Here is a 50,260-nt window from a genome sequence, read left to right on the forward strand (position 1 = left end):
AGTGTGGTCAAAAAGAGCATTCTCAGTGTCTATGCTGATGATAGTAAAGTCGATAACGAACTAGTAGATCGTTATTACGATTTATCCCTGCGAGAGGGTAATCGCAGCGCGCTATCGGACCGCTTGCGTGAGTTTGATAACTTTGAAGATCAAGCTCAAATCAAATCATTAATACAGCCTACGCTGTTACTATGGGGCGCACAAGACTATCTCATTCCCGTCGAAAATGCTTATCTCTTTCATCAAGATATTGCTAATAGTCAGCTCAAGGTATTTGAGGATTTAGGACATGTACCGCATGAAGAAGATCCACAAGCGACAGTCGCTGTGGTTAAAGATTTTTTAGCGCAGACTGATTAGCGCATCAGCCTATTAGCAATTAATAATTTAATAAGGTTTACTATTAATGATAGCTCTAAATTGACACATACTGATAATAATGAAGAGGGTGTGGTAATCTAGTGTCAGTATAAGTGTTGCAACCAAAGCAAGGGGCTGGTATGGCTTTAAATATGTACTACAAGAACGGCTTGTTTCGAAAAACACGCTGCCAAATCTCTGATAAGCTCGTACCTACGCTGTATCAGGTTCATAACAATGCCGACTTTCCGCAATTAACTTGGCTGATCGATACGCTCTATGACAACCCACAGATCGAGCCTAATATCGCCAAGGCTTTAGCTGAAGAGATGGTAGCGTTTGAGCGAGTGATACTCTCTTTGCAACTGCCTTTTCCTAGAGTCCCATTACAAAAGCTGCAAGACTTCTTTGCAAAGGCAGCTAGAGATCAGCGGACGATTTATAGCAGTAGCGATTGATTATTTCAACAGCTCCTATATCTTTATAGTGTTTTTAAAACAGCTTTTTAAAAGGTTAAAAGCTAATTTAAGCTACCAAGCAAACACCTTAACCACCTTGAATCCCGCCGAAAATACCCCCATACTCTTAGCACTTATAAACAATAAATAGCCTAAGCAAATATGTCTAATACTTTAAAAGATGCGCCAAACTTAGCAGAGAATAACTCAGCAAAAGATCTAAATGATACGATTCGTAATCTAGCTCAGATAGCAGATAAAGATAGCCTTACAGAACTACCTGTGTTGGCGAAAGACAGCCACTACTTAAGCCGGTTAGAGCGTGAGCTGGCACGCGCGGCGGTATCAAAAAACAAAAATTCAAATACTGATGATAAGCAAGACAAAGCGCAAAAAGAGCTGGCTAAAAAGCGCGCGCAGTACGATAAAATCAAAACGCGCTCACAGCAGGTTGTGCAGTCGCGTATCGATAGTATTCCTGATGATTTGCCAGCCACCTTAAACCTAGATTTGCCTGTCAGTCAGCGCGCTGATGACATCGTGCAAGCCATCATTGACAACCAAGTCATCATCGTCGCAGGGGAGACAGGGTCTGGTAAAACCACACAATTACCAAAGCTTGCGATGCTAGCGGGCCGCGGTATAACAGGGCAGATTGGGCATACGCAGCCGCGTCGTCTTGCTGCACGTAGCGTCTCTAACCGTATTGCCGAAGAGCTTGGCGAGAAGTTGGGTAATACCGTTAGCTTTAAGATTCGCTTTAACGAACAGGGGTCAGCGCAGTCGGTTGTCAAATTGATGACCGATGGTATCTTGCTCGCTGAGCTTGGTCATGACAGGTTTTTGAGTAAGTACGATACGATTATTATCGATGAGGCGCATGAGCGTAGTCTTAATATTGACTTTATTATGGGTTATCTCAAAAAGCTGCTGCCTAAGCGCCCTGATCTCAAAGTTATTATTACCTCAGCGACACTCGATACCCAGCGTTTTAGCGAGTACTTTAGTTATTATGATAACAAGCTCAAACGAAAAATCCCTGCGCCGATTTTTAACGTCGAGGGTCGCAGCTTCCCCGTTGAAGTGCGTTATCGTCCGCTAACTGATGAGCCAGTAACCAGCTCAGATGACGACAGCTATGATGACTTCGAAGAGAATCTACCGCGAGCAGTCGTTGCCGCAGTGGATGAGTGCTTCACCGATGCACAAAGCAAAGGCCATGCCGATCAAGCAGATATCTTAATCTTTGCCGCAACCGAAGCTGAGATTCGAGAACTGCAAGATGTACTGGTTCGTCATGGACCTAAGCATACCGAAGTGCTACCGCTGTTTGCACGTCAAACTTATGAAGAGCAGCAGCGCATCTTTCAGCCCTCTGGCCGCGGACGCCGTATCGTCATCGCCACTAACGTTGCCGAGACCGCTCTAACGGTACCCGGTATTCGCTACGTGATTGACTTGGGCTTTGCGCGCATATCACGCTACTCTTATCGCTCGCGCGTACAGCGTTTGCCGATTGAAGCGATCTCACAAGCGGCTGCCAATCAGCGTAAAGGTCGCTGTGGTCGTGTCGCACCGGGCGTTTGTATTCGTCTGTATTCTGAGGAGGACTTTAGCGGTCGCCCTGAGTTTACCGAGCCTGAGATACTGCGAACCAATCTTGCATCCGTTATATTGCAGATGGCAAACCTGCGTTTAGGTAGCGTCCAGAATTTTGAATTTATCGAGCCGCCCGATAGCCGTTTGGTGACTGATGGTCATAAATTGCTTGACGAGCTTGGCGCAATTACCGCCAAAAATGACAAAGCTAACCTACCCAAACGCAAACAAACTTTGGATCATCTGCGTCTGACTCGTATCGGGCAAAAGATGGCGCGTATGCCTATCGATCCAAGGCTGGCACGTATGCTGGTTGCCGGTAGCGACTACGATTGTATTCGCGAGATGCTGATTATCGTTGCGGCTCTAGCAGTGCAAGATCCACGCGAGCGTCCTGCGAATAAACGCCAACAGGCCGATCAAAAGCACGCTGAATTTCGTCAAGATGACTCGGACTTTTTGTTTTACTTGAGTCTTTGGAAGGCGCTATTTGAGGCTGACGAGCACGGTAACAAACTCTCTGGCAATCAGCGTAAAAACTTCACCAAAAAGAACTATCTTAGCTTCCCGCGCGTGCGTGAGTGGAATCAAACCCATCGCCAATTGGTGCAAATGGTCACTGATTTAAATCTAACCGATGTAAAAGAAGTAAAGGGTAATAGTAAAACTAAGCAAAAAAACGCTAAAAACAATAATGATGCTAAAACTACAAGTAAAAAAATAAGCAATCCAAAAAAGCTAAGCGGCGATCCCACGCTGGTTGAAGATGAAGACATCAAAGCGGTTAAGTACGCCAATCTACATCGGGCGCTACTGACAGGCCTGCTCTCGACCATCGCGCACAAAACAGAAAGCCGTGGCGAGTATCTAGCCGCGCGTCAACAAAAAGCCAAAATATTTCCCGCTAGTACTGTATTTAAACAAGTACCGCCTTGGGTGATGGCTTTTGAGGTCGTCGAGACCTCGCAGGTGTTTATGCGTACCGTTGCCAAGATAGAACCTGAATGGATTATCGCTGAAGCGGGTAATTTGCTCAAATATCATTACTTCGAGCCGCATTGGTCAAAGAAGACCGGACGCGTCAAAGCCTACGCACAGATCAGTCTGTTTGGCCTGATTATCATCTCTAAGCAGCTGACTAACTATGAGCAAGTCAACCTCTCTGAGTCGCGCGAGATCTTTATCCGTGACGGCTTAGTAACGGGTAATTTGGGTCGGCAAGCGCCGTTTTTGCAGCATAACATGGATAAAATTGCTCATGTTGAACGCATTGAGGACAAATTGCGGCGCCGCGATTTACTCGTTGATGAAGAGGCGCTGTATCAGTTTTATGATAAAAAAGTTCCTGAGAACGTCGCTAGCCGCAAAGCCTTTGAAGATTGGCGCGCGGAGATGGAAAAAAGCGATCCTAAGTATCTATTCTTTACCGATGACGATGTGCTTAACAGTCAAGCACCGACTACCGGCGACTTTCCTGAGATTTGGCAGTTAGGCGATTTGCGCTTGCCACTGCGTTACGTGTTTGATCCTGCCAGCGACGATGATGGGGTGACCATTCGGGTGCCACTTGCTGCACTACCGCAGCTTGATGCTATCGAGCTGTTATGGGGCGTACCGGGTTGGCGCTATGAGCTAGTACTGCAACTGCTCAAATCCTTGCCAAAAGACATTCGCCGTCAAATCGTACCGATTCCAGATACCGCGGATAGTTTGTTTGATGAGCTCGAGCCTGAGGGCGAGCAAGGTCTGCTTAAGCAGCTTTGCCATGCGCTGAATCGCCGCGGTATTACCTCGGTGACGCCTGACAAATTTGATCCCTCATCTATCGATCGTTACTTGCAGCCGCAGATATCAGTCGTCGATGACAAAAACCGTATTATCGAAAAGGGGCGTGATCTGCAAACGTTGCAAATCCGTCATGCCAGTGAGACCAGTCAAGCGGTGACCGAACAGCAAGGCGCGCATACGAGTTTCCCTGAGCACTTTACCTTTAGCAAAAACCGCCATAGCGCAGGCGTGGTGATGAAGCAGTTCTCTGCTTTGGTCGCCGACGAAGCAGGTACCGCGGTATCGATTCATCAATATACTGATGTCAATGCCGCCTTGGAGGCGCATCGCACGGGAGTATTAACCTTAATCAAAGCTAAGCTTGGCGCAAAGAAAAAACAGCTGACTAGCCAAATCGATAAGATATTCAAAATGGCTTTTGCACCTTTAGGTGATATGGAAAAGCTGAAGACTATCGTTATCGATGCCGCGCTCGATGCCACTTTAGAGGAGCACTATGTCTTATTCGATCATAGCTCTGACTTACCTGAGAGCGCTGATAGTATCGCGGTTGACTTGAGTGAGGAGCTGCCTTTTACCAGCGAGGAGTACCAACAGACTGAAAAAGTTGTAGTCAGTAACTTCCTACTGACAGGACAAAGCGTCATCAAAATCTTAAAAGAAGTCTATACGCGCTGGCAGCGTATTCGTCAGAGCCTATTGATGCTCGATCAAGAAGTGTTTGGCGAGTCCATCGATGATATCGAGGATCAGCTATCGGACTTGTACTTAGCGGATTTTGTTTATCGTATGGACTACAGTCATTGGCAGCAGTATCCGCGTTATCTAGAAGCACTAGAGGTGCGAATTGAGCGGCTTGAGCATAACCTTGAGTCGGATCTCGAAGGCGTTTATGCGCTCGATGTGCATATGGAGCGACTGGCTAATCGTGCGAGCGACGCTGCTATCAGTAAGTACCGCTGGATGGTGGAAGAATACCGTATTCAGCTCTTCGCCCAACCGATGAAAACGCGTATGGCGGTCTCACCAAAGCGTCTTAAAAAGGTTTGGGATGAGACGCGTTAAAAAATTACATGCTAATTTTAGCGTCGCAAGTAAAAATTCCTTAAAGGGAATTTTTTGGACGCGTTAAAAAATTGCATGTCGCCAGAAAATCATAGATTTTCTCTTGCGCTAGGATAAAGGTCCCCCAAACCTTTATTATTTCCTAGTTCATAGCGTCGCAAGGAAGCTTTTGTTTAAGCGAGATTTAAATAGATTTTTTTGGACACGTAAAAAAATTGTACTGCTCACTCCAAAACTTGACATGTTGCTCTGATTAAAGTTCTTACTTATAAGTTTGCTAAACAAGGATAATAATATGTGGGATGAACGCTACAGCGAACCGGGCTTTGTTTATGGCACTGAGCCTAACGATTTTTTAAAGGAAGAATACAAGCGGATACCTGCAGGCGGGCGTGTCTTATGCCTAGCAGAAGGCGAGGGCAGGAACGCTGTTTTCTTAGCCGAGCAAGGTTATGAAGTGACCGCTATGGACTTATCTGAAGTTGGGTTACACAAAGCGCAGCAATTAGCCACTGATAAAGGCGTTACTATCCGCACTCAAGTCGCTGATCTGGCTGATTATGAGTTTGGAGTCAATAGTTGGGATGCTATCATCTCCATTTGGGCGCACGTTCCTGAAGCGGTCCGTCAGCGAGTTCATGCGCAGATAGCCACATCTTTAAAGCCGAACGGAGTATATTTACTCGAAGCTTATACTTATGAGCAAACCAAGCTGGATGCGGTTGGTGGACCGCCTGCTGACCAACCAGATCGTTTTGGCTCATTAGTAGCTCTACGAGCAGAGCTTGCGGAGTTAGACGAAATAACAGGAGTAGAAAAGCAGCGCATGATATTAGAAGGGACACGTCATCAGGGGCTAAGCGCGGTAGTGCAGTTTATCGGTAGAAAAAAACAGTCTTAAGGGATGTCATAGTCAACTGATTATTTAGCAAATATTTCTGCCAAAAAAAGGTGATAGATTTAGTATCTATCACCTTGTTTATTTTTGAACAGAGTCTTTGCGATTACATCGTGCAGTTTACGCTGTATTCTTTACCATTAGCGAGCTTCGCGCTGATGACACCGTAGTCTGCTTTTGTCTGCCACTGTAGGTTCATCTTAGGATTGTCATTATTAACATAGCGCGTGCCAGAACCAGATACCGCTTGCGTCATGATAACTTTTTGATTGCTAATACCGAATTTTGGCATAGTAATGTTTAAGTTAGCAGCGCTACCATCTGCAGCATAGGCAGCGGTAACTTTGCCATTGCCTTCACACGTATAAGAATTGACGACTTGGTTTGTAGCACCTGTCTGATCGCTTCCCACGAATGGATTGTTGGCACAAGCAGCTAGAGCTAAAACCGCTGGCGTTAATACTAATAATTTTTTCATAATTGTCCTCAAGAAATTTAAGAATGAAGTGTTTAAATGCCAACGAGTATCCTACACTTTAATAAAACTATTCTCGTTATCATTTGATACCTGTCTCGTAACCATCGTATTTCAAAGTGTATAAGTTTAAATGTTAAACGAGCCAGGCTTGGATAATTAGGCTCCGATTATGACTCTACAATGACAGCAGAGTCGTTATAGTTATTAGGCTTTTTATTCAGCACGAATACTAATACTGCTCCTAGAATAACGATACTTGCGATAATAAAGCGTAAGCTCAGAGTTTCTGACAAAAACAAAACACCTGCTAGTGCTGCAATTATCGGTACACAAAGCTGCACCACTGCCGCTTGAGTGTTTTTTAAAAAGGGCATAGCCACATACCACATACAGTAGCCGAGGCCAGAAGTAATCGCGCCTGATATTACTGCTAGCACCACGCCTTGCATACTTATCCCAGCCCAATGGCTGATAGCGACTATCAACAAAAAAGGGATAGCGACTAGGCTTCTGATAAAATTAAACCCCGTAGCTCGTAGCGGCGAGAGACAAGCTTTGCCGCGTATACTATAGATGCCCCAAGCTATACCGCTAAGTGCCATAGTCAGAGCGCCTGTAAAAGAAGGTATGGCTGCTGAAGGGAGCATCAAATAGACAAAGCCAATCAGCGCGCAAGCTAGCGCGAGCCACTGCAGTACAGTTAATTGCTCCTTTTGGTAAATACCCCAACCTATCATCGTCAGTTGCACAGCAGCAAATAATATGAGCGCCCCAGTTCCGGTATCTAGATCCACATAAGCAAGCGAAAAACAAAGCGCGTAGACCACTAAACTGATACTACTAAGCCAGCTGCCTTTATCTGCTAAAATAGCAGCAACAGCAGCGTTATTATTGTCAGTGTTAAAGTCGCTGTTAAAAGAAGTCGCGGTTTGTGTCTGATGTTTTAGACGATGAGTATGAAAGATTATGATAATACCTAAACAAATAGCGCCGCTCAGTAGTCGTAAAATCGTAAAGTTCCAAGGATCGATAGCATCTTCCATCAATGCCATTCGGCATAGTAGAGAATTGGTAGCGAAAGCTACAAGGGCAATAATAGTATAGAAAGTAGCTGTCAAGAGAACCCTTTAGAATTAGAGTATTAGGGCGTGTTGAACATTCAACCATGGCACTGCCTATTTGTGAATGTTCAACACGCCCTATAAATAATGGCATTGATTAATGCTTTTTGGTGTCGCCTACGATTTTATCCATGAATGCAAACAATAAACCTGAGAGTACAAAAGCCATGTGAATAATCACTTTCCACATGAGCTTATCAGCATCGAGATCACTCATCTTGCTAGATATATCCATAAATGACTTGAGAAGATCAATGGCTGAGATAGCAACTATCGCGCCTATTACTTTTAGCTTTAGGCCTGAAAAGTCCACTTTTCCCATCCAGCTTGGACGATCGTCGCTTGTGCCCGTATCGATTTTGGAGACAAAAATCTCATAGCCGCTAAAGATAATAATGAGCAATAAACTAGCTACCAAAGAAATATCAACTAGTACCAAGATATCTACAATAACATCAGATACTGGGGCGTCTACTACATAAGTCATCATTCCTACTAGCTTTTGTACGAACTTAATAAATAGCAAAAAGATACCTATTACTAAGCCTAAATAAAACGGTGTCAATATCCAACGACTATTGAAGATGGTCTTTTCTAAATAAAATTCAATTTTTTTTATCATTGAGGCCTCTTTAGTGTTAAGTCAAGCGATCTTATACCAGTCAATTTTACGGGTCATTACCATCACGCAGGCAAGTAGTATAAAGCAGAAGACCGCACCTAACAGTAAATTTAGATCTTCAGTGGTGAGAATGCCATAAAAGGCGGCGTAGAGACCGGCTAAGATAGCGGTAAAGATAACCGCTCGCCTGACGCCGCCGAGCACATAATAAGTGTACCAACCGATCAGCCCAACGCAGCTACTACCTGCAATAGCATAAGCTTGCCAAAAAGCGATTTGCTCAGCTAATGGTAATAACAAAACGTAAAAGGTCAATAGCGCGCAGCCTACTAACAAATACTGAATCGGATGGATGCGACTCGATTTAATCACTTCAAATAAAAAGAAAGTGCCAAATGAGATCAAAATTAATAGTAGAGCGTATTTCATGGTACGTTCTGCTTGCAAATAGACATCGTTAGGTTCTGCGAAACTGACCCCAAAGCTATTAAGACGCACGCTATTTAGGTTGCCGTGATTGGTGCTACCTATGCTACCGGCAGCTTCTTGTACGACGACTGCTGCCGCCTCATAATCAGCATGATTGCCATTGTTTAAGCGCGCTCTGCTATCAACGGTGCAGCTATTGTTTGCCGTGCTCAAGCACTGCGATAAATATTGATTATTAGCCACAGTCAGGTACTGGTTTTGCCAGTTAGCAGTAAATCCCTCAGCACTAAAGTCTTTAGTATTCGGCAAAGCTTTACCTATAAAGTTTGGTGCATGCCAGTTGCTTTGCATACTCAGCTCAAAGTTTGAGCCGGTAGGGACTGTGTTTAGGTTACTAATACCGGCAAGCGGTAAATCAATAGTAATATCAACAAGGAACCATTTATGGATTGGGCGAGTATTTTTATTTATGATACCACGTGGGCATTTGTCCTAGAGATATTGGTACGTGTGACTGTGATGTTTGTACTGATTATTATGTTCTTGCGCTTTACGGGTAAGCGCGGCGTCCGTCAGTTATCTATATTTGAGCTGACTATCATTTTGTCATTAGGCTCTATCGCTGGCGACCCGATGTTTACTGAGGATTTACCGATCATCCAAGCGGTGCTGATTATGAGTACCGTCATCTTGCTGTATCGCTTGTGTACGTGGGCGATGATGAAGTTTCAGCCGTTTGAAAATTTGCTAGAAGGAAGATCGCTGTATATCGTAGAAGATGGGATGCTGGTGCTCGACAAAATCAAAAAAGGCAAGATGTCGCACGATGAGTTTTTTGCTGAGATGCGTCAGCAGGGCGTGGAGCATCTAGGGCAAGTGCGTACCGGCCTGCTAGAAACCGATGGCAATTTTAGCGTCTTATTATACCCACCTGAGCAAACAGGCTACGGTATGCCGCTTTTTCCTAAGCAGTATCAGCCAGTGGAGCAGGTAGAGTCAGGCGTGCATTATGCTTGCATGTACTGCGGTTATATCGAGCATATCACAACCCCTAATCAAATATGCTCGCGCTGTCAGAATAACTGCAAAAACTGGGCAAAAGCGCTCAATAGCCAGATTGTCAGATAAGCCATACCAGTCATTGTTTTTATTAAAATAGCCTAAGCAAAATTTTACACACAATAAAAATTGTTTAACCACTCTGCTACCTGTATAACACGAGTCTGTCTACCACCACCAATACGTCTAAATGACTTGTGATGAATACTAAGCTGATCTGCAAAGTAGCGGCTAATCTCATCACGCTCATGCGGCGCATCACGCAAATCATCGGCGACCCACGGCGTATCGACCTCAGTCAGTAGTATCAGGTCATAATGATGCGCCAGTGCCGCCTGAGTCAGGGCAAGAGGACAGTCACCATAGTACCAGTTTGAATAAACCATTATCTCAAAGAGACTAGTATCACAAAATAAATAGCCTTTGTTGGTATGGTTGGTATGCACGGTTTGCGCGACTTGCTGAGCGAGTTTATTTTCAAGCTCGATTTGACCTTGGGCTATAGGAAGTAAGTCCTGCCAAGTGCAAGTGGCCTGCTGTTGGTTCCATTTGTCTTGCAAGTAGTCACGCATATATTCAGGCACCCACGCACTAGTCCCTTGACGACTGAAATGCTCAGCCAAATCCTGACACAAGGTTGTCTTACCGGTACTCTCTGCACCTAAGATAGCAACAGTAAAGACTGAATCAGGCGTATGCTGTCTTAACTGTGGATTGACTGCGATAGCGTTGTTGCCATTCATAATAAGCCCAAATTGCAATGAGTGTGAAAATCACGTATTGAAACGCGGTAAAAGTAAAGCCTTTATAAAAGTATAGCGGTACGGAGATGGCATCGGCGACGATCCACAATAGCCAGTGCTCAATTTTGCGTCGTGCCATCAGCCACATTGCCATCAAAAACAGCGCTGTGGTGAGCATATCGGTATAATCTACCCAAGTGAATAGATGAAGGCCTAATACGACGCCATCGAAGCTGAAGTTATTATTAATAACAGGCCGAAAATAATACACTAGCGCCACAAAGGCGATAGTTGCTACTGCTAAAAGCGCTAATATCGGCAGATCCTGTTTATTAATACGCTCAACTTGTACCTCAGATTGTATCTCGGAGCCAGACTGAATGTTTTTTTTGGCACGGTTCTGAAGTTGTGCTTTATTTTTTGTCCAGTTAAACCAGCCATACAAGCTCATGACAGTATAATAGGCATTGATAAACATATCGCCAAACAACTGCCACTGCCATAGCAAATAAACAAAGATCGCCGTACTGATCAGACCGATAGGGAAGACTAAGACATTGAGTCGACTCGCCAGCAGCACACTTGCAACCCCGCAGCTGACGGCGATGAGCTCTAGACTGATAAATAAGGTGGAGTAGTCCGCATATTGACCAAAAAGCCAATTAAAAAGTTCTACCATCAGGGTTTCCAGTAGTATAGTCGAGTTGAGTCAGTATCAAGGGGGAGGTTCAGTTGCTCTATTATAGCTCAGCTGAAGACAAGAGTCGGGCAAAACCTAAGGTTACATCGCAGTTAATAGTTATTTGTAACAAACTATTAGCAAAATTATAATATTCAGGCATAATAACAATAACCGTTTTAGTTTACAGTTATTCACTGAAATAAGAGTTATGCAACAGCCACTTCTTATTTTACCCATTTTACGCTTATCAAAGACACCTAGTAGTAGACAAGGAAGCTTATCATGACGACTTGTATCACCGGCACTGGCCTGTATATCCCTCCCTATAGCATTAGTAATGAAGAGCTAGTTGAGTCCTTTAACCAGTATGTAGAGAACTACAACGAGCAACATGCTGACGAGATTGCTAATGACACTATCACGGCCCTTGAGCCTTCATCGGCTGCATTCATCGAAAAAGTCTCAGGCATCAAATCCCGTTATGTGATGGAAAAAGATGGCATCCTTAACCCTGAGATCATGGCGCCCGTTATCCCTTATCGTAAGCTTGGCGAAGAGCTATCGGTTATGGCAGAGATGGGCGTGGCGGCATTGAATGATGCCCTAGCGGACGCTGGACTTGAGGCGAATGATCTAGACGGTATTATTCTAGCCTGTTCGAACTTTCAGCGCACTTATCCTGCCGTCGCCATCGAGATTCAAAACGCTATCGGCATGGTAGGCGGTTTCGCTTATGACATGAACGTCGCTTGTAGCGCTGCTACTTTTGGTCTGTCACAAGCGCACGGCTCAATTATCTCAGGACTGGCTAAGCGCGTCGCCGTCGTCAACGTCGAGATTACCTCAGCGCATCTGAACTGGCGTAACCGTGACAGCCACTTTATCTTTGGTGATGTGGCAACCGCTAGTATTGTTGAGGAGTTAGACACCCCTAAAGGCTATGAGATTCTAAATTCTAAGCTATTTACCCAGTTCTCAACCAACATCAAAAACGAATACGGCTTTATGGATCGCTCCGAGTACTTGGCGGCTGAGACTGAGATGTATCCAGATCTTAAAGCACCGGTTACAGATAAGCTGTTTTTGCAAAACGGTCGTAAAGTCTTCCGTGAAGTTTGTCCGAAAGTGTCGGAGATTATCACCGAACATCTAACAGAAAACGAGCTATCAGCGGATGATGTGAAGATGATGTGGCTCCACCAAGCCAATGCCAATATGCTTGATTTAATCTTGCGTACTGTCGTTGGGCGTGATGCGGACAAAGCCATCGTGCCAAGTGTTATCGATGAATTTGCTAATACCAGCTCAGCAAGCCCGATGATTGTTTTCCACCGCTATAAAGATCAGCTACAATCGGGCGATTTGGGCGTCATCTGCTCGTTTGGCGCTGGTTACTCAATCGGTTCGGTACTGGTGCGTAAAGTGTAAAACGTAATTAAGCTTAGTAAGCCTACTCAGTTTAGTACTTATATTCTTAAAAATAGCTAAGAGCACTCTTAGCTATTTTTTTTGGTTTTAGCTTTAAACAAGAAGATTACTGAGTGTTTTTAATATAAGGGTAAAAATTTGCTATAATTGCTCTCTTATTTTACTTAGCTAATAAAAAGATCTTTTATGAAAGAATCCTTACGCCTGCGTTTAGACCAAATGGTAGACCGTTATGAAGAGGTCACCGCTTTATTATCTGACCCTGATGTCATCAGCGATAATAATAAATTCCGTGAGCTGTCGGTTGAGCATAGCGACTTGATGGAAATTACGACTTTGTGGCTCAATTATGGCCGTGCTGAAACGGATCAAGCTGATGCGCAAATGATGCTTGAGGATGCATCAGACCCTGAAATGAAAGAGATGATGCAAGATGAGATTGATAGTGCTCGCGCCGCCATCGCCAAGATGGAAGAAGATCTCAACGTCATGATGCTACCAAAAGACCCTAATGACAAAGTGCCCGCGTTCCTAGAGATTCGCGCTGGTACTGGCGGTGATGAAGCGGCTATATTCTCAGGCGATCTGTTTCGCATGTACCAAAAATACGCACAAAATCAAGGCTGGACTGTCGAAGTGCTGTCTGCTAATGAAGGTGAGCATGGCGGTTATAAAGAAATCATTAGCCGCATATCAGGCAATAGTGTCTATGGTCGTCTAAAGTTTGAATCAGGCGCGCACCGTGTACAGCGAGTACCTGAGACCGAAAGCCAAGGCCGAGTGCATACCTCAGCGTGTACGGTAGCAGTGATGCCAGAGGTTGAGATTGATGACAGTGTCGATCTTAATCCAGCGGATATTAAGATGGATACGTTCCGAGCTAGCGGCGCCGGTGGTCAGCACGTTAACACTACTGATTCAGCAGTACGCTTAACTCATATTCCTACTGGGGTAGTCGCCGAGTGTCAGCAAGAGCGAAGCCAACATAAAAACCGCGCTAAAGCGATGCAAATGCTGATCTCACGTATTCAGCAAGCCAAAGTACAAGCACAGGTCGATACGGCAGATGAGATGCGCCGCGACCTTGTTGGTAGTGGCGATCGTAGTGAGCGCATTCGTACTTATAACTTCCCGCAAGGGCGCATGACCGATCACCGTATTAACTTGACCCTTTATAAGCTAGACTCCATCATGGAAGGTGATTTAGATGAGCTTTTAGATGCGCTACTACGCGAGCATCAGGCTGATCTGATGGCGAGTATTGGCGGTGAGTAGTACCATCCTATTGTCTATAAGCTAAGTGATAAGCGCAGGCTAGGTTTTATCCTAGTGTTTTTCAAGCAGTGCTTTTTAACTTAACCGTTTTAATCTAGTGTCATAGTGTTAGAAGTGTCCAACAAGAACAAAACCCATCAAATTTGAGAATGTTATGTCAAAAAATAATCAAAACCAACAAGAACAAGCGCCTACTGCTGAGGAAGCTAACGAACTTATCGCGCAACTGCAAGCTAAGCTTGATGATATTAGCGCTTCTGGTAAGACCCCTTATCCCAATCAGTTTAAGCGCACTGACTATGCACAAGATTTGCAAACGGCCTTTGAAGGCATTGATAAGCAAGAAATAGAAGAAAAAGCGGCGAATGGAGAGAAGACGCAAGTGAATGTTGCAGGACGCGTCATGCTCAACCGTGGCTCGTTTATTGTTATTCAAGATATGACAGGCCGCATTCAGCTTTATGTCGCTCGTAAAGAGCTAGATGAGGAGACGCGCGCCCGCATAAAATCACTAGATCTAGGTGATATCGTTGGGGTGTCAGGCTATATCGGCCGCTCAGGTAAAGGCGATCTTTATGTACATATCGAAGAGTTTACTCTACTTACCAAAGCGCTACGACCAATGCCGAATAAATTTCACGGTCTCGCTGATATTGAAGCGCGGTACCGTAATCGTCATTTAGACTTGATGACCAATGAGTCGACGCGCGATACTTTTATGATTCGCAGCCAAGTGATTAGTGGTATCCGCCAGTTTATGCTGAATGAGCGTTTTATGGAAGTTGAGACGCCAATGATGCATCCGATACCAGGCGGCGCAGTAGCCCGTCCGTTTGAGACTCATCATAATGCTTTAGATATGCCATTATATCTACGTATCGCTCCAGAGTTATATCTCAAGCGCCTAGTCGTTGGCGGTTTTGAAAAAGTCTTTGAGATTAACCGCAGTTTTCGTAATGAAGGCGTATCGACTCGTCATAATCCTGAATTCACCATGATTGAATTTTATCAAGCTTATGCTGATTATCATGATCTAATGGATTTGACCGAGCGTTTATTCCATAAGTTAGCGATTGATATTTTGGGTACTACTGAGCTGACTTATCAAGACGAAGCCATTAGTCTCAAAGCACCGTTTGCGCGCTTATCGATGTCTGATGCGATTGCTCAATATGCCGAAGGCTTTGATATGGCTCGTATCGATGATCGTGACTATCTGGCTGACTATGTCGAAAATACGTTAAAACAACCGGTAAATGACGTCTTTGGTGTTGGTAAACTCAAAACTATCGTCTTTGAAGAAACTGCTGAGCATCAATTGCGTCAGCCGACTTTCATTACTGAATATCCAGCAGAGACCTCACCGCTGGCACGCCGTAATGATGACAACCCTGAGATTACTGACCGCTTTGAGCTGTTTATCGGTGGCCGAGAATTGGCGAACGGTTTTAGCGAGCTGAACGATCCTGCTGATCAGGCGGAACGTTTCCGTGGTCAAGTCGCTGAAAAAGACGCGGGCGATGATGAGGCGATGCATTTTGATGAAGAGTATATAGAAGCTTTATCCTATGGTTTACCGCCAACGGCAGGCGAGGGTATTGGTATCGATCGTTTAGTGATGCTATTTACCGACTCAGCTAGCATTCGGGATGTAATACTGTTCCCGCATATGCGCCGCAAAATCGAAGACTAGTCTGAGATAAAGCCCGTGAAGTTAGGTGCGTAACGCGTTGCTTATTAGACATTAATCTACTATAAGGTTTAATTAACGATATAATAATCGTTAGTTTCTAAAATTTAGTTTCTAAGAAGTGCTTGTGATTAGTCATTTAGGAATGTATTCGATACTACCTTATGCTCCTTAGTTACAAGCAGCAGTCACAAGTAGCGATTTTAAGGATGTTATTTATAGGGATATCATTTATAGGAATATTATTTATAGGAATATTATGGAAAATTCGCATAGCGCTTCACCTTGGCAAACTCTGATTCTTCAAAGCTTTTTATCTTTATATCAAATCAGTGCTAAAAACACGACTAGTAGGGACTATTTTCAAGGCTATGACTTTGTTTTTGAATTCTCCGAAGCGGTGCTTTATGTATTGGTGAATGAAGTCATCGCTGAGGTCAGTCAGTACGATATAGACGCCTCGCAGGTAAGAGTTTGGAGAAAGGATGTCGTTAATCAGTTGATGAAGCGCCATGCGCAGGTCTACTCAAGCAACCATAGTCTGATTGATAGGCAAAGTCCTGCTAATGCAGACAAAGCCGTATACTTTATCGGTTTAACGTCCTTGGCGATTAAGCATTCAAATAATCAAAGCCGCGCCCAAGCCAATAGCTCGTTACATGATGTGCAGTACGAGTACGGTAGTCAGTTCTTTGCAGAAGATTGTGTATTAGATCTGGATGATGAAAAAAGTATTCTACAGATATTTAGTCTGCAAAACTTTAGTAAAATATTAAGACAACTACAAACTCCTGCTGATGTTACGGCGTTTTTACAGTTTCATCGAAGTCATCTGACAGCGATGCAATCTTTTGACGATGAGTCGACATTGTTGGGAGGGTTTTTACAATCATCAGACTTTTATAAAAAAGCGCTACAAGTACAACAGCAGCTAGTAGATAACAACCTATTAGAGCAGGTAGAGCCACGCTTACTAGAGATAATGCACGCTTCGACACCCGCGTCTATTGAGAAAGTATCAGCCGATATCATTAAAAAGTCGGACATGTGGTGTAAGCTTTTTAATAGCCTTGTGCAGCGCTACTATGAAGCAAGAGCACCTCTGCCCAAAGCACAAGTTGAATTACTAGTCGATGAGTCTCTCTATACTTGTGCCAGTTTAGTCGAGCGGATATTAGACTATAAGTATAAGGATGCGCAATCGCGTTGGAATGGTTATATCGATCATCAGCCTTCTTACAACCGCTCTAGCTGTCACTATATGCTGGTGTTTTACGCGCAATACGAAAGTAGCCCGCTTAGCGCCAATAAGGTTCGTAGCAACTACCAAGATTTATTAGCAGAGCTCAACGCTCATCTACAAGAGCCCATAATGGAAGATTTATTCTTAATTGGAGTCGAGCACAGAGACTCTAGGGATAGCGTAAACACTGAAGTTATGATTGATATTTTCTATCAAAGTGGCTCTGTTATCAATGCAGAAATGCAGCGCTTATATGAGCAATTAGCTGAGCTCAAATCACAGTCTTGATAGCTGTCACTGACTCAATCATTGACTTGCTCTAGGTAAGCACTATAAACAACGACTCATCGGTACTTTCGAACGCTCTATAGTTTTTTGCTAAAAAACAGATATTCTTTCAAATAGGAAGGACTAAAACAGGCATTAGGCGTAGAGGATACTAGAAAGATGCATTACTAGAAAAATAGTATCGATACCGAGCTCATCCTTTTGTAATAAACCTCTGTACCCCTTATTTAGCACTGCTATATTGGCAACTATTATGACGCAACAGTATCAAGTTTTAGCCCGAAAATACCGCCCTAAAAACTTCCATGAGCTTGTAGGGCAAACCCACGTCTCGCAGGCATTGATTAATGCGATTGACTATAACCGTCTGCATCATGCTTATTTGTTTACTGGTACTCGCGGTGTCGGTAAAACTACAATCGCGCGCATTTTATCAAAGTGCTTAAACTGTGATACCGGCATTACTAGCACACCTTGCGGAGTATGCGACAACTGTGTGGCCATCGATCAGGGCCGCTTTATTGATCTAATCGAGATAGATGCCGCCTCTCGTACCAAGGTCGAGGATACCCGTGAGCTATTAGATAATGTGCCTTATGCACCAAGCCAGGGACGCTACAAGGTTTATCTTATTGATGAAGTGCATATGCTATCGACGCACAGCTTCAACGCACTATTAAAGACCTTAGAAGAGCCACCTGAGCACGTCAAGTTTTTACTTGCGACCACTGACCCGCAAAAGCTGCCAGTCACTATCATCTCACGCTGCTTACAGTTTGTGCTTCGACCCTTGCCGCAGACTTTGCTTAGTGAGCATTTGGCTAAGGTACTCACTCAAGAGCAAGTGGCGTTCACCCAGCCAGCGCTTTGGCAGTTGGCAAGCGCGGCAAAGGGCTCAGTGCGTGATGCTATGTCGTTGACCGATCAAGCGATTGCTTTTGGGCAAGGCGCGCTTGATGATGAGACGGTCAACGCTATGCTTGGCTTGATTGATGCTGCAGACTTAGTGCGCTTAATAACAGATATCTATCATCATGACAAGTCGGCAGTAGCTGCACACATTGAGCAGATGCGCGCGCAAATGGTTGACGCTACTAGTATGTTCGATGGATTGGCTGAGCTGCTACATCAATTGGCGTTGACTCAGCTGTTGCCTGAGGTGGCTCTAAACGTTAATGAGACACAAGCGCAAACGATCAACGAGTTAGCGCAGCGTATTAGCCCTGATGTATTACAGCTGTATTATGAGATTGTGGTGCAAGCTCGTGAAGGTATTAAGCTTGCGAGCACTCCTATGCAAGCGCTTGAAATGTGTATTTTGCGCCTGCTGGCGTTTCGTCCGCTGCCGACTGATGAAGTAGTGATACCTAGTAATAATGATGATGAGACTGCGACGGCTTCAATGCCCTCAGTAGATCATATTGTCACCTCAAATCAGAACTTAACGTCCTATGAGATCGAGCATAAGAGCGCTCTTCATCCAAGCGATGATGAGCAAGACCTCAAAAACACTAACACTGAGAGTCAGTCTGACTATGAGCCAACGTCAGAGCAAAAACAATATATAGATGACGACCCTGTTGACGTTGCTCAGCCACTAATCGCAACCTCTAGTGAACCTGAACCTGAACCTGAACCTGAACCTGAACCTGAACCTGAACCTGAACCTGAACCTGAACCTGAACCTGAACCTGAACCTGAACCTGAAATTCAATCAACACATGATCAGGAACAAGGGTTCGATAACGCAGCGGTTGAGATTAGTGATTCGTCAGTAACTGCTGCTGAAAAAGAGAGTCAGGCTGCTGCCCAGCTACAGCCTAGCGCTAATCTTGAAGCTACTGAAGGCTTACAACAAACCAGCTCGCAAAATATTCAACATTCCTCTCATTTAGCAGTCGATGATCCTAGAGCATTATTGCGCTGTGCACCGCAAGAATTAGTCGGCGAGTGGACGCCTGAGAAGTGGGACTACTGGTTACAGACGGCGCGCGAAGAGGGTATTCTAGCCTCAGATGAGCTCGCTTTAGCTCGTCAAGGTATGATGACGGGTCTGTGTGATGGTCCATCTGCTTTTGTGACTAGTATTGATAGTAAGCATTTGCAAGCTACTTTTCAGCAGCTGGCGGCGACGTTGAAACAACAGTTTACGCAAGCAGATATCAGTTTAGAGATAGACGATAGTGCCCAGAAAACTGCAGACAAGACGCCTGAAAGTCGCCAGAAGTTACGACTGGAGCAAGCAGCACAAAGCGCACAAGAGCTACTATTAGCGTCGCCAGTGATGCGCTATTTGACTGAGCGCGGCGAAGGCAAAATGGGTAAGGTGAAGCTCACCTAAGTTGGAAGATACACTGATATGATTCTCATCAAGAGACAAGCTCAATAAATAAAGATAACTTAGTCAATGTGCTAAATGCTATTTTATCGATATATAGCATATTATCAAAATATGCGACTCATTAAGTGTACGCTTTAGATATATTAAAGATAGGTAAAGTTTTTTTAATTAGTTATAATGGTTAAGTTATATTAAAAATTAAAAAAGAGTTTAGGTGACAATATGTTAGATAATTTGCGCGGTATGGCTGTGTTCGCGAGTGTGGTCGAGCACGGCTCTTTTAGTGGTTCAGCTCGGGAGCTTGGGATTACCACTAGTGCCGTCAGCCAACAGATACGTTCTTTGGAAAATGAGCTGGGCGTAGTGCTACTACATCGATCTACTCGTAAGCTGAGCTTAACGGAGGCGGGCGAGAGCTTTTACGAGTCAGCAAAAGATGTCGTGAGTGCCGCTGAGCAAGGCCGTATCAAGGTCAATCAATTACGCGATGAGCTGGCTGGTAGCTTGCGTATTGCGACCACGCCTGAGCTTGGCGTGCACCATATATTGCCGGCGTTATCGACTTGGATGGCAGCTCACGATGATTTGAGTATTACCTATCTAGCAGATAACCGCTATGTGGATATGATTGATGAGCGCATCGATATCGCTGTGCGTATGAGCCCAAGTATCGATAACTCTGCGCTGAGCAGTCACCCTTTATCAGATGTGCGTCAGCTACTAGTGGCCTCACCGCAATACTTGCGTCAGCACAAAAAAATAGAGAGCCCAAAAGATTTAGCCGATCATCAGCTCATCTGTATCGATATTATGCAAGATGCAAGCTATGTTGAGCTATCAAAAACAGAAACCAGTAAAAAAACGCGTATCAAAATGGACTCGCGTATTCATACCAATAACGTTTTTATGGCACTAACTTTGGCAAAAGAGGGTCATGGTATCATCAGAATTATGGAGATGGATGTTAAGCGTGAGCTTGAAAACGGTAACTTAGTAGAAGTATTAACTGGCTATCAATTACCAAGTTTTGTACTGTACGCGGTGACCTTGAATCGCGAACAGCAGCCTGCCAAAATTACTCGCTGCTTAGAGGTATTAAAAAAGTACTTTCATGCCAGTTAATAGGCTTTGAATGGCTTATCATTTTAACTATGCCATCTCGTTTAATTAGTACGCTTATAGAGTTAAAAAGCCTTTAGAGCTATGTCATCTAAAGGCTTTTTTTTAATTCTGTTTTTTAAGGTTTCAATAAAAGCTTAGCGTTAAAGTCGCGGTTTTAATAAATTATGCAGACGCTCAACCACTTGCGTGCTTTCACAACGGCTGATGTTGAGTGGCGGCAGTAAACGAATGACATGACCGCCAGTGACGTTGATGATAAGCTGCTGCTCATCGCGAGCAAGATTAACCAGTTGACTACAATCCGTATCTTCTGGCAAAACGATACCGATCATCGTGCCGGCGCCGCGCGTGGTAACACCGTATTGCTGCAACTCACTAGCTAAGCTGTCGCGAATAAACTGACCTTCAAACACAGCGTTGTCCATTACGCCGCTATCAGATAACACCTCGTACACGCTATGGACGACGCGGCTTGCTAGCGGAGTACCGCCGTAAGTAGAGCCATGGCTGCCTGCACCGAATAAGTCTTTAGCTCGGCCACGTACCAAGCAAGCACCTACCGGAAAACCATTGCCTAAGCCTTTCGCTGTGGTTAATACGTCAGGACGCGCTTTACTGTGCTGATAAGCAAAATATTTGCCAGTACGGCCATTACCTGTTTGTACTTCGTCGAGCATAAAGAGCCAATCGTGAGCGTCACATACCGCTTGCAGCTCTTCTAGATAAGTAAAGCCGTTAGCCGCAGTATTAAGGCCGCCTTCACCTTGAATGGGCTCTACCAAGATAGCGCAAATCTCGTCATTGTCGCTAGCGGCTTGTCTGATAGCTTCGATATCACCAAACGGCAACCGGATGAAGTCCTCATCTAAAGTAAAGAAGCCTTCACGTGCCTTTGGATTAGCTGTGGCAGACAAAGATAGTAAGGTACGACCATGAAAGGAGTGTTCCATGACGATAACTTTAGGGCGTTTAAAGCCTTTATTATGTGCATAAAGTCGTGCCATTTTCAGTGCCGCTTCATTAGCCTCAGCGCCACTATTAGCAAAGAACACGCTATCCATCTGCGCCGCTGTACACAGCGCTTCACCCGCGCGCTCTTGCCAATCGATACCGAATAGGTTACTGGTATGCATCAAAGTGGCGGCTTGCTGCTGAATGGCTTCGGTGACTTTTGGGTGACAATGGCCTAAACCACAAACGGCAATACCGGTCAGCGCATCTAAATAAGGGGTATCGTCCTTTGTATAGAGCCAACTGCCTGACCCGCGCATAAAGCTTATCGGTTGACGATTATAGGTAGGCATCAGATAAGTCGCTGACATACGGACATCCTTAAAATATAAATGTGAGAGGGTAGGTTCTGGGGTGATTTGTTATAATAATGGGCTCAATTGTTAGGTGCTACCATACTGACCACAAAACGTTAGCGTTATAATTCATCAGAAAATGGAGTGGACTCAGCGGGTAAAGTGTATTCTTCACTGGCCCAAGCGCCTAAGTCAATGAGCTTACAGCGCTCACTACAAAAAGGCTTGGATTTATTATCTTGCCAAGCTGTGAGGGTGCCGCAGCGCGGGCAAGGATAGCTTTTTGGTGGGGTAGTGTCAGTCGTGTCAGTCATAAGCACAGGGCAACTTTTTAGATTTTAATAAATAACAGCCGTTATAATAGCATGTGCTTTATAAAAGACAACGCAGACTAAGGCGCAAATGCCAAAAATAGAGGCAAAAAACCTAAAGAGAAATCAAGCAAGAAATAACATAATACAGCGAACTCAAATAGCCTAAGCAAAAAAGAAATTATGAAAAATATACATCACGCACAAAGAGAAAATAATGACTAACGAAAAACATTTATCACATAAACAAAGCAGACCCTTCCAGCCTACAAAATTATCAAAACCGCGTAACTTTGTTATACCTGAGATACTAACCAACAAGCAAAAGAGTAGCCCACCTATCGTTATCGAAATCGGGGCAGGGAAGGGTATGCACGCGCTAAGCTTTGCTAAGAAAAACCCTGATAAACATTTGATTGCCATTGAACGTACGCGTAATAAGTTTGAGGCTTTCTCTAAAATAGCTGAGACGCAGCAGTTAGCAAACCTTACTCCTGTCCACGCCGACGCAATCGCTTGGATAGTGCAAGCAATAGCCCCTAACAGTATCAGTCAAATATACTTACTCTATCCCAATCCTGAGCAGCATAACCCTAATCAGCAGTGGTTAAATATGCCGTTCTTTGAGTTCTTACTATCACGCTTGCAAACCGATGGCAAGATTGTGTTAGCAACTAATATAGAGCAGTACATGGCCAATGCACAAGAGCAGGCCGGCACGCTGTGGTGTCTACCCAACACAAGAGCAGAGGTTCCGGCAAACAGTCAGCGTACGCATTTTGAGATCAAATATCTAGCTCGTAAAGAGACGTGTTGGCAGTTGACTATGGTTAAGCCTAAGGGTTATCAAACTAGGTTCGATACTTGGCAAGTGAGCTAACTTTATTAGCACAAAGGGGGCGAAAAAAGCAGAGATAGCGTCAATGGAGAGGCTGTCACACATAGATTGTAGATATAAAATAGCCTAAGCAAATAATAATAAATCTTAAAAAACCGCCCCTAAAAAAAGGGCGGTCAAAAATCTGGCTTATTTTTGCACTATAAAAATGGCTTAACCAGTTTATCAGAATCAGTATGAGCATCCAAAACCGTTAAAAAAGTATAAGCACCAATAAACTTACGGCTAATAAACATAAACTCTTTGGGTGGCAAATTAAACTCAAAAGACTGCATAGCAGTAGTAGCGGCGGCAGAGATGCGCGAGTGTAGCTTACTGTTGGACCAAATATAGCGCTGATTATCATCTAAGACTTTAGTAGGGATGTCTGGATTACTTGCCGTATCGCTAAAGGGCTCGGTAGCTAATAAAAATATATTAGCAATATCAGAGCTGACTTTTTGGCTCATGGTATCAAAGAACTCATAGCCTGTCATAGCGTTCATCATCGCTTGGTGATCATGATAATAACCCGCCTTTAATAAGCCATGAGCAATCGTTAATAGCTCATAATCGAACTGGCGAATGGCTCCAAAGTCGAGCAGTACCAGCTTATCAGGCTCATCCATGCTATCGCTAATGCGTACTAGATAATTGCCAAAGTTCGGGTCGGTTTGCATCTCGCCCCATACAAATATCTCTTGCATCATAATCTCGATAGCTGCTTGGCCTATAGCATTACGCCGCTCAGCAGATAACTCTTTTAGTCGTACAGAAGTCACTGGAACGCCGGACTCATAAGACATACATAATAAGCGCTGACTTGAGAAGTCGCGGTATATCTTAGGCACAGCATAACGCGGGTCATCTTGTAGCCGCCCATAAAAACGCTCAGTGGTCGCCGCTTCGATATTATAATCAACCTCAACGTGCAGTAGATCTCGAATCTCTTCAAACCAAGTATCTAAAGCACGAGTTTGCGGTACGGCATTACTCACTTTTAGCAAGCGTTTGAATAGCGCTAAGTCTGAGTCGATAGCATCGGCAACGCCTGGATACTGAATCTTTAATACCACCTCTTCGCCAGTCGCTTTTATGGTAGCGCGATGTACTTGGGCGAGGGAAGCGGTACCAATAGGCACTTGATCGATATCAAGCTCATTGAACTTTTCGCCTAAAGTACGGCGTAAAGTTAGCTCAATTCCTGGCCATGCTAAGGTTGCTGTATCGTCGTTTAAGGTTTGTAGCGCGCGAGTAATCTCAGGAGGTAGAATATGCTCACCATACAAAGCTAGCATCTGTCCGATCTTGACTACTGAACCCTTAAGCTTACCAAGCTCTTCTGCCACATAGTTAGCTTGTGCTTCCATAAACACTTGGTTGCGCGCCGAGCGAGCTTCTTTACCCAAAAACATGCCAGACACACTATTACCTGCCCAGCGGCGACCAATATTCAAAGAAGTCTTAGCAATAGACATCCGACGCTCAAACCCAGAGGTTTTTAGGTTATCAATTGACTGCTTATTATTAGTAGGTTTATACACATCATTTGCCATAAATATAATCATTCACTAGGTTAATAATGATTTGTGGGTGCGCCGCTATGAATGCAAGTCAAAAACCTTACGAGTGCACAAAATTGTATCACAGCAGCACAACCTTGCCGACAATAAGGGTGTGGCCACTTCCCAGCAAGCATTTATTGTTTATTTTGAGCTAGCTTTAGTCTTCGCGAGCAATCGCTTGATAACCAATATCACGGCGATAATGTGCACCCTCAAAGCTAATAGCGCCTGCGACGCTCAATGCTGCTTGTTGTGCATTTAAGATGCTATCAGCGAGCGAAGTCACACAAACAACACGACCGCCATTCGTGACAATTTCTTTATCGCTATGACTTTGAGTATTGATATTGATATCTAAATTTTCTACTTCTTTAGTAAAATCAGTCCCCGCATGAAATACTTTTACAGACTGCTGATCGTCAAGCTCAGGTAGGCCTGATATTACATCGCCTTTGGATGACGTTTCTGGATAGCCTTTTGAGGCGATAACGATACCTAGAGCAGGGCGCTCATCCCAATTCGCCTCTTTTGGTAGCTGACCTGCTAGCCCTGCTGTCACTAAATCTACTATTGATGATTGCAAGCGCATCAGGATAGGCTGCGTCTCTGGATCGCCAAAACGGCAGTTGAATTCAATGACGTAAGGGTCGCCTGCATCATCAATCATTAAACCTGCATATAAAAAACCAGTATAAGGGTGGCCAGCGGCATTCATCGCATCAACGACCGGCTGAATGACCTGCGTTATAACTTTGTTATGGACCTCATCGGTGACGACCGGTGCAGGAGAGTAAGCGCCCATACCACCAGTGTTCGGGCCGGTATCACCTTCAAAGGCACGTTTATGATCTTGGCTAGTGGCCATCGGCAAAATGTTGTCGCCATCAATCATACAAATAAAGCTGGCTTCTTCGCCTTGCAAAAATTGCTCAATAACCACGCGGCTACCGGCATCGCCAAACTTATTATCAGCTAGCATATCATCAATAGCTACATGGGCCTGCTCAGTAGTCTCAGCGACGATAACGCCTTTACCTGCGGCAAGGCCATCGGCTTTGATAACGATAGGCGCGCCTTGTTCGTCGACATAAGCTTTGGCACTGGCTGCATCCGTGAAGCCTTGGTAAGCTGCCGTCGGAATATTGTTGTTTTGCATAAACTCTTTGGCAAAGGTCTTTGAGCCCTCTAGCTGCGCGCAATAAGCAGTCGGCCCCCAAGCTTGCACGCCTGCCTTGCGGCAAGCATCGATTATACCAGTCACTAAAGGCGCCTCAGGGCCAACGATGACGATATCGATATCATTATATTGACAAAACTCTATAACGGCGCTGTGCTCATTATCAGTGTCTTTATTATCCAAAACGATATTTTGGCATTTAGGCTCCAGCGCCGTGCCTGCATTACCTGGTGCGACATAAACGGTCTCAACATTGTTATCTTTGGCACACTGCCAAGCCAATGCATGCTCACGTCCACCGGCACCTATTACCAAAACCTTCATCATACGTTTCACCTTTATATCGATTTAATCGACTATGTTGTTTATTGAATGCGTTTATTGAGTGTTGTTATTGTCAGTTCTTAATGACGATCAAGCATCATGGCTTATGTATAACTCTGCAAGCCCGCCTCATTTACTATGGCGTATTCTAACAAATAATTTGTATGAATTGTTATGAGTATAAAACCCACCGCGAACGCAAAAATAAACTCTGCTGAGCGCTAATAGTAAGTAGTGACTGGCTCATCTTTCAGTCTTGACTTTAAGCTCAGTGGTCTCATTAGCAAAGGTTATTAACGACTGCTTAATGCATGAAATAATGTTGAACGCTACAGCTGAGCGCATAGGTGCGTTACACTTCACTAAATAAGCGCTTTAATAAAGACAGTAACGTCATTACTCATTCTGAGTCGTTAGCCGTATTCAACCATACTGGCTCAAAATACATAAAACCGAAAAACACCGTGATAAACAAAATCTATAATAAGGAAAACGCTATGCCAAACTCTTTGAGTATCAGTAAAGAGGATATTAGCCAAATCAGTGACATTGCCACAAGTTATGTGCAAAAGGATAAGTCACTGGTAGAGCCGTTTATGCAAAGCTACTATCGCACTTTGCATCACGAAATCGCTGATCAGATTGACAATGTCGATCTAGCCGGCATGGCACTACACCACTTTATCTTGTTGAAGGCTTATAAAGGTGACAAACCGCAATTAAAAATACTAAACCCTATTGCCGAAGAGCAGCATTTTCATAGCTCCCATACCATCATTCAGATGGTTGCCTATGATCGCCCCTTTCTGGTGGATACTATCTTGATGAGTCTTGAGGCTCAAGGCATAAACGTACACCGCACCTACAATACGATCATAAGTGTAGAGCGCGATGACGACGGTCATATTACTCAAATCGATAGCGCCACTGAGAGCGCAACCTCGCATCTATCACTGATCCAATGCGAAATTGCTTATCAAGACGATAGCGAATTGGCGGATCTACAACAAATGCTGCTAGAGAAGGTGGATACACTAGATACGGTAGTTGGCGACTGGCAGCACATGCATGAGCGCCTAACGCAGATAAAAAACGAGCTATCAAAACAGACTTTGCCTGAGGTGTTTTACTCGCAGCAAGAGATTCAAGCCTTTTTGGATTGGATATTAGATGATAATTTTATATTTTTAGGCTACCGAGAGTATCGCTTAGAAAAAGAGGGGATGAATGAGGTTAATAATGAGGATTTGAATCTATACTCTATTGGTAACAGCGGCCTTGGCTTATTACGCGGCAGTAGTGAAGATAGCTTGTCGGAGAGTTTTAGCCAATTGCCAACAGAGCTCAAAAAGCTGCTAACAGGCCCGAGGGTACTAATGCTATCAAAATCAAGCCACGTCTCACCTGTTCATCGTCCGGTCTATATGGATTTTTTGGGTATTCATAAGTTCGATAGTCAAGGCAAACTCATTGGTGAGTACCGCTTCATCGGCCTATTGACCTCACAAGCGTATCAACTAACAGTCAACAACATTCCACTACTGCGCGAAAAAGCCAATAAAATCATGGCAATGACCTCCATTCCTAAAGACGGTCACGCCTATCATAAGATGACTCATATCATCAACACCTTACCGCGCGACGACTTGTTTCAAGCCAGCGTCGAAGAGCTGTATCCGATGGTGACAGGCATCTCACAACTGCAAGATAAAAAGAGCCTACGTCTATTTAGCCGCGTCGATCACTATCAGCGCTTTGTCTCTTGCCTAGTCTATATTCCAAGAGACAAGTTCAATACTGAGCTACGGATTAAAGTACAAAATGTGCTAAAAGAAGCTTATGGTGGCACCTCATCTGGGTTTACCACTGAGTTTAATGAATCCGATCATGCCCGCGTTCATGTGCATGTTCGCACAATCCCAGGACAAGTTAATGAGGTTAATACTAGCGATTTAGAAGCAGAGCTCACCGGATTGATGCAGTCATGGAGCGATCATTATCAAAAAATGCTACTCGATAACGTCGGTGAGCAACAAGCCAATGCGCTCATGCGCCAATTTCTAGCGTTTATACCAGCTGCTTATCAAGAGCGTTTTGATGCGCGTACCGCGGTTGAGGACACTAAACGCTTGCAGCGTCTGATCAGCATGACAGATGATGAGCCAATGATTTGGCATTTATATCAGTCTACTGGCGATGCCAGCAATCAGCTGCATCTAAAACTTTATGGCCATCAGCAGCCTGTTATTTTATCAAAGGTATTACCCGTACTAGAGAATTTTGGTGTATCGGTAGTCTCCGCTCAAACTTATGAGTTTGATCTACCTGAGCAGCCAATCTGGATGCAAGAGTATGAGCTGACGCTCGAGCATGTCGATACCGTCGATATGCGCGTAGTCCGCGATCAGTTTGAAGATAGCCTGCAGCAAATATGGACGGGGAGAGTGGAGAGCGATCCCTTTAATGAGCTCGTGCTCATTACCGAGTTAGATACCTATGATGTCGTTGTTTTACGGGCGCTTTCAAGTTACATGCGTCAGGCGAAAGCGCCATTCTCGAGCAGCTATATTCAGCAGACCGTCGTCAAATATAACGCTATCAGTGTCGCTTTAGTTAAGCTCTTTGATGCGCGTATGAATCCTAGGCACAGTGAGGACAGCCGCAAGGAAAAAACCGCGCAAATTCAGCAAAACATCCTTGAGGACTTGGCTGCAGTTGATAGATTGGATGAAGATCGCATCCTGCGTTGGTACTTAGACTTAATCAACGCTATGGTTCGTACGAACTTTTATCAGGTCGATAGCGAGGGCGGACGCAAAGATAGAGTGTCGTTCAAGTTTTTCGCGGCAGATATCCCTAATCTGCCGAAGCCGAAGCCGATGTATGAGATATTTGTCTATTCACCAAGAGTCGAGGCGGTACATCTACGCGGCGGTAAAGTTGCCCGCGGCGGTCTACGTTGGTCGGATCGCATGGAGGATTTTCGTACTGAAGTGCTTGGACTGGTCAAAGCCCAAATGGTCAAAAACGCAGTTATCGTACCAGTAGGCTCGAAAGGCGGCTTTATCGTTAAGACCAAAACGATGGCAGATGGCCGCGAAGCTTTTCAAGCTGAGGGTATCGCTTGCTACCAGACCTTTTTGCGCGGGATGTTAGACGTCACTGATAACATCGTTGATGGGCAAATTGTCCCGCCAGCCAATACTGTTCGTCATGATGACGATGATCCGTATTTAGTAGTGGCGGCTGATAAAGGTACCGCCAGCTTCTCTGATATCGCCAACGCGCTATCTAGCGAATATAACTTTTGGCTTGATGATGCTTTTGCTTCAGGCGGCTCAGTCGGTTACGATCACAAGGCAATGGGCATTACGGCACGCGGCGGCTGGGAGTCGGTCAAACGCCACTTCCGTATGCTAGGTCAAGACATCCAAAACCGCGACGACTTTACGGTAGTTGGTATCGGTGATATGAGTGGTGACGTCTTCGGTAACGGTATGCTGCAATCAAAACATACTAAGCTTGTCGCCGCCTTTAACCACTTGCATATCTTTGTCGATCCAAGCCCTGATCCCCAAAGCTCTTATGCCGAGCGAGAGCGTTTATTTAATACGCCGCGCTCGACTTGGGATGACTACGACAAGTCGCTCATAAGTGCCGGCGGCGGGGTGTTTGCGCGTACCGATAAAACCATCGCCATCACCCCTGAGATGAAAGCGATATTCGCTATTGAAGACGATAGCTTAGCGCCTAATGACTTTATCAGTGCCTTACTACGAGCACCAGTCGATCTCATTTGGAACGGCGGTATCGGCACTTATGTCAAAAGCGCTAATGAGAGTCATGCCGATGTCGGCGACCGCGCTAATGATGCCGTGCGAGTCGATGGCGGAGAGCTGCGCGCTGCAGTAGTCGGTGAAGGCGGTAACTTAGGCTTCACTCAGCAAGGACGTATCGAATACGCGCAGACGGGCGGGCGCATCTATACTGACGCTATCGACAACTCAGGCGGCGTCAACTGCTCGGATCATGAAGTGAATATCAAAATCTTGCTCGGTAAAGTGGTTGAGCAAGGCGATATGACCTTAAAGCAGCGCAACGAGCTGTTAGAGTCGATGACTGATACCGTAGCGCAGTTGGTATTGCGTCAAAACTATCTTCAGCCACAAGCGCTTGAGCTCAGTCAAATACGCGCCGCTGATAATCTGAGTGATCATCAACGCTTCATTCAGCTGTTAGAGTCTGAAGGTCGTCTTGATAGAGCGATTGAATATCTACCCTCTGATGAAGAGATTGCCAAACGGCAAAAAGTCAATACCGGTCTGACCAATCCTGAACTAGCAGTGGTTATGGCTTATGGCAAAATGTGGGTCTATGATCATCTGCTATTATCGGACTTGCCTGATGCGCCATATTTCGTCAATGAGTTGCGTAAGTACTTCCCTGATGAGCTGGTCGGACGTTTCTTCGATGAGATGACAGAGCATCGTCTAAACCGCGAGATTATCAGCACTTATCTGACCAACAGCGTGGTCAATCGTTTGGGTATCGAGGCACTGTTCCGTCTCTTCGAAGAAACAGGGCAGACGCTCGCCACTATCATTCGTGCTTATGCGATTACTCGTGAAGTGTTCGAGGTAAAAACAGTATGGCAACTGCTTGAATCGCTTGATAATAAAGTCGATGCCAAGCTGTTATTAAAGCTTGAGCTGCGCTTACGTGATGCCTTAGAGGGCGGCGTAGTGTGGTTTATCAATGCCTTTGGACAAGATCTGCAAGTGGCTGATATGATCGAGCGTTTTGGCAATAGCGTCGCACAGCTCACCAAATCAAACGGCTTTATTGAGCAGCAGTTTGCTCAGTATCTACAAGACGATACGGAAAGCCTCACCGCTGATGGCCTTGAGGACAATGATGCGGCGTTATTTGCTATCTTGCCTTATCATGTTGATGCCTTAGATACTGCCTTACTCGCTGAAAAATATGAGCGTTCAGTAGAAGATATCGCATCCTTGTACTTTGAAGCTTATCAAGTGCTACAGTTTGATTGGATGATGGATCATATCGCCACTCTGCCGCAGCAAGACTACTGGGATCGCCGTGCCCGCCACGCGCTCGTCAATGAGCTGACACGTAGTTTGCGTCTGCTTATGAATGCGCTGTTGTCAGAGCCTGATGCCAAAGGCGCTTTTGACGAGTGGATGTCACGTCATGAGAATGCACTCAGCGCTGTCACAACTGAGATGCAAAAGCTAGATAACAATGATAGCGTTATTAGTCTGTCCACGCTGTCAGTGCTGATGAGCGAGCTGAGCAGTCTAGTCAGTAAATAAACAATCAAATCATCAATGGTATAGAAAAAAGCCACCGCTTATGAGCGGTGGCTTTTTAATAAATAGTGTTTGGTTATTTAACGAGAACTACAACCAGATGCTTATAAAGAGATAAAAATCAGCATCGTTGCTATCGCAGCTACTACAAAAACTGTGACCGGTAGCAAATGGCGAGGTTTCGTTATTGGCGATATTGGTCTAGACACCTGAGCAATTTTGTTAATAACCATAGCCATTTTATTCTCTTTTTTATTAGGAGCTTGCAATATGATAACAGCCTTGGCCAGTAATTTGGCTAAAACCGCCGGATAGTTTTTTGACTTGAATCTGCGTCAAAATCCTTTCTTTTAGCGCTTGTACATGAGAGATGACGCCGATCAACTTGCCTTCTTGTTGCAAGCTTGTTAGCGTATCTAGCGCAATGTCAAGCGACTCTTCATCTAGCGTACCAAAACCTTCATCCAAAAACAATGAATCGACGCGGATATTCTGACTGGCCATCTTCGATAGACCTAAGGCTAGAGCAAGACTGATAATAAAGCCTTCTCCGCCTGAGAGATTCTTGGTACTGCGAATCTCGCCACCTTGATAGTTGTCTATTACATTGAGCTCAAGCGGACTGTTATCATCACGCGCCAGCAAATAACGATCACTCATCTTGTGTAGTTGGGTGTTGGCGTGATTGACCATAATATCAAAGGTCAGGCCCTGCGCGAACGCCCGGAACTTTTTACCGCTACTCGAGCCTATCAGCTCATTTAACTGACGCCAAACTTGTAGATTCTTTTTTTGCTCAGCGATGGCTTTGAGCTGGGATTGCTGACTGCCTTTTTTATCTTCGTTATCTTTGAGCTTTTGCGTCATCGCGCCGATCGACTCTATTAGTCGATTAGACTCGCTTTGTGCTTGCTGCTGCTCATCTAACAGACTGTCTTTTCTCTTTAAGGTGAGCGGATTATCTTGTTTGTCTGCAAGTGCTTGTTCGGTCTGCTGCAGTAGGGATTTTGCTTGCTTTAACTGATAGTCGATTTGCTGCTGCTGCTCGCTTAAGTGGCTGCGCTCATGCTGCGATAGGCGCGCGCTGACAAAGTCCGTCTCAATAGCAAAGTCAGAGCTCGCTAGCGCCTCTTGAAAGATGTCTTCTTGATCCTCTAAGGTGTTTTTTGCAGCCAACAACTCACTTGAAAGTCGTGTCTGCTGCTGCTTGGCTATTTGCAATAGCTGCTGAGCACTATCGATGTGCCTTTGTACCGAGGACTGCGCGGTTTTGGCTTGTTCAAAGTCTAAACGTAACCGATCTTCCTCTGCATCGACATTTTTATCAGCAAATAGGGTTTGTCTGTCTTGCTGTAATTCGGCGATAGCTTTTATCTGCTCGGCAATAGACTGGCTTAAATCGTCAAGCTCAGTGCTCTCTTTATCTAACTGTGATTGTTTGGTCTCAATCTGAGTAGTTAAGCGACTCAGCTCAGTCGTTAGGGTTTGCTGCCGCTGCTTTTCTTGATTGTATTTCTGTTTTAACTCCAGCATATGAGTGCGATGCTGACGCAGAACCGCTAACTGCTGCTCGATCTGTACATTATTTAATACGGTTTGCTCATCGATACTCGATCGTAACAGCTGAATCTCAAGGCCTGTTTGCTGAGTTTGCTCAGACGCCCAGTGACTAGCAGTGTATTTATTAATAATACTGATCACATCCGCGATAAGTGTTTGTAGCTCGGTAAAATGAGCTTTAGTATTGTCTTGCAAGCCATCAAGCCTTTGCTGATTGAGCTTATTATCATTATCGAGCAAGCTGATTTCGCTTGCCAGCTGATACTGCTGTTTCTCAAAAAGCGCTAATTCTTTTTCAACCTTCGCTATGGAGTCGTTCAGAATCTCGTAATCGGTTACAGACTTTTTTACTCTCTCTTTATATTCAAGCAATTGCTGTTTGGCTTGATGGCATAGCTCAGTGATCGTATTAATGAGTTCAGCGTTTACCGTTTTAGAATGTAGACTCTGTTTCAGCGTTTCAATAAGCGGACTAATCTCATTAAGCGCTTCGATGTTAGTTAACATGGCATGACTATAGTTTTCATTGTCAGTCGTTATGCTATTGCTCATCTCTTGAATATCGCCGCTAAGCTTAGTGGCTTGAGCAATCAAGGCTACTATATGCCGTTGCTCCTCCTTCGACTGATTGGTCGTAGTCGCGAAGGCAATTTTATACTGTGACAGCTCACTCTCTAAATCTTCTATTACTGAGTTACTGTCGGTGAGCTGCTGCTCAGTGATTGAAATTTGTGAAGGCCCATCTGCCGTTGTACGATTCGCATTCGGATGTTCTAAAGCGCCACAAAGCGGGCAGGGCTGACCGTTTTCTAACTCATCAATGTAGTGCTCAAGGCTCGCAACTTTTTGGAGTAGCGTCAACTGCGTCTGCTTTTCTAGGCGCTTATCCTTGGCTACTTTAATCGCTTCTTCAGTATCAGCGATGGATGCTTTGAGAGTCGCTAAGGTGTCACTGATACTAGGCTGCGATGATTGCAGGTTTTTGATTTGAGAGGTGAGCGTGCTTAGCTGCTGATTGCTATATAGCAGTGGCTCAATTTGACTGATGATATGTTCAATCTGCTGCTGTTCAGCTCGCTGATCCGCCAATGATGTGGTCGCAAGCACTTGCTGCTGTTGCTGTAGTAACTCATTAAATTGTTTTTGAGTCGCTGCAATTGAGGTCTCTTGCGCCTCTTGCTGTGATATAAGCTTGGCTTTGTCTAGCTGGTACTGCTGGGTTTGCTCCGCTAGAGCCTTTTTTTGCTCCGCTAGAGTCATATTGTCTTGCAGTAACGTTTTAAGCCTGCGACCGCTATTCTCAAAAGTGGCTATGTCAGTATCGATATCATTAAGCTCGCTATGCGTCTCTAGATACTCTACCGTACTCGCCAGCTGCGACTCACTTTGCGCAGCTAGGGTTTGATGCGATGTTATGTCTTGCGTTAAGCGCTGCACATTAGCGGATAGCGACTCTTGACGTTGGCGGCTATCATTTAGACTATAGCTGTGCTGCTTGATACTTGCATCCAGCTCGCGGGTTTTAGCGATTTTAGGCAAGCCCTCTTGTAGTGCTTGTTGGGCCTGCTTATAGTTTTGATCAATGCTGTCAAGCTGAGTTTGCAGTTGCTGTAAGTCAGACTGTTGCGTAGGTAGTTTTGCTGCTACTGTTTGCTGCTCGTCGGACAAGCGCTGCACAGTGTCACGACTGCGACTGAGTTGACCGAACTGACTCTCTAACTCCAGCGCTTTTATCGCAGCCTCTAAGCGCTTCGCATCAGAGGTGAAGTCTTGTTTTGCTTGTTCAGCTTGAGTTAAGTCGCTTTGGTAAGCGGCAAGCCTGCCTTGCAGCTCGTCAACCGCCTCTAACCACTGAATCTGCTCACTTATTTGCTGATACTGTTGTTGCTGTTTGGCTTGTGCTGCTTGATACGTTGTTAACTCCTCATAAATGTGCGCTTCTTCTTCAGTAGTCAATAAAATCAAGCCATCCAAGCCATACTGTAGTTTGCTTAAAACCTCTTCCTCAGAGCGCTTCTTTTCAAAGACATGAGTCGATATCGTCGCGTAAATATCCGTGCCTGTAATCTTTTCTAAAATATCGGCGCGCGCGTCCGCTTTGGCCTTTAAGAAAGCGGAAAAACTGCCTTGCGCGAGCAAAATGGAGCGCGTGAACTGCTCAAAATCCATGCGCGTAAGCGCTACGATCTTCTCTTTAGTACGTGATAGCTTACTCTCTAAAATCTCATCGTCACTATTCTCATTGTCAGTTTGAGTATTAACCAAGGCTATCTCGTGAGTTGCGTCCTGCAAATTACCATCAGGCTTACCATAAGCGCGGCGCTGACCCCAGCGGCAGCGGTATTGGACACCATTGAGATCAATGACTACCTCGGCAAAGCACTCTGCTGTTTGCCGAGTCATCACCTCATTACTGCTTTTACTAATGCTATTAATCCTTGGCGTTTCGCCATAAAGCGCTAAACAAATCGCATCTAAAATCGTGGTTTTGCCCGCACCGGTCTGTCCGGTGATGGCAAAGATGCCTTCGTTAATAAAAGCAGAATCAGCGAAATCGATGTGCCATTCGCCTTTGAGTGAGTTGAGGTTTTTGAGTCGCAGTTCGATGAGGCGCATGAGCAAGTCTTATGATTTGGATGGTTCAAAATTTTAAAATATGGATGATGTTTTTTAGAAATTTAGCTATTTATTCAGCCCGACTATCATCATGATAAATCGTATGCAAGATTTGCTGATAAGCGTCTAATAATGATTCTTTTTGCTCCTCTGGCACGTCATTAACCGTAAGGCAGCGCTCAAACACATCTTGCTCATTTAGGTCTTGCAGCGTCTCAGTGCTTTGTTCTTGATTCAGCACTTTATTATAAGTGCGTGTATTTCTTATCTTTAATACTTCACAAGACAACCCTTCTATCATAGCAGCGACTTCTTCACGCAGCTCAGTGACAATGTCCTCACCATCATAAATAATCTCAAGCCATATCGACTCCGTTGGGTTTAAGTCTTTGATGGTATTAGCAATAGTGGCCAAATCGCCTGATATTTGCGCGAGTTTTTGAAAGCAAGGAATAGCTAGCGAGACGACTTGCATATGACTGTTGTCATCTGAATATAGGACTTTATAATCATTAGGTGGGGATTGGTTTGCATTTATTTCATTATTTTCTGATGAAATAGGAGCATCTTCTTTATTGTCCGTAATGTCTGTATCCTCAAAACCAAAAAGATCATCGGCAAACAAATCATGGTTAAGTGTGGACGCTTTTTTAGTGACTTTTTGAACCGGTTCTACTGTGACCTCTGCTAACAAATGAGTTGGTTCTTGTGTTTGCGGCTCTATAATAGATCTATCCAACCCTGCGCCAAACTGCACGAGTAGCACTTGCTTTTGCTGACGGGCTTCACCAAAGCCCATGGCGATAGGCGAGCCTGAATAGCGAATATGCTCTTGTCCGCCAACGCGCTGCGGCACATGCAAATGCCCAAGCGCGACATAATCGAAGCTCTCATCGAACATCTCAGCTGATATTTGACCGAGGTTACCGACATAAAGATCGCGGACGCCATCATCTTCAGTGGTTTTGCTACCAGCTGCGAATAGATGACCGGTTGCGATGATAGGAATATGGCGCTGATGTCTCTCGCACAATGATTGTTGTGCGGCTTTGGCTAAGCTTGCGACCTCATCGTAGTGCGCGCGAATGCCTTTAACAACATTAGTATCTTTGCTATCAGCTGACTCGCCAGCACTGCTGCTACGCACATCACGATCGCGCAGATAGGGCACGGCGGCAATGATGCAATGCGGATTACCGTCGTTATCATCTAATATTAACACCTCATCGTTTAAGTCCTCACAAGCAGTGCCGATGACATGCACGTTTAAGAATTTGAGCACTTGGCTTGGCGCATCGAGAAAGGTTGGGGAGTCGTGATTGCCGGCGACGATGACAATATGCTCACAGCATAAAGTTGAGACTTTGCCCAAAAATTCATAATACAGAGCTTGCGCCCGATTGCTTGGCGTCATGGTGTCAAAGATATCACCGGCAACGATAAGCACATCGACATTTTGCGCGCTGATGGTCGTCTCAAGCCAAGCTAGAAAAGCTTCAAACTCTTCATAACGCATTCGCCCATACAGTCTGCGCCCCAAATGCCAGTCTGAGGTATGCAGGATTGTAAGCGGCTTAACGGGGTTTTTAACAATATCAGCTGCGGACATAGGTAGGCTTAATAGCAATAAATAAAAAGGGTTTTATTCTAGCAAGAATTGCTGAGGTTTGCTGTGCTTGAATGATTAGAAGGGTCTAATATGAACTAAAATAACCGTCTATTAAGACTGAGAGAATTAGGAAAACGAAAAAGCCACCTTAATAAATGATTAAAGTGGCTCCGTTCAATAATGACAATAAAGTGATTATCCAATAACCAACTGCTCTAAACTATCCTCTTTTGACTCAGAAAGAGTAGCAATCATCGATAACGCATGAGCTTGTTGGTCAACAGCTTGACCCTTAGCTTGACCCTTTGGTGTTGTTGCTGTCCCGCCACGCAGCCAATTACTTTCAGTATTAGCTAGACTTTGCTCATGCTGCTGCAGATGTAGATTGTACCAAGCTAAATCATGATGCAGCGCCACTACATCACCCATAATGAGTAAGGCAGGCGTTGGCAACTGCGCTTGTTCTTGTCGCTCTACGATACTAGCCAGTGTACCGGTCAGCACTTGCTGATTAGGCATACTAGCGTTGGAGACGATAGCGATAGGCGTCTCACTGCTACGGCCTGCCTCGATTAAACCTTCAGTCAAACGCTCTAGCGAATGCAAGCCCATATAGAAGACCACCGTCTCATTGGTATCGAGCAGATTCTCAAACTTTTCATTAGGCACACCAGCCTTTAAAAACCCTGTGACAAAACGCACCGACTGAGAATGATCGCGGTGGGTGAGTGGAATACCGGCGTAGCTCGCGGCAGCATTAGCAGCAGTGATACCTGGTACCACTTGATAAGGCACACCGTGCGCGCGCAGGCTCTCAATCTCTTCACCGCCGCGTCCAAATATAAACGGATCGCCGCCTTTGAGACGCACGACTCGGCGACCTTCTTTAGCCTCGTTGATTAACAACTCATTGATACCCAATTGCGCGACCGCGTGATTACTACGTTTTTTGCCAACATAGACTTTGTCCGCATCACGGCGGCACAAATCTAATACTTGCGGGGAGACAAGCGCATCATAAAAGACGATATCGGCTTGCTGCATGAGACGTAGCGCTTTAAAGGTTAATAATTCCGGATCGCCTGGGCCTGCGCCTACGATATAGACTTCGCCAACAGGATTTTCGCCTTTATTGCTGATATCTGAATCTGTATCTTGATTGTCTAAGTTTGCTGCAGAGTTTGTGACCACTTCTGTATCATCGCTATGTTGATTGGCAATCTTTGTAGCAGTCTCAGCTAAGTCTTTTTGCAATTGCGCAGTCGCCTCAGTTTCGTTGCCGGCAAAGATGAGCTCACTGACCTTACCTTCAAAGGCGCGCTCCCAAAACTGACGACGACCCGTAAGCGTTGGGATTTTATTTTTGACCTCGCTACGAAACTCGCCTGCCAGTTTTGCCAATTTACCATAACCTTGCGGGATCAGCGTCTCAAGTCGTGCCCGCAGTAAACGCGCCAGCACGGGCGCTTTACCATTCGATGAGATACCAATAACAATCGGATTGCGATCAACGATCGCGGGAAAAATAAAATCACATAAATGCGGAGTGTCAACGACGTTGACCGGAATATTGAGCGCGGTTGCATCGGCATGAATTTGATGGTTCAACGCCTCATCATCAGTGCCAGCGATGATAACGCGCGCGCCTTGCATGTACTTTTTATTATAATTTTCATAAATAAGAGTATGCTTCTCATCACTTAATAACGCGTGCAGCTCATCACAGATACTAGGGGCAACAATAGTAATAGCAGCACCGGCACGGCTAAGCAAATCCGCCTTTCGCAGTGCCACATCGCCGCCACCCACGATCAATACTTTGCGGTTATCGAGTTTAAAGAATAAGGGAAAGGTATTCATAGGAGCACCAAAGATTATGCAAATTTATGTATGGCGTCATTATGAAGTATCGCGCGCGCTATCTCACCTAATGGATTGGCATTAGTATAGTTATATTTTTCATAAGAATAGCGATTTTTGTTTAATATAGGAATGAGTGAGGCGAGTTCTTTACGTATTTAAAGTTAAGCAAACATACCCTAACATCGATATTCGTTTAACTGTGTTAGCATATTTTCAATAAATCAATAATCAAAGCGCAAACATGCTCTCGCCAGGCTTTATCGAAACGCCAATGACTGACGGTATCGATGATGAGCGTTTAGATCGTATCCCTGCTCAGCGTGCTGGCAAGCCAGAAGAGATCGCTGCATTGGCAGTATTCTTAGCGTCCGATGACTCAAACTACATGCACGGTGCTAATGTCTTTATGGATGGCGGCTGGGTGCTTGGCCGTAAATAGCAATTCCTCTTTTTAGCAGTTATAGATAAAACAAATAGATAAACCAAAAAAAAGCCCTCTCAAAGTGAGAGGGCTTTTTGATTTTTACAAATTATAGATGAGTACTAAAACCTACAGCTGGGTGTGTAGTCCGCACTCGCGGTGCTCTTCAACCTTAGTCGGATCAAAATAATCAAACTCGTTAGGCAAGTTGTGCTCATCTAAGTACTTATCTAGATCACTATCGGTTTTTTCAAACAGCGGCGCAACTTTTAGCACACCGTCTTTTGAGAGGCTGAGAACATCGAGACCTTGGCGGAATTCGGTTTGGTCTTTGCGGATAGCGTTGAACCAAACGTCAGGCTTTAGCTCATCAAGGGCGCGGCGAAACGGCTCAAGTTTGACTTGCTCAGTAAATTTGTCGTGTAGCTCGTCATTGACGCCTGGGATACCACCCAGAGTGACGTCACGGTGGGCTGCCGTCTGCTTAGGAATATAAGTAATGACGTTTAGGTCTAAGTCGTTGATCACTTTATTAGCGAAACGATAAGTGGCATCGGTGTTGTAGCCTGAATCTACCCATAATACGGTGATGTCAGGGCGCAGTGAAGCGACTAAGTGCAAAATGGCAGACTCATAAGGGCGAAAGTTAGTGGTGATAATAGGGTTTTTGGCTTGCGATAGCGCCCACTCAACGATCTCTTCAGGCGATTTGCCTTGCAAGTCTTTATTAGCTTGGTCGATGTCTAGGTTTGGATGTAGTTGGCTCATGGTTATGTCCTTAAATTAGAAAATTAATGTGATTGTTAAATAGAAAAGTAAAAACTAAGCGCCTGCAAACATAGGTAGTGCGGAGGCATCACGGCCCCCATAACTACTGGCAAGCGCGGTAAAGGCCTGTTCGATATGAAACTTGGAGTCCGGATGTACATCATGTTCGCTCAGTACAAAGCTATCGACGCCGACGCGCAAAAGATAAGCGATTTGGTCACGGCCAAACTCGCCTGCGACCCGAATCTCTTTTTTGTAGCCCAATTGACGTAAGGTTTGTACAAAGCTAAAGGCGCGACCATCAGCAAACTTGGGCACATGAATGACAATCAGCGTTTGCTTCAATAACAGCTCGCTAAGTTTGCTTAGGACATCGGCATCAGTATCGGCAGTAATCCACACGCCAAGATGACTGCTGTGCTGAACGATAAGCTCATACACCTCGTTCATCAGCCCGCCTGCAAGCGCGCCTTCAGTATTCAGCAGATCGGCTAGCGGCACGATAACCTCAGGCTTTTCTTGCCGGTGTAGCAGCTCAAGCAAAGTGATCTCACTCAAAGCAATACCGCCGGGTAGAGTATCAGTGCTTAGTGCCAGCCAGTTATCTTGCGCGCTAATATCACCGCCTTGACTATCTAAGATATGATGATTAGCCATAGACCTTCTCCTTAAACGGATCAATACCGACGCGCTCTACCAATTCGCCAAAGCTTTCGACATCGTTATCCGTGGTTGCGCGTAGATCGACATAGACATCAACGATCTGTTGAATGGTGTCCGCCACCGCTTCGGTTGGGACAGAGCGGCCAAGTATTTTGCCAAGTTTGGCGTCGTTACTTGAGTTACCGCCAAGGCTAATCTGATACCAGTTCTCGCCCTTTTTATCGACACCGAGAATGCCGATATCGCCAGTATGATGATGCGCACAGGCATTGATACAGCCCGACATATTGAGTCGAATATCACCCAAGTCATACAAGTAGTCCAGATCGCTAAACTGCTTCTCGATTTGCTCGGCGATGTTATGCGTCGTGGCATTAGCGAGCGAGCAGTAATCCCAACCGGGACAGACGATCATGTCGGTTAAGGTATTAATATTAGGACGCGCTAAGTGCAGATCTGATAATTGCTGCCACAGCTCGTATAGCTTATTGGTTTCGATATCAGCAAAAACCAGGTTCTGCTGATAGGTACTACGCAGCTCGCCAAAACTGTACTCATCTGCAAGATCGGCTAGCGCATCCATTTGTGAGTCGGTGACGTCGCCTGAAGGCACGTATTTACCGTCAACCAGTCCTGCTTTTAAGGAGATGACCACCGCGCGGTAACCTGCAATTTTATGCGCGACGGTGTTTTGCTGATACCAATTGGCAAAGTCTTTATTGTCCGCAAGCTGCTGCTGCAGCTCAGACTGCACTTGTAGCCCATCAAATGTCTTGTAATCAGGTTCGCTAAAATAACTGGTAGCCGTCGCAAAATTGTCATCAGTTAAGGTGAGCGGGCCATCTTTGGTATTCGCTTCCCACTCGGCATCAACGAGCTTAGCAAACTCGCGCCCGCCCAAAGTATCGACCAAGATTTTGATGCGAGATCTATACTTGCTACCTTTGTCACGGCGACCATGCAAGTTATAGACCCGTAAAATAGCATCTAAATAGCTGAGCAGATGTTGGCGCGGCAGAAACTCATTAATGACTTTACCCAGTACAGGGATACGACCAAGACCGCCGCCCACTAGCACCTCAAAGCCAAGCTCGCCGGCGTCATTTTTCTTAACATGAAGGCCAACATCGTGGACTTGCGTGGCTGCGCGATCGGTCTCTGTACCGATAACCGCAATCTTAAATTTACGCGGCAAAAAGGCAAATTCGGGATGAAAGGTTGACCACTGACGAATAATCTCACAGTAAGGACGCGGATCGGCGATCTCAGCCTGATGAATACCAGCATAAGGGTCAGTGGTGGTATTACGAATACAGTTGCCAGAAGTTTGGATGGCGTGCATCTGCACGGAGGCCAGCTCCGCTAGGATATCAGGAACCTCTTCTAATTTTGGCCAGTTGAGCTGAATATTGGTACGCGTGGTAAAGTGCCCGTAGCCTTTATCGTATTTACGGGTAATCTCGGCAAGTTTACGCAGCTGATAGCTGGCAAGTAGGCCATAAGGGATAGCAATCCGTAGCATCGGCGCATAGCGCTGAATGTAGAGACCGTTTTGCAGTCGTAGCGGTAGATACTGATCCTCTGGCAGCTCGCCTGCCAAAAAGCGTTCGGTCTGATCGCGGAACTGCGCGACGCGTTCTTCTACCAGCGTTTGATCGGCGTAGTTATATTTATACATGACGTAATCTCAATAGTGATTTGCGTGTGTAATAATTCTAGGGTGTGCTTTGGCACTAATCTAGAGCGTGCTTCGGCGCTAATCTAGGGTGTGCTTCGGCACTGAGCTGTTCAAAAATGGGCTTAAAGCAATATAGGCTGACATCATATAACTGTACGCGGATAAATATAAATTCCTATAAGTTATATCCATATCCAAAGTCAGCATAAATTTTCATAACCAAAATTGGGTAGCCTAGGCGTCATCCATTAATTGCTCACAACCTAAGGGTATAAAACACTATGACTTCTATTCCTGCCCAATCAACATCAGATGATCAATCACAGTCCAAGCTAGTACCGCCGCATGGTAGCGAGACTCTAAAGCCGCTGCTATTAAAAGATAGCGCGCGCGAAGAGGCGCTGAAGCTTGCCAGCACCCTGCCGACCATTACCTTAAGCTCACGCGAGCGCGGTGATTTAATTATGCTAGGTATTGGCGGTTTTACACCACTAGATGGCTTTATGAATCAAGCCGACTGGCAAGGGGTGGTCGATGAGATGCGCCTAAAGTCAGGTGATAATGCTGGTCTGTTTTGGCCGATTCCGATTACCTTATCTGCGCCTAAAGCATTAACCGACACTCTTAATCAAGGCGATAAAGTTGCGCTTGTAAGCGAGGACGGCGAGGTGATGGGTATTATCACTGTCGAAGAGACTTACGATATCGATAAAGATCACGAGTGCCAGCAAGTCTTTACTACCACTGATCCTGAGCATCCAGGTGTGCAACAAGTGCTCAATCAAGGCGAGGTCAATGTCGCAGGCCGCGTCGAGGTGCTTAGTGAAGGCGAATTTCCTGAGCTATATCCGGAGATTTACAAAACCCCAAGTGAGACCCGTGAGATATTGAGTAATAAAGGCTGGAAAACGGTTGCTGCTTTTCAGACGCGTAACCCGATGCACCGTTCGCATGAGTATTTGGCGAAGATTGCTATTGAGATTTGCGATGGCGTACTCATTCACTCCTTGCTTGGGGCGCTAAAGCCAGGTGATATTCCCGCTGAAGTACGTCAAGAGGCCATTAAGACACTGATAGATAATTACTTCAGAGCCGATACCGTGATTCAAGCGGGCTATCCGCTAGATATGCGTTATGCAGGCCCTCGTGAAGCTTTATTACATGCCGTATTCCGTCAAAACTACGGCTGTAGCCATCTCATCGTTGGCCGTGATCATGCCGGTGTTGGTGATTACTATGGTGCGTTTGACGCACAAACTATCTTTGATTATGTTGGAAAAGACGATTTGATCACTCAGCCGCTAAAAATTGGCTGGACCTTTTGGTGTAACGCTTGTCAAGCGATGGCCTCTGATAAGACTTGCCCGCACGATGCAAGCGAGCACGTCAAAGTATCCGGCACCAAACTGCGTAAAGCGCTATCAGAGGATCTTGAAGTACCTGATAACTTTAGCCGCCCTGAGGTGCTTGAGATCTTGCGTGAATACTATGCCGGTATCGCTAAAGAAGAACGCGCTGAGGTTAAGCTGACTGGCGCTTCTGCAGTTTAAGATAGTTTTAAAATCTTCAAGCATAAAAAAGGTGTCAGACCATGAGTTTGACACCTTTTTTATCATTAAAACTTAACCAAACCATTATAACGCTTGAGCGTTAATTCAATTCGACTTCTCCTGCCAGCTTTTGATAATCGCCAACGATTGAGCCGCCACCAGAGCAATAATAATTAAGCGCGTACTTATCATCGCTATCTATCGTCAGCTGATCACCTTGAAATTGTAAAAATACTTTACTTTCATTAGCTGTGGTCTCAAAGATAATCCCGTGTGCTTGATCTTGACCCATAAATTTTGCTTGGCCATCAAAGGTGCAAGTTGGCTTTTTTATATCATCACGAGAGCGCACTGTTATATGAACGCTATTCTGATCATTCTCATCTGCTTGCACCTTCACGGCAATCCAATCATAGCCTTGATGACGCTGACTATAGCTATCTGACACATAATCACCGACTACCGCTTGTACGGCAGGAGATACGGCGGCTACAGTTGCTAAGCTAGCTGTTGCCATAGTGTTAGTACTAGTGCTAGTAGCGGATGAGGTGTTATTGCAGCCTACTAGCGATGCGCTACTGATGAATACTGCGGTTAACATGGCAAGCGATGTATAAGGTTTTTGAGAGGCGCGCAAGGTCATATATAAGCCTTAATAATTAGAAAGTTAGTAAATAAGAAGATAAAGGTAAAACCATTAGATTAAAGCAGCATAGCTAATAACGTGGCTGATGCCAAGATATTCCTTTAATTAGCTTTTTTGATATTTTCATACTCATATATTCCATTTTGGCAGAAACATACACATATTCATCATTAAAGATAATATGCAGACGCTGTTAGCATACTTGCATGATTATTCAGCCGCAGGGCAAGACCTATTCCCTTTTTTTTATTGAACATTTATCAATGATCTATTCGAGTCGAGGCACTTATGACCAAAAGCTACTCTGTAAATAAAACCCACTTATTTAAAAACAAAACGCTAAGCGCCCTCAGTATCGCAGGCGTAGCAGTCACACTTGGCCTAGCAGGCTGTAGCAATAATGAGACCGCAGACACGGCAACCAGCGCTGACTCTGCGGCAAGCGGGGAGGCGCAAAACATTGAACTGTTAAATGTCTCATATGATGTAGCGCGTGATTTTTATAAAGATTACAACCCGATGTTCGTTGAGCATTACCAAGCCGAAAACCCTAACGCTACTATCAATATCAAGCAGTCGCACGGTGGCTCAAGTAAGCAAGCATTGTCTGTCGCAAATGGTCTACAAGCTGACGTGGCAACCATGAATCAAGGCTCAGATATTGAGCTATTACAAAAAGAGGGCTTGGTCGCGGACGATTGGGAGCAGCAGTTCCCGGATAACGCGGTACCTTTTACCAGTACGATCGTCTTTTTAGTGCGTAAAGATAACCCTAAAAACATCAACGATTGGGAAGATTTGACCAACGACGGTATTGAGATTGTCATGGCCAATCCAAAGGTGACGGGTAACGGTCGTTATGCCTTCTTGGGCGCTTATGGTTATGGCTTACACGCTTTTGATAATAACGAAGATAATGCGCAAAACTACGTCAGAGACATGCTCAAAAACGTCAAAGTCTACGAGAATGGCGGACGCGCGGCAACCACAACCTTCGTACAGCGTGGTATCGGTGATGTGCTTGTGACCTTTGAGAATGAAGCGAACCTAGCTGCGACTAAGTTTGGACAAGGACAAGTCGATATCGTGTACCCTGATTATTCTATTAAATCAGAGAGCCCTGTCGCTGTCGTTACTACCGTTACTGATAAAAAAGGCACGACAGACGCCGCCAAAGCGTATCTAGATTACTTATGGAGCGAGCCGGCTCAGCAGCTAGCGGCTGATCTATACCTGCGCCCAAGTGTGCAAAGCGTCCTTGAGAAAAACGGCGACAAATTACCACCGGTTGAGACTTTCCGTCCAAATGATACTTTTGGCTCTTGGGATGAGATTATGGGTAACTTCTTTAGTGATAACGGTGTCTTTGATCAGCTGGCAGTGAATGCTCCGCAGTAGCGCTTACCATAACGACTAGCCATTATTATTGTCTTTATGAGCTGTCTTAACAGACAGACAAATCCAAAATGTTCATCATAAATAAATAAGGACATGGCTACCTGCGCTATGTCCTTTATACCGTAAGCTGCCTAGATGCTCACCACAAATTCAAGAGCACTAAAAGACAAAGCACTCATAATCATCAATAAGTGCTGATAACAATACAGACAGCGACGTAATAATTAGGATATCACTATGAGCGCCACGACACCTCCGGTCAGCCCCTCGCCCAAACCTGCAAAAAAAAGCTGGCTGACCCGTATGCGCCAGCGTAATGTGTTACCGGGTTTCGGGCTTAGCATGGGTATTACCGTTTTTAGCTTGTCCTTGCTGGTGGTGTTGCCGTTTGCGATGATGGCATATACAACGACGCAGATGGGCTGGAGCGGGTTTTGGGAGACCATCTCACAGCCGCAAGTGACTGCTGCTATCAAGCTAAGCTTGTGGGTGTCGTTTCTTGCGATGCTGACCAATATGGTGTTTGGTACGCTTGTCGCTTGGGTGCTGGTGCGCTACGAGTTTTGGGGCAAATCCTTAATCAATGCCTTAGTTGATCTACCATTTGCCTTACCAACGGCGGTAACCGGTATCTCGCTTGCCACGCTTTATGCGCCTAATGGTCTGATAGGGCAGTGGTTTGCCAAATTTGATATTCAAGTGGCGTTTACACCGATAGGTATTTGGCTGGCTTTAGTCGTCGTTAGTTTCCCCTTTATCGTGCGCGCTGTACAGCCGGTACTTGCCGAGCTATCGGTTGAATTTGAAGAGGCCTCAGCGGTATTGGGCGCTAATCGATTAACGACATTTGGTAAGGTTATCTTGCCTGAGCTACTACCAGCGTTATTTATGGGCGCAGGCATGATGTTTGCTCGCGCAACCGGCGAGTACGGTTCGGTTATTTTTATCGCCGGTAATATCCCAATGCAGTCTGAGATTTTGCCCATCATTATCATCAGTAAGCTTGAGCAATTTGATATTCAAGGGGCATCGGCTGTCGCTTTATTTATGCTGATGATCTCGTTTGTTATTTTGCTCAGTATCAACATCGTACAGTGGAAGCTGTCGCGCCGCGTAGGAGCACGCTAAGATGCAAATCGCCAATAGTTATGATTATCAAAGCAATCCTGCCACCAAAGACGCGCCATGGATCAGACGCTTATTTATCGGTATCGCCGTATTATTTATGATTTTGATGCTGGTTATACCACTGCTTGCGGTGTTCTATGAAGCGCTAAAGGGCGGCTGGGATCTATACATCGCCTCGCTTGTGGAGGATGAGGCCCTACAAGCGATTAAGTTGACGCTACTAACTGCCGCTATCATCTTACCGATCAACATGGTGATGGGTATCGCTATTGCGTGGTTGGTGACGCGTTATCAGTTCAAAGGTAAGCAGCTAGTGACCACCTTGCTCGATCTGCCGTTTTCGGTGTCGCCTGTGGTTGCAGGTCTGATGTTTATCTTGCTGTTTGGTCTGAACTCTCCTGTTGGCGGCTGGCTTGAGAGTCTTGGCTTTCAGGTTATCTTTGCAGTACCGGGTATTGTGCTAGCAACGTTATTTGTGACTTTTCCCTTTGTCGCGCGCGAGCTAATACCTTTGATGCAGACCCAAGGCGACTCGGAGGAGCAAGCGGCACTAACATTAGGGGCTAGCGGTTGGCAGACGTTTTGGCATATTACTATGCCTAATATTAAATGGGCGCTGCTGTATGGTCTGATTTTGACTAATGCGCGAGCCATGGGCGAGTTTGGCGCGGTGAGTGTGGTATCTGGACACATAAGAGGCGAAACCAACACTATGCCGCTACTGGTCGAGATTGCTTATAACGAGTATAACTTTACCGCCGCCTTTGCTTTATCTAGTATATTGGCAGCGCTAGCACTAGTGACGTTATTGCTACAACAGGTGATGACGAAGATGCAAGAGCGCAAATTCGCTAAGTCTGCGCGTCTGGTTGCTGCTCCTGAGCTACCTGTCAGCGCCAATGACACACCTACACGGCATAAGCCTGAATAACAAATAGCGTAAGCCATTTATATTATAAGCAAATAAGAGATACACGTATGAGTATTGAAATTAGAGATGTTAATAAAACCTTTGGTGATTTCACCGCTTTGAATAATATCAATATCACCGTACCTACAGGTAAATTGACGACACTGCTTGGCCCCTCAGGCTGCGGTAAAACCACGTTATTACGCATTATTGCCGGCTTAGAATATGCAGACTCTGGTCAGATACTATTCGATGATTTGGACGTGACTAATATTCCGGTACAAAAACGCCATATCGGCTTTATGTTTCAGCATTATGCGCTGTTTCGTCATAAAAACATCGCCGATAACATTGCCTTTGGCCTAACATTACTACCTAAGTCTGAAAGGCCTAGTAAAACCGATATTAAGAAGCGGGTAGCGGAGCTGTTAGAGCTCGTACAATTACCACAGCTTGCCAATGCTTATCCGCATCAGCTCTCAGGCGGGCAGCGTCAGCGTATTGCACTAGCAAGAGCCTTAGCGGTCAAGCCAAAACTCCTGCTATTGGATGAGCCATTTGGGGCGCTTGATGCCAAAGTGCGTAAAGAGCTGCGGACATGGCTAAAAGACATTCACCATGAACTAGGGATTACTAGTATTATGGTAACCCATGATCAAGAAGAGGCGCGGGCAATATCTGATGAGATTGTGGTGATGAATCATGGCCGTATCGAGCAAGTTGGCACCTCAGAGCAGCTTCTTAACCAGCCCGCCAATAGCTTTGTCAGAGATTTCTTAGACTTGGCATAGTGTTATGGTCTATAAAAAAAGACTTAGATTAACACACCAAGTGCAACGCTAATTAATATTATAGAACGCCTGCATAGGCGTCTTAAACCCTAATCGTTTTCTTGGTCTGTTGTTTAGTTTGTTCTCAATGTCCTGTATTTCATTATCAGAGACTTGTCTAAAGTCACAACCCTTAGGCAAGTACTCTCTGATAAGGCCATTGGTATTCTCGTTGGTTCCTCGCTGCCATGACGCATAAGCATCGGCAAAGAAGAAAGGGCTAAAGAGCTTTTGTTTCACCTTCTTATGCTGAGCAAACTCTTTACCATTGTCAGAGGTAATGGTCTTAACCTGCAACCTCACTGGCGCTAAGAGTTCTATCATTGCCTCTGATACTTGCTGTGCTGTTTTATGACCCACACGCTTCATCTTCAGCAGCCCCGTTTTACGTTCAACGAGCGTGACAATCGCTTGCTTGTGATGCTGACCGATAACGGTATCCGCTTCCCAATCTCCAATACGTGAGCGTTCTTCAACAATACAAGGGCGCTCATGAATCGAGACTCTGTCATTGATACGGCCTCGAGTCTCAGCGGTTAGACGCTGCCGGTATGGTTTTCCTTTACGTCTGAGACACTGCCACAATGTACCGCCCTGCCTCTTATCACGCCAAATATAGCGATAAATGCTCATATGACTGATACCAGCATGAACGCCAGATATTTGCTCAGGACTCCAGTTCTCTTTAAGCTTGTCTGTCACCCATGCCCAGAGGTCAGTCACAATAGTTGTGGCGTTGTTAGCCCGTCTGTCACAAGCCTTGTTATTAGCATGCTTTGCTCGGTAACCTCGTAGGCTTTTATTACGCCTAAGCTCTCTTGATATGGTACTGGGACTTCTGTTTAACACCCTCGCTATAAAATTAATACTATGTTTTGCCCCTTTAAGGGCATAAATCTGGTATCGTTCACCTAGGCTTAGATGTGTATAGCTCATGGTTGCAATCTCACTTTGGTCGGTGGATAAAAACTTTGATGCTAGCGCATCTAGGTCTTTTTTTCACCTTGCATTTGGTATTGCACTTCATGTGTTAATCTAAG

General features: G+C 45.1%; 36 protein-coding genes and 1 pseudogene (1 of these 37 only partly in view). 19 read left to right on the forward strand and 18 right to left on the reverse strand.

Features of this window, described 5'->3' with window-relative positions; genetic code table 11:
- The 4 genes from W234_RS0102025 to W234_RS0102040 form a co-directional block, all read left to right on the forward strand.
- Nucleotides 1-360, forward strand: the end of a protein-coding gene (locus tag W234_RS0102025; RefSeq protein ID WP_025644253.1) for an alpha/beta fold hydrolase. 609 nt of this gene lie to the left of the window's left edge; only the last 360 of its 969 coding nucleotides appear in the window; the start codon falls outside the window, past its left edge; its stop codon occupies nucleotides 358-360.
- 140 nt (nucleotides 361-500) lie between these two features.
- A complete protein-coding gene (locus W234_RS0102030; RefSeq protein ID WP_025644255.1) occupies nucleotides 501-818 on the forward strand; it encodes a hypothetical protein in 318 nt (105 codons plus the stop codon).
- A 162-nt stretch (nucleotides 819-980) separates the two neighbouring features.
- A complete protein-coding gene (hrpA, locus tag W234_RS0102035; protein ID WP_025644257.1) occupies nucleotides 981-5,270 on the forward strand; it encodes an ATP-dependent RNA helicase HrpA in 4,290 nt (1,429 codons plus the stop codon).
- 295 nt (nucleotides 5,271-5,565) lie between these two features.
- Complete coding sequence (locus W234_RS0102040) at nucleotides 5,566-6,171, forward strand: class I SAM-dependent methyltransferase (protein WP_025644259.1); 606 nt, start codon at nucleotides 5,566-5,568, stop codon at nucleotides 6,169-6,171.
- A 103-nt stretch (nucleotides 6,172-6,274) separates the two neighbouring features.
- On the opposite strand, the gene W234_RS0102045 is transcribed toward W234_RS0102040, so the two are convergent.
- The 4 genes from W234_RS0102045 to W234_RS0102060 form a co-directional block, all read right to left on the reverse strand.
- Nucleotides 6,275-6,646, reverse strand: coding sequence for an MliC family protein (locus W234_RS0102045; protein ID WP_025644261.1), 372 nt, complete (start codon nucleotides 6,644-6,646; stop codon nucleotides 6,275-6,277).
- A 167-nt stretch (nucleotides 6,647-6,813) separates the two neighbouring features.
- The gene (locus tag W234_RS0102050; protein ID WP_025644263.1) at nucleotides 6,814-7,764 is read right to left on the reverse strand and encodes a DMT family transporter; all 951 of its coding nucleotides are present in this window, start codon (nucleotides 7,762-7,764) and stop codon (nucleotides 6,814-6,816) included.
- Nucleotides 7,765-7,864: 100 nt separating this feature from the next.
- Nucleotides 7,865-8,389, reverse strand: coding sequence for a TIGR00645 family protein (locus tag W234_RS0102055; RefSeq protein WP_025644264.1), 525 nt, complete (start codon nucleotides 8,387-8,389; stop codon nucleotides 7,865-7,867).
- 21 nt (nucleotides 8,390-8,410) lie between these two features.
- Nucleotides 8,411-9,292 (reverse strand): inner membrane CreD family protein, encoded by an 882-nt coding sequence (locus W234_RS0102060; protein ID WP_084212600.1) that lies wholly within the window; start codon nucleotides 9,290-9,292, stop codon nucleotides 8,411-8,413.
- On the opposite strand from W234_RS0102060, the gene W234_RS0102065 reads away from it, so the two are divergent.
- Nucleotides 9,263-9,946: a DUF421 domain-containing protein gene (locus W234_RS0102065; RefSeq protein ID WP_025644268.1), complete on the forward strand. Its 684-nt coding sequence runs from the start codon at nucleotides 9,263-9,265 to the stop codon at nucleotides 9,944-9,946. The genes W234_RS0102060 and W234_RS0102065 overlap by 30 nt on opposite strands.
- Before the next feature lie 44 nt (nucleotides 9,947-9,990).
- Here the strand turns inward: W234_RS0102065 and W234_RS0102070 are convergent, their stop codons facing one another.
- Together W234_RS0102070 and pnuC are read right to left on the reverse strand one after the other, a co-directional pair.
- Nucleotides 9,991-10,620, reverse strand: a complete 630-nt coding sequence (locus tag W234_RS0102070) for an AAA family ATPase (protein ID WP_025644270.1) — start codon at nucleotides 10,618-10,620, stop codon at nucleotides 9,991-9,993.
- Complete coding sequence (pnuC, locus tag W234_RS0102075; protein ID WP_025644272.1) at nucleotides 10,565-11,299, reverse strand: nicotinamide riboside transporter PnuC; 735 nt, start codon at nucleotides 11,297-11,299, stop codon at nucleotides 10,565-10,567. Before pnuC ends, W234_RS0102070 begins: the two co-directional genes overlap by 56 nt.
- 285 nt (nucleotides 11,300-11,584) lie before the next feature.
- Between pnuC and W234_RS0102080 the strand changes: the two genes are divergently transcribed.
- From W234_RS0102080 to W234_RS0102105, 6 genes are all read left to right on the forward strand, one after another.
- The gene (locus tag W234_RS0102080; protein ID WP_025644274.1) at nucleotides 11,585-12,730 is read left to right on the forward strand and encodes a beta-ketoacyl-ACP synthase III; all 1,146 of its coding nucleotides are present in this window, start codon (nucleotides 11,585-11,587) and stop codon (nucleotides 12,728-12,730) included.
- Nucleotides 12,731-12,916: 186 nt separating this feature from the next.
- Complete coding sequence (prfA, locus tag W234_RS0102085) at nucleotides 12,917-14,005, forward strand: peptide chain release factor 1 (protein WP_025644276.1); 1,089 nt, start codon at nucleotides 12,917-12,919, stop codon at nucleotides 14,003-14,005.
- Between the two features lie 154 nt (nucleotides 14,006-14,159).
- On the forward strand, nucleotides 14,160-15,698 hold the full coding sequence (lysS, locus tag W234_RS0102090) for a lysine--tRNA ligase (RefSeq protein ID WP_025644278.1): 1,539 nt from the start codon (nucleotides 14,160-14,162) through the stop codon (nucleotides 15,696-15,698).
- 256 nt (nucleotides 15,699-15,954) lie between these two features.
- Nucleotides 15,955-17,226 (forward strand): hypothetical protein, encoded by a 1,272-nt coding sequence (locus tag W234_RS0102095; RefSeq protein ID WP_025644280.1) that lies wholly within the window; start codon nucleotides 15,955-15,957, stop codon nucleotides 17,224-17,226.
- 253 nt (nucleotides 17,227-17,479) lie between these two features.
- Nucleotides 17,480-19,567 carry a DNA polymerase III subunit gamma/tau gene (dnaX, locus tag W234_RS0102100; RefSeq protein ID WP_025644282.1) on the forward strand — a complete coding sequence of 696 codons (2,088 nt, stop codon included), beginning with the start codon at nucleotides 17,480-17,482 and terminating at the stop codon, nucleotides 19,565-19,567.
- 222 nt (nucleotides 19,568-19,789) lie between these two features.
- Nucleotides 19,790-20,689, forward strand: coding sequence for a LysR family transcriptional regulator (locus W234_RS0102105; protein ID WP_025644284.1), 900 nt, complete (start codon nucleotides 19,790-19,792; stop codon nucleotides 20,687-20,689).
- 140 nt (nucleotides 20,690-20,829) lie between these two features.
- On the opposite strand, the gene W234_RS0102110 is transcribed toward W234_RS0102105, so the two are convergent.
- Nucleotides 20,830-22,011 (reverse strand): aspartate aminotransferase family protein, encoded by a 1,182-nt coding sequence (locus W234_RS0102110; RefSeq protein ID WP_025644286.1) that lies wholly within the window; start codon nucleotides 22,009-22,011, stop codon nucleotides 20,830-20,832.
- Nucleotides 22,012-22,118: 107 nt separating this feature from the next.
- A complete protein-coding gene (locus W234_RS0102115) occupies nucleotides 22,119-22,310 on the reverse strand; it encodes a DNA gyrase inhibitor YacG (RefSeq protein WP_025644288.1) in 192 nt (63 codons plus the stop codon).
- 214 nt (nucleotides 22,311-22,524) lie between these two features.
- On the opposite strand from W234_RS0102115, the gene W234_RS0102120 reads away from it, so the two are divergent.
- On the forward strand, nucleotides 22,525-23,187 hold the full coding sequence (locus tag W234_RS0102120; protein ID WP_025644290.1) for a DUF938 domain-containing protein: 663 nt from the start codon (nucleotides 22,525-22,527) through the stop codon (nucleotides 23,185-23,187).
- Between the two features lie 158 nt (nucleotides 23,188-23,345).
- On the opposite strand, the gene W234_RS0102125 is transcribed toward W234_RS0102120, so the two are convergent.
- Together W234_RS0102125 and purD are read right to left on the reverse strand one after the other, a co-directional pair.
- Entirely contained in the window at nucleotides 23,346-24,740 is a 1,395-nt protein-coding gene (locus W234_RS0102125; RefSeq protein ID WP_025644292.1) for an ABC1 kinase family protein, read from the reverse strand.
- Between the two features lie 166 nt (nucleotides 24,741-24,906).
- Complete coding sequence (purD, locus tag W234_RS0102130; protein ID WP_025644294.1) at nucleotides 24,907-26,250, reverse strand: phosphoribosylamine--glycine ligase; 1,344 nt, start codon at nucleotides 26,248-26,250, stop codon at nucleotides 24,907-24,909.
- A gap of 497 nt (nucleotides 26,251-26,747) precedes the next feature.
- On the opposite strand from purD, the gene W234_RS0102135 reads away from it, so the two are divergent.
- Nucleotides 26,748-31,583, forward strand: coding sequence for an NAD-glutamate dehydrogenase (locus W234_RS0102135; protein WP_025644296.1), 4,836 nt, complete (start codon nucleotides 26,748-26,750; stop codon nucleotides 31,581-31,583).
- A 252-nt stretch (nucleotides 31,584-31,835) separates the two neighbouring features.
- Here W234_RS0102135 and W234_RS0102145 read toward each other — a convergent pair whose 3' ends face one another.
- The 3 genes from W234_RS0102145 to cysG all read right to left on the reverse strand — a co-directional run bounded on the left by W234_RS0102145 (nucleotide 31,836) and on the right by cysG (nucleotide 39,225).
- Nucleotides 31,836-35,756, reverse strand: a complete 3,921-nt coding sequence (locus tag W234_RS0102145) for an AAA family ATPase (RefSeq protein ID WP_025644297.1) — start codon at nucleotides 35,754-35,756, stop codon at nucleotides 31,836-31,838.
- A gap of 70 nt (nucleotides 35,757-35,826) precedes the next feature.
- Nucleotides 35,827-37,365 carry an exonuclease SbcCD subunit D C-terminal domain-containing protein gene (locus W234_RS0102150; RefSeq protein WP_025644298.1) on the reverse strand — a complete coding sequence of 513 codons (1,539 nt, stop codon included), beginning with the start codon at nucleotides 37,363-37,365 and terminating at the stop codon, nucleotides 35,827-35,829.
- A 195-nt stretch (nucleotides 37,366-37,560) separates the two neighbouring features.
- Nucleotides 37,561-39,225: a siroheme synthase CysG gene (gene cysG, locus W234_RS0102155; protein ID WP_025644299.1), complete on the reverse strand. Its 1,665-nt coding sequence runs from the start codon at nucleotides 39,223-39,225 to the stop codon at nucleotides 37,561-37,563.
- Between the two features lie 244 nt (nucleotides 39,226-39,469).
- Here cysG and W234_RS0102160 point away from each other — a divergent pair, with 244 nt between their 5' ends.
- Nucleotides 39,470-39,667: an SDR family oxidoreductase gene (locus tag W234_RS0102160; RefSeq protein WP_025644300.1), complete on the forward strand. Its 198-nt coding sequence runs from the start codon at nucleotides 39,470-39,472 to the stop codon at nucleotides 39,665-39,667.
- Nucleotides 39,668-39,778: 111 nt separating this feature from the next.
- On the opposite strand, the gene W234_RS0102165 is transcribed toward W234_RS0102160, so the two are convergent.
- From W234_RS0102165 to W234_RS0102175, 3 genes are read right to left on the reverse strand one after another with little or no spacing between them, the layout of a single operon-like run.
- Nucleotides 39,779-40,417 carry a phosphoadenosine phosphosulfate reductase family protein gene (locus W234_RS0102165; RefSeq protein ID WP_025644301.1) on the reverse strand — a complete coding sequence of 213 codons (639 nt, stop codon included), beginning with the start codon at nucleotides 40,415-40,417 and terminating at the stop codon, nucleotides 39,779-39,781.
- 54 nt (nucleotides 40,418-40,471) lie between these two features.
- Complete coding sequence (locus tag W234_RS0102170) at nucleotides 40,472-41,074, reverse strand: DUF934 domain-containing protein (RefSeq protein WP_025644302.1); 603 nt, start codon at nucleotides 41,072-41,074, stop codon at nucleotides 40,472-40,474.
- Entirely contained in the window at nucleotides 41,067-42,758 is a 1,692-nt protein-coding gene (locus W234_RS0102175; RefSeq protein WP_025644304.1) for a nitrite/sulfite reductase, read from the reverse strand. The genes W234_RS0102170 and W234_RS0102175 overlap by 8 nt, the downstream gene beginning before the upstream one ends.
- 281 nt (nucleotides 42,759-43,039) lie before the next feature.
- On the opposite strand from W234_RS0102175, the gene sat reads away from it, so the two are divergent.
- On the forward strand, nucleotides 43,040-44,308 hold the full coding sequence (sat, locus tag W234_RS0102180) for a sulfate adenylyltransferase (RefSeq protein ID WP_025644305.1): 1,269 nt from the start codon (nucleotides 43,040-43,042) through the stop codon (nucleotides 44,306-44,308).
- Between the two features lie 100 nt (nucleotides 44,309-44,408).
- Here the strand turns inward: sat and W234_RS0102185 are convergent, their stop codons facing one another.
- Entirely contained in the window at nucleotides 44,409-44,951 is a 543-nt protein-coding gene (locus tag W234_RS0102185; protein ID WP_025644306.1) for a hypothetical protein, read from the reverse strand.
- 291 nt (nucleotides 44,952-45,242) lie between these two features.
- Here W234_RS0102185 and W234_RS0102190 point away from each other — a divergent pair, with 291 nt between their 5' ends.
- The 4 genes and pseudogenes from W234_RS0102190 to W234_RS0102205 all read left to right on the forward strand — a co-directional run.
- The gene (locus W234_RS0102190; RefSeq protein ID WP_025644307.1) at nucleotides 45,243-46,352 is read left to right on the forward strand and encodes a sulfate ABC transporter substrate-binding protein; all 1,110 of its coding nucleotides are present in this window, start codon (nucleotides 45,243-45,245) and stop codon (nucleotides 46,350-46,352) included.
- A 303-nt stretch (nucleotides 46,353-46,655) separates the two neighbouring features.
- Nucleotides 46,656-47,480: a sulfate ABC transporter permease subunit CysT gene (gene cysT / locus W234_RS0102195; protein ID WP_227501926.1), complete on the forward strand. Its 825-nt coding sequence runs from the start codon at nucleotides 46,656-46,658 to the stop codon at nucleotides 47,478-47,480.
- A gap of 1 nt (nucleotide 47,481) precedes the next feature.
- Nucleotides 47,482-48,411 (forward strand): sulfate ABC transporter permease subunit CysW, encoded by a 930-nt coding sequence (gene cysW, locus W234_RS0102200; RefSeq protein WP_025644309.1) that lies wholly within the window; start codon nucleotides 47,482-47,484, stop codon nucleotides 48,409-48,411.
- 47 nt (nucleotides 48,412-48,458) lie between these two features.
- Nucleotides 48,459-49,178: pseudogene (locus W234_RS0102205) on the forward strand (sulfate/molybdate ABC transporter ATP-binding protein); the annotation flags it as partial.
- A gap of 51 nt (nucleotides 49,179-49,229) precedes the next feature.
- Here W234_RS0102205 and W234_RS13600 read toward each other — a convergent pair.
- Entirely contained in the window at nucleotides 49,230-50,156 is a 927-nt protein-coding gene (locus tag W234_RS13600; protein WP_025643743.1) for an IS30 family transposase, read from the reverse strand.
- Nucleotides 50,157-50,260 lie beyond the last annotated feature (104 nt).

Origin of the sequence: Psychrobacter sp. TB15, assembly GCF_000511655.1 — a bacterium.
Taxonomy (GTDB): domain Bacteria; phylum Pseudomonadota; class Gammaproteobacteria; order Pseudomonadales; family Moraxellaceae; genus Psychrobacter; species Psychrobacter submarinus.

Coding starts and splice junctions, on each gene's coding strand:
- W234_RS0102030 (WP_025644255.1), top strand. CDS start 501: ATGGCTTTAAATATGTACTACAAGAACGGCTTGTTTCGAAAAACACGC.
- W234_RS0102170 (WP_025644302.1), bottom strand. CDS start 41,074: ATGGCTAATCATCATATCTTAGATAGTCAAGGCGGTGATATTAGCGCG.
- W234_RS0102190 (WP_025644307.1), top strand. CDS start 45,243: ATGACCAAAAGCTACTCTGTAAATAAAACCCACTTATTTAAAAACAAA.
- W234_RS13600 (WP_025643743.1), bottom strand. CDS start 50,156: ATGAGCTATACACATCTAAGCCTAGGTGAACGATACCAGATTTATGCC.
- W234_RS0102160 (WP_025644300.1), top strand. CDS start 39,470: ATGCTCTCGCCAGGCTTTATCGAAACGCCAATGACTGACGGTATCGAT.
- sat (WP_025644305.1), top strand. CDS start 43,040: ATGACTTCTATTCCTGCCCAATCAACATCAGATGATCAATCACAGTCC.
- pnuC (WP_025644272.1), bottom strand. CDS start 11,299: ATGGTAGAACTTTTTAATTGGCTTTTTGGTCAATATGCGGACTACTCC.
- W234_RS0102045 (WP_025644261.1), bottom strand. CDS start 6,646: ATGAAAAAATTATTAGTATTAACGCCAGCGGTTTTAGCTCTAGCTGCT.
- W234_RS0102125 (WP_025644292.1), bottom strand. CDS start 24,740: ATGGCAAATGATGTGTATAAACCTACTAATAATAAGCAGTCAATTGAT.
- W234_RS0102040 (WP_025644259.1), top strand. CDS start 5,566: ATGTGGGATGAACGCTACAGCGAACCGGGCTTTGTTTATGGCACTGAG.
- W234_RS0102185 (WP_025644306.1), bottom strand. CDS start 44,951: ATGACCTTGCGCGCCTCTCAAAAACCTTATACATCGCTTGCCATGTTA.
- W234_RS0102055 (WP_025644264.1), bottom strand. CDS start 8,389: ATGATAAAAAAAATTGAATTTTATTTAGAAAAGACCATCTTCAATAGT.
- W234_RS0102175 (WP_025644304.1), bottom strand. CDS start 42,758: ATGTATAAATATAACTACGCCGATCAAACGCTGGTAGAAGAACGCGTC.
- W234_RS0102095 (WP_025644280.1), top strand. CDS start 15,955: ATGGAAAATTCGCATAGCGCTTCACCTTGGCAAACTCTGATTCTTCAA.
- W234_RS0102070 (WP_025644270.1), bottom strand. CDS start 10,620: ATGAATGGCAACAACGCTATCGCAGTCAATCCACAGTTAAGACAGCAT.
- W234_RS0102110 (WP_025644286.1), bottom strand. CDS start 22,011: ATGTCAGCGACTTATCTGATGCCTACCTATAATCGTCAACCGATAAGC.
- hrpA (WP_025644257.1), top strand. CDS start 981: ATGTCTAATACTTTAAAAGATGCGCCAAACTTAGCAGAGAATAACTCA.
- W234_RS0102065 (WP_025644268.1), top strand. CDS start 9,263: ATGGATTGGGCGAGTATTTTTATTTATGATACCACGTGGGCATTTGTC.
- W234_RS0102105 (WP_025644284.1), top strand. CDS start 19,790: ATGTTAGATAATTTGCGCGGTATGGCTGTGTTCGCGAGTGTGGTCGAG.
- dnaX (WP_025644282.1), top strand. CDS start 17,480: ATGACGCAACAGTATCAAGTTTTAGCCCGAAAATACCGCCCTAAAAAC.
- lysS (WP_025644278.1), top strand. CDS start 14,160: ATGTCAAAAAATAATCAAAACCAACAAGAACAAGCGCCTACTGCTGAG.
- W234_RS0102135 (WP_025644296.1), top strand. CDS start 26,748: ATGCCAAACTCTTTGAGTATCAGTAAAGAGGATATTAGCCAAATCAGT.
- W234_RS0102150 (WP_025644298.1), bottom strand. CDS start 37,365: ATGTCCGCAGCTGATATTGTTAAAAACCCCGTTAAGCCGCTTACAATC.
- W234_RS0102145 (WP_025644297.1), bottom strand. CDS start 35,756: ATGCGCCTCATCGAACTGCGACTCAAAAACCTCAACTCACTCAAAGGC.
- cysT (WP_227501926.1), top strand. CDS start 46,656: ATGCGCCAGCGTAATGTGTTACCGGGTTTCGGGCTTAGCATGGGTATT.
- W234_RS0102080 (WP_025644274.1), top strand. CDS start 11,585: ATGACGACTTGTATCACCGGCACTGGCCTGTATATCCCTCCCTATAGC.
- W234_RS0102115 (WP_025644288.1), bottom strand. CDS start 22,310: ATGACTGACACGACTGACACTACCCCACCAAAAAGCTATCCTTGCCCG.
- W234_RS0102120 (WP_025644290.1), top strand. CDS start 22,525: ATGACTAACGAAAAACATTTATCACATAAACAAAGCAGACCCTTCCAG.
- cysW (WP_025644309.1), top strand. CDS start 47,482: ATGCAAATCGCCAATAGTTATGATTATCAAAGCAATCCTGCCACCAAA.
- prfA (WP_025644276.1), top strand. CDS start 12,917: ATGAAAGAATCCTTACGCCTGCGTTTAGACCAAATGGTAGACCGTTAT.
- W234_RS0102165 (WP_025644301.1), bottom strand. CDS start 40,417: ATGAGCCAACTACATCCAAACCTAGACATCGACCAAGCTAATAAAGAC.
- purD (WP_025644294.1), bottom strand. CDS start 26,250: ATGAAGGTTTTGGTAATAGGTGCCGGTGGACGTGAGCATGCATTGGCT.
- cysG (WP_025644299.1), bottom strand. CDS start 39,225: ATGAATACCTTTCCCTTATTCTTTAAACTCGATAACCGCAAAGTATTG.